Genomic DNA, 57,671 nt, shown 5'->3' on the forward strand with positions numbered 1-57,671 from the left:
GTTAAACGCAAAATTTCAAATTTACAATACTTTAGTAAAATCTGGACTTTACACAACTGCTAGTGAAGGAAAGTTGAAATATGAAATGGAAGCAAACAAAGTAAACTTTGCTTATGCTGCTGCTTTATATTCATCTATAAAAGATAGTGATGTGAAAATTTCTGATGATGAAATCGTAGCTTACATGAAGAAAAACGAGAAAAAATTCAAAGCTGATGCAACTCGTGAGATTCAATATGTTTTAGTTGAAGATAAAGCTTCAAAAGAAGACGAAGCTGAAATTAAAGCTAAATTAACTGCTTTATTAAACGGAAGAGTTGAGTATAATGCAAAAACTGGTAAAAACGATACATTGCCAGGTTTCAAAAATGCTACAAACATTGCTGAATTTGTAAACGCAAATTCTGATGTTCCTTACGATTCTACTTATGTTGCTAAAAACAATCTTCCAGCAGTAGATGCTGATAAATTATTCAGCTTACCAGCTGGTTCTATTTACGGTCCTTATGTTTACGGAAGATATTACGCTATTTCTAAATCTTTAGGATTTAAAGCTGGTGTTAATGCAAAAGCTAGTCATATTTTAATTGGTTACGAAGGATCTCAAACTCCAAGTCCAAAAGAAAAAAGAACAAAAGAAGAAGCAAAAGCTAAAGCTGAAGAAATTTTAGCTCAAGTTCAAGCTAATCCAGATAGTTTTATGATGCTTGCTTTTACAAGTTCTGATGATTCATCTGCACAACAAGGTGGTGATTTAGGATATTTTGGTCAAGGTCAAATGGTAAAACCATTCAATGATTTTGTATTCAACAACGGAATTGGAAAAGTTGGTTTAGTAGAAACTCAATTCGGTTTCCACATTATCAAAATTACAGATAAACAAGACGGTATTCGTTTAGCTACAATTGCTCAAAAAATTGAGCCATCTGAAGTTACTTCTGATAAAGTATTTACATTAGCAACTAAATTTGAAATGGATGCTGCTAATAAAGATTTTGCTGCTACAGCAAAAGAATTAGGTTTAAAAGTTGCTGCGCCGGTTACTGCAAAAGCAATGGATGAAGCATTTGGTCCGTTAGGAAATCAAAGAAACATCATTAGATGGGCATTTGACAAAGAAACTAGTACAGGAGATGTAAAACGTTTTGAAATTGCTAATATTGGTCACGTAATTGCTCAATACAAAAGCGAAAACAAATCTGGTTTAGTTTCTGTTACTATGGCTAGACCTTATGTTGAGCCAATCTTGAAAAACAAGAAAAAAGCTGAGATGTTGAAAGCTAAAATGACAGGTTCAAGTATTGAAGCTATCGCTAAAAGTGCTGGTGTAGCTGTACAACAAGCTGCTAATGTTACTTTAGAGAATCCAGTTTTACCTGGAGGAGTTGGACAAGAGCCTAAAGTTGTAGGTAATGCATTCGCTTTAGCTGCTAATAAAATTTCTGCTCCAATCGAAGGAAATACTGGAGTTTATGTAGTGAAAAACATAAGCACAGTTAAAGCTCCAGCTCTTGCAAATCATGCTGAGTATATTGCTAAAGTAAAAGCTCAAAGCGCATCTGATGCAGGAAGAATTTTACCAGCATTAAAAAATAGTGCTAAAATTGAAGACAACAGATTACAATTTAACTACTAGTATTTAGTAATTAAATTTGAAAATATAAAACCCGAAGTGTTCTACTGGATACTTCGGGTTTTTTGTTTAATAGTGTTTTAAGCTGCCAGTTTTGTAATTAGTAAAGAATAAACAAAATGTTTTTGGCAATAATATTTTAAATGAAGAGAATGAACAAAAAGTGTAAAATAAGAAACGGTTAGTTCGCTTTATTGTTTCTATTCTTGAAGAATCATTTCGTCGTATGTTAGAATCGTATTATATCCTTTTGATGTGAAATAATCTTTTGGATTTTCTTCTGAAACTGCCATTACAAAATCTCCTCCCCAAGCGCCAAGACTTTTAATGGTGCCGTTAAAGTCGGGAAAAGCAACCTCTTTAATAGTTTCAATTTCAAGAATATTACTTAAATGGATTTCGTGTTTTTCGACTGCATATTCAAACTCTTTAAGAGTTTTAGCGTTCAAGATTGCCTTAGTGATTTTATTGTTTTCAGCAACGCTCTTGGTTAAATTTTGATCTTTATGTCTATTGTAAGCATGTATTGCCGCTTTGCTGTTCTGCTTTTTATTTAGATAAACAAAGAAAATGTTTTTTGTAAAATCAGGTTTAAATGAAACTGGTTCTACACTGTTATTTTCTATTTTGTAGAGAATCGGCGTATTATTTTGAGCACAGGCAATATCGTAACCACTACCTCCAAAGCTGTTTTTAAGCAATGTAAAAGCATTAACTTTTGTCCACTGAGCAATATTATTGATTAGAGTAGAAGATGTTCCTAGTCCCCAATTTTTTTGAAAAGTAAGATGTGTGGTGATTTTGTACCCATTAGATTGCGTAATGAAATCTGGATTTAGTAAGAATGCCTCGTGAAGAATATCAATTAAAGTTGTTCTTACGGTTTCAATTTCTGAATCGACATTGGTTGTGATTTCCTCAAATGTAAAAGTGTCTTCAAACCAAAGTTCCTGATCGTAGTCGTAACTTTTCCATTCGATAATTTTATTATCTCTATTTTCGACAACTAAATTTTGACCAAATTTTGTTGGAAGCGCAAATGAATCGGCACCATCTAAAACTAAATATTCTCCAGAGATAAGTAGTTTTCCGTTGCTGTAAAAGGTTGTTGACATACGTGGTTTTTTAGTCCTGATAAAAAATGAGAAACTATGTTTTTGAGCTTACAACAGATATCAGGTTCCGATAATTATCGGGAAGCTTTTATTATTTTCTTAAGTTTTCAATAAATTCAACTACAGCACTATGAGAAACGGCAGTTTTCTTGAAATGTGACTTGATTTGATGACGTTCTTCGCTTGTAGCTTCAAATTGATTGATAATGTTGTTTAAGTGCATTTTCATGTGTCCTTCCTGAATTCCAGTTGTAGTTAAAGAACGTAATGCAGCGAAATTTTGCGCTAAACCTGCAACGGCAGTAATCTCCATTAATTCTCTCGCTGAAGGTTTTTGAAGAATTTCTAAACACAATTTTACTAAAGGATGAAGAGATGTTAGTCCTCCTACGGTTCCTAAAGCCAAAGGTATTTCCAGCCAGAAAGTAAAAATTCCGTCTTCAATTTTAGCATGTGATAAACTTGAATATTGTCCGTTTCTTGATGCGTAAGCATGAACTCCGGCTTCGATGGCTCTAAAATCATTTCCAGTTGCCAAAACCACAGCGTCTACACCATTCATGATCCCTTTGTTGTGTGTAACCGCTCTAAAAGGTTCAACTTCGGCAATTTGAACAGCTTGTACAAAACGTTCTGCAAATTCCAGCGGATTTTGAATGTGTTTTTCAGCTAAATCTTCAACTGGGCAAGAAACCTCGGCTCTTACAACACAATTTGGAACATAATTAGATAAAATGCTCATAATTACTTTCAAGCTTTCTTCATCAGAAAATAAAGCAGAATCTTGAAATTCTTCTTTTAAAGTAGATGCAAATTGTTCTAAACAAGAGTTTATGAAATTTGCGCCCATACTGTCTTTTGTTTCGAAAGTGGCGTGAAGTTGAAAATAATTTTCCAGGAGACTTCTTTTATCCTTTAACTGGATATCTAATATTCCTCCGCCACGCTGCTGCATGTTTTTTGTAATGCTTTGTGTGTCAGAGAAAAATTTTGGTTTTATTTCTTGAAAGAAAGATTGAAGTTTTTCAACATCTCCGTTATAAGTAAAGTGAACTTGACCTATTTTTTCAGTATCAATAATTGTTGTTTTAAAACCTCCACGTGTCGACCAGAACTTTGCGGCTTTTGATGCGGCTGCAACAACTGAACTTTCTTCAATTGCCATTGGGATGGTTTTATATTTTCCGTTTATTAAAAAGTTTGGAGCAACTCCAAGTGGAATATATAAATTTGAAATCGTGTTTTCAATAAACTCATCATGTAATTGTTGGAGCTTTTCGTCTGAATTCCAGTAATTTCTTATAATATTTAGGGCCTCTTCAGGCGTTGAAAAATATTCGTTTGCAATCCAGTTTATTTTTTCCTTTTTGGATAATTTAGAAAATCCGGCAACAGCGTTGTTCATTCTCAGTATATTAAATAATATTGTTGCGGCAAAGATACTATTTTAAGAGTTTTGTTTGCAATGTATTTCAAACTTGAAAATACGCAATCGTTATTTTTTTTAACATTTAACACTTAAAATGTGTATTATGTTTATTTTTTTTACTAAAATTGGGCTCTTTTTATATTTAAAATAATTCTGATGAATACAAGTAAAATTACTGTTGTGCTTTTGTTAATAGTTGCGACAGTTTTTGGGCAGCAAAAAATTACGGTTGAAAACATCTATGGCGGGGCATTTCGGGCAAAAGGGATGGATGCATTGCAATCTTTAAAAAATACAAACCAATATACGGTTTTAAATGTTGACCAAGTAAATAGGAGTATGCAGATCGATTTATATGACTTTGCAACTCTAAAAAAAGTATCAAACTTAATAGATACTAAAAACCATAAAGCACTTTCAGACGGAATTGACAGCTATACTTTCGATGCTTCAGAAAAAAAGATTTTAATTGCCTGCAATTCTAAAAAAATCTTCCGTCACTCTTTTACAGCAGATTATTTTTTATACGATATTGCTTCTAAATCATTAACAAAACTTGTCGATTTTCAAATTCAAGAGCCAACTTTTTCTCCTGATGGAACTAAGATTGCTTATGCAAAAGAAAATAATTTATACGTTTACGACTTAGTATCAAAAAAATCTACAGCCATAACTACTGATGGAAAGAAAAATGCAATTATAAACGGTATCACTGACTGGGTTTACGAAGAAGAATTTGCTTTTGTACGTGCGTTTGACTGGAGTAAAGACAGTAAGAAAATAGCTTTTATTCGTTTTGACGAAAGTCAGGTTCCTGAGTTCTCTATGTCGATATTTCACAAAGATTTATATCCAACGATTGAAACGTTTAAATATCCTAAAGCTGGAGAAAAAAATTCGGTAGTTTCATTACATATTTATGATGCTGCAGGAAATACGTCTAAAAAAGTAGATTTAGGAAATTACAATGACTTTTATATTGCAAGATTGCAGTGGACAAATGATAATAATACTTTATCAGCTCAGGTTTTAAACCGCCATCAAAGTAATCTTGATTTGTTGTTTGTTGACGGAACGACAGCTGCCGCAAAAGTGGTTTTAAATGAAAAAGACAAAGCTTATGTTGATGTTACGGATAACTTAACATTCTTAAAAGATAATAGTTTTATCTGGACAAGCGAAAAAGACGGTTTCAATCATATTTATCTTTATGATAAAACTGGAAAACTTAAAAATCAGGTTACAAAAGGAAACTGGGAAGTGGTTTCATACTACGGTTTCGATGAAAAAACAAAAACTATTTTCTACCAATCTACAGAAAATGGTTCTATCAATAGAGATGTTTACAGAATTGGTTTAGACGGAAAAAACAAAGCTCGTTTAACTTCAAAAACAGGAACAAGTGCGGCTACTTTCAGTCCTAATTTCCAATATTTCATCACTACTTATTCTAGCGCTTCTCAGCCAACAACTTATACTTTAAATGAGGCAAAAGCAGGAAAAGAAATCCAAGTAATAGAAAACAATCAAGCACTTTCAGATAAATTGAAAGCATACAATCTTCCTGCAAAAGAATTTTTTGTTTTAAAAACAGCAAAAGGAAATGAATTGAATGCATGGATTTTGAAACCAAAGGATTTTGATGCTTCAAAAAAATATCCTGTTTTCATGTATCAATATTCTGGTCCAGGATCTCAGCAAGTAAATAACGACTGGAACAACTCTGATGATTATTGGTTTGCTTCTTTAACACAACAAGGTTATATCGTAGCTTGTGTTGATGGTAGAGGAACTGGTTTTAAAGGTGCTGATTTCAAAAAAGTGACTCAAAAAGAATTAGGGAAATACGAAGTTGAAGATCAAATCGATGCTGCAAAAGTAATTGGAGCTTATCCTTATGTTGATGCTTCAAGAATTGGAATCTTCGGATGGAGCTATGGCGGATTTATGGCTTCGAACTGTATTTTTCAAGGAAATGATGTGTTTAAAATGGCAATCGCTGTTGCGCCGGTTACAAACTGGAGATTTTATGACAGCGTTTACACAGAGAGATACATGCAGACTCCACAGGAAAATGCAAGCGGATACGATCAAAACTCTCCAATAAATCACGTTGATAAATTAAAAGGTAAATTTTTATTGATTCACGGATCTGCTGATGATAACGTTCATGTTCAAAACTCAATGCAAATGATGGAAGCGTTAATTCAAGCAAATAAACAGTTTGATTCTCAGATTTATCCAGACAAGAATCATGGTATTTTTGGAGGCAAAACCAGAATTCAGCTTTATAATAAAATGACTAACTTTATCAAAGAAAATTTATAATCTAAAAATATATTAACCTAAAATAATAATGAATAATATGGGAGAAACTCAAGTAAAAACTGCGCATCCAAAAGGTCTTTGGGTATTATTTGGAACAGAGATGTGGGAGCGATTCAATTTTTATGGAATGCGCGCTTTGTTAACTTTATTTCTTGTGAATTCATTATTGATGAAAGAAGAAGAAGCTTCTTTAATTTATGGAGGTTTCCTTGGACTTTGTTATTTAACACCAATGTTGGGAGGTTTTATTGCTGACCGTTTTTTTGGAAACAGAAATTGTATTTTATTAGGTGGATTGATGATGGCGATTGGACAGCTTTTGTTGTTTACAAGCGCAACTGTTTTTGACGCAAATTTAGGTTTAGCTAAAACTATAATGTATTCTGGATTGGCTGTAATCGTTTTTGGAAACGGTTTCTTTAAGCCGAATATTTCTAGTATGGTGGGAAGTCTGTATCCTAAACAAGAAAAGACAAAATTAGATACGGCTTTTACTATTTTCTACATGGGAATTAATTTAGGAGCATTTTTAGGTCAATACATTTGCCCAATTTTAGGAGATGTTAAAGATTCTGGAGGTGTTCGTGATATTCATGCTTTTAAATGGGGATTTTTAGCGGCATCTATCGCTATGCTTTTAGGAACAACTCTTTTTTACTTCTTAAAAAATAAATATGTTGTATCGCCGGAAGGAAGACCTTTAGGAGGTTTACCATCGAAAAATGTTTCAGCTGATTTTGAAGAAGGAGAGGCACAGCAAGCTAATTTTTCGAATAAAGCTTTGACTATTGCGGGAATTGCATTTATTGCATTAGGATTCTTTTTTCATTATGTAGTAGGGCAGAATTTAATTTATACTTTAATTTATTCTAGTGGTATTGCGTTAGCAGGACTAATTGTTTCAGATTCATCACTTACTAAGATTGAAAGAGATAGAATTATAGTAATTTATATAGTTTCGTTCTTTGTTATCTTCTTCTGGGCTGCATTTGAACAAGCTGGATCTTCATTAACTTTTATTGCAGATAATCAAACAGATCGTAATTTCTTTGGTTTCCAAATGCCAGCTTCTATGGTGCAAATTTTTAATGGTTTGTTCGTTGTAGCTTTGGCTGTTCCTTTTAGTATAATTTGGGATACTTTGAGAGCTAAAGGTAAAGAACCAATTTCTCCAGTGAAATTAGCAGTTGGATTGGTTGTTATCTCTATAAGTTTCTTTATGATAGCGACTCAGGTTTCATACATTGGAACTTCAGGTTTATTAGCTATTAAATGGCTTATTTTATTATATTTCTTAAACACATGTGCAGAGCTGTGTTTATCTCCAATTGGACTATCGTTAGTTGGTAAATTATCTCCAAAACGTTTTGCTTCATTGTTATATGGAGTATTCTTTTTGTCTAATGCTTCTGGATATGCTTTAGGTGGAACTTTAGGTTCAATTTTGCCGGCAACAGGAGATAAATTTGCAAAAGCTAAGGAATTAGGTATCGATCTTCAAGCAGTTTTAGATAAAACAGTAACTCCAACAGCTGAGCAGCTGGCTCTTTTAGACAAACATCAAATTAGTGCTGCAAATCACTTTTTTGCAGGATTCGAGATTCATAATTTATATGAGTTTTTCATGGTGTTTGTTGTTCTTACTGGAATCGCAGCAATCATATTATTTGCATTGACTCCATTTTTGAAGAAAATGATGCATGGTGTTAGATAATTAATCAAAATAATATATAGAAAATTACCTACAGGTTTAGGCTTGTAGGTATTTTTAATTTTAAAGCGTTTTTAAGTATGTGGAATAAGCACCCAAAAGCATTGCCTTATTTGTTTTTATCTGAAATGTGGGAACGTTTCGGTTACTATTTAATGATTGGAATTTTTACTTTATATCTTAAAGATGTAGAAAGTGGTTTTGCCATGACCGAGAAAGAGGCTTCTGATTTATACGGAACCTTTATCGCACTAGTTTTTCTTACTCCTTTTATTGGCGGCTTAGTTGCTGATAGATATTTAGGGTATAAAAAGTCTATTGTTTTTGGTGGGATTTTAATGGGTATTGGCTACTTCTTAATGGGCGTACATGATCTTACCGTGCTATATATTGCAATGACTTTGGTAATTATTGGGAACGGTTTTTTCAAACCCAATATTTCTACGTTGTTAGGAAGTTTTTATACCAATGAAGAATATAAAGATAAAAAGGACGAAGGCTACAACATTTTCTATATGGGAATAAATGTTGGAGCTTTTATTTGTAATTTCTTTGGTGCTGCTTTGCAGATTCTTTTAGGTTGGCATTGGGCTTTTATGGCTGCAGGTGTAGGTATGTTCATAGGTGTAATAGTGTTTTTATTAGGAACCAAACATTACGTAGGACACGATCAGAAAAAAGGTGTGCAGGAAGGCGATATGCCATTTTATAAAATCATCCTTTTTATTTTATTGCCTTCATTTGTTTTTGGAGCAATTGGCTGGTTGATAAAAGGAGTTGCATCAGAGACTAATTTGAACAGCTCAATCTTTGGTTCGGATAGTACAGATGCTTTTATTTTTGCTTGTATTCCGATTATTTTGTTTTATGGATCGCTTTATGTTAGAGCCAAAGCAGAAGATAAACGTTCGATAGGAGCTTTACTAGCTATTTTTGGAGTAGTAATTTTATTTTGGGGTGTTTTTAAACTTAATGGTTCAGCACTTACTACTTGGGCAGATCGTTATACAGATAGAGAAGTAACTGGAACAGCCGGTCAGGTTGTTGGTAAAATAAAATTGGCAAAAGAAGTCGAATATAAAAAGGAATCAACAGAGCTTTATGATGATCAGTTTCGTTTGCAAAAAGTAAACGGAGTTGTTCAAAAAGAGGAGAATTATCCGTTGTATTTTAGAAATGTTGCACCAGAAAAATTGCCTGCCGAAGGCAGTAAAGTGCATCTATGGGCTACAAACTTAAGTCAGTCTATTAATCCAGGCTGGGTAATCATATTAACACCTTTGGTTGTTGCATTTTTCTCTTTTTTAAGAGCGAGAAAAAAAGAGCCTTCAACACCAACAAAAATTGCTTTTGGATTGTTAATTTCAGCCTTGTCTGTTTTGGTTATGATAGCAGCAGTGAAAATTGGCGGCAACGGAACAGAGAAAGTCAGCGTTTGGTGGTTAGTAGCAAATTACGGAATAATCACAATTGGAGAACTGTTTTTAAGTCCTATGGGATTATCTGTAGTATCTAAATTAAGTCCAGTTAATATCACTTCGTTGATGATGGGAGGTTGGTTTTTGTCGACTTCTATAGGAAATAAGTTGAGCGGAGTTTTAGCAAGTATGTGGGATACGTATGATAATAAAGTTAACTTTTTTTGGGTTAATTTTGCATTGTTAATGTTTGCCACCGTACTAATGTTTGCTTTAGTAAAACAACTTAACAAGGTGATGAAAGAAAGAGGAATCAATTAATTATAAATAAATAAATGGAGCAAAAGATTACTTTAGAGGAAATACAAAATTTTAAGGGCAACTATCCAAAGCAATTGTGGTATTTGTTTTTTGTTGAAATGTGGGAGCGTTTTTGCTTTTACGGAATGCGCGGAGTTCTTGTTATTTTCATGGTAGATCAGCTTTTTTTGAAAGAAGATCATGCTAGTTTGCAATACGGTGCTATTCAGGCTTTTGTATATGCTTTTACCTTTATTGGAGGTATTTTTGCCGATAAAGTTTTAGGATTTAAAAAATCATTGTTCTTTGGCGGGATCGTTATGATTCTTGGAAATCTTCTGATCGCCGTTTCTCCTCATGATTTCTTTTACTATGGTATCGCTTTTTCTATTATTGGAACAGGTTTTTTTAAACCAAACGTTTCATCAATGGTTGGAGAATTGTATCACGAAAGTGACGGACGTAGAGATGCTGGTTACGGAATGTTTTATGCCGGAATAAATGTAGGAGGTCTTTTTGGAGGTGCTTTATGTGTTTATTTAGGGAAATATTATTCTTGGCAATTATGCTTTTTGTCAGCAGCAATAGTAATGTTTTTAGGTTTAATCACATTTTTATTCACTAAAAAATATTTAGGGCCAATTGGAGATTCTCCATTGTTGAACTTAGAGCCTGGTAAAAGACGAATTCGCGAAATAGCAGTATATGCTTTATCAATTTTAAGTTTGCCGTTTATTTTTATAATGGTAAAAAATACTGATTATACAGATTATTTCATGTATACAATTGGTATCGTTGCCGTTTCTTATTTTGTGTATGAATTGATTAAACTTGGTGATGTAAAAATGCAAAAGAAGCTTTTTGCAGCTTTCCTATTTGTATTCTTCTATTTCTTGTTTAATTCCATTTACGAACAAAGTGGTGGTTCATTATCTCTTTTTGCGAAAGATAACTTGAACAATAAATTGTTGTTCTTTAATATAGACCCAAATGTTGTTAATAATAGTTCGAATACCTTTTTTGTAGTGGTTTTAAGTCCTATTATTGGACTGTTATGGATTTGGTTAGGAAAACGAAAAATAGAGCCGAATACATTGATTAAATTCGGAATCGGATTTTTATTTCTAGCAGCCTCTTTTTATATCTTCTATCTTACCAGATTTTTTGCTGATTCAAAAGGTATAGCATCTCTAAACGTGTTTACTTTAGCTTACTTAGTAACAACAATCGGAGAACTTTGTTTAGGGCCTATCGGAATGTCGATTATTACAAAGTTGTCTCCAAAAAGATTGTTTGGAATGATGATGGGATTGTGGTTTTTAGCTAGTGCTTTTGGGCAGTTGGCAGCAGGGAAATTAGGAGCTGAAATTTCAAGATCAAATACAGGAGATACTTTAGTTTCTAAATTGCAGTCTTATACAGAAGGGTATTATCAATTGGCAATTTATTCGCTTATTGCCGGCGTTATTTTAATTGCTATTTCTCCTTTAATTAGAAAATTAATGCAAGAAGTTAAATAGTTAATTACTATTGACTTTTTGATTAAATTTGTCAAAAAATAAAAGAACATGAAAAAGATATTCTTAATAACATTGTTTTTGATTGGTGCATTTGCAACTCAAGCCCAAGAGTTAAAGTGGTACACAGATGTTAAGGAAGCAATTACAGTAAGTAATAAAGAAAAGAAACCAATGTTGATGTTCTTTACCGGCAGTGATTGGTGCGGATGGTGTATTCGTTTGCAGAATGAAGTATTGAAAACTGTTGAATTTAAAAAATGGGCAGTTGATAATGTTGTTTTGGTAGAACTTGATTATCCAAGAAGTGTTGCACAGACGCCAGAATTGAAAAATCAGAATAATGAATTACAACAGGCTTTTGGAATTCAAGGATTTCCTACCGTATTTTTTACTAGCGCAGAATCTAAAGACGGAAAAATTAATTTTAAAGGTCTTGGAAAAACAGGTTATGTTGCGGGCGGACCTTCAGCTTGGTTAACTGTAGCGGAAGAAATTGTTCATCCTAAAAAGTCCTAAAAAAGAAAAATAGATTCCTATAAATATAGACTCCTTACAGCAATGTAAGGAGTTTTTTTATGAGTTAGAAAATGGTTTTATTTCGGCAGTAATTAATGGTTTGTTGCTTAATCATTGATGAAAAAACATATAATTTATTTTTTGTGTTTATTAAATTTGGATAATTAAAATATTATGTTAATTTCGTCACGCTTAACTAACCAAAAAACCAATCTACTATGACTAAAAAACTACTTATCCTACTGTTTTTTTTAGGTTCATTTTTCATGCAGGCGCAAAATCTGGCTTGGCGGACAAACATGACAGATGCTATTGCAATCAGTAATGAACAAAAAAAACCAATGTTAATTTTATTCACAGCCTCAGGTGTATCAGAAAATTTGCAAAATGAAATTTTTAGAACCCCGGATTTCGCTGTTTGGTCGCGAGATAATGTGATTTTAGTAAAATTAGACCTTTCAGATTCTTCAGCTTCTGCTACTGATAAAGAGCAAAATATTAAGCTGAAAAATGCTTTCGGCGTTGAAGATCTTCCTGAAGTTTGTTTTGCATTAGCTTCAGTAAGAAAAAATAAAACAACTTTTAGTGCTTTAGGCAAGATTGCTTACAAGCCCGGCGGTGCAAAAGCATGGATCGCTGAATCTAATAATATTTTGCACCCAAGTGAATAGTGAATTTAATTAAGTTTTTCTTAGTTTAATTTGTAGAATCCCTTTTCGGCAGTAGCATGGAAAGGGATATTTTTTTTAGCGCAGCTTGCCTCCCATATTTTTTGAATTTTGTATGAATTAGAAGCGTCAGCCACAATGATTTTGGGATGAAGATCTGCTAAAACTCGATCAAGATTTATTTTTGGAGATTGCGTTAAAATTAGAATATCGGGTTGTAATTTATCAACGTAAATTCCAGTGCTGTCTATAATGAGAATTTTTTTACCATTAAAAAACAGCGTGTTTTTGATTTTTTTGGGTTCATTCAATATTCCAAAGTTTCCCACTAAATAAGAATTAAGAATAAAGTTTCTTGTACTTGATTTTAAAATAGTATCTGCAGCATAAAATGTAATGTTTTTTCCTGCTCTTGTGGTTATCAGCGTGTTTTTCTTTACGTTGTAAACAATTAATTCGTGTTGATTTGTGATTTCTTTTTTAGTATAAATTAAAGACAACTGCAGGGAAATTATGGATAGCGCAAACGCAATAAAATGAGAATAAGTCCTGTTTTTTGACCAAACAATACAGCTGATAATTAGAAAATAAAGCGAAAACAGATAATAGGAGTTAAAGCTTATATTCTGAAAAACAAAAGATTCGAACGATGCAACATAATGAATAGTTAGGTTTAGAAGATATATGCTTTTTTCAAAGATTTCAACTAGAAATATTGGAGGACTTATAAAAATGGCAATTATCATAACAATTATTCCAGCAATCATTATAAAAGATAAAATGGGAAGAATAACAATATTAGTTACAAAAAACAAACCCGGAAATTGATGAAAATAATAAAGGCATAAAGGCAGAGTGCCAATTTGAGCAGCAAAAGAAACGGTTAATGCATCCCAGATATAAATTGATATTTTGTTTTTAGGAGTCCATATTTTTTTTAGTTCCGGTTGAAGCCAAACAATAAACAACAACGCTAAATAACTCAATTGAAAACCAACATCAAACAAAAAATAAGGTTCAAATAGTAATATAAGCAACATAGAAACTAGGAGAGTATGATAAATATTTCCGCTTCGACGCAAATGATTGCCTATTGCTACAAAACTAAACATTACAACTGAACGCAGTACAGAAGGCGATAAACCAGAAATTATTGCAAAACCAGCTAATGATATTAAAATTGAAATTAATTTAATCGCAGAACCTTTGCGAGTGTTAGGAATGGGTTTTAAAATAAAAGCGATAAACAACATTATAAAACCAACGTGTAATCCGGACACCGAAAGAACATGTGTCGCCCCAGAATATTGATAATCTTTAATTATATCTGATGAAATTTCTTGCTGCTGACCTAGTATTAATGCAAGCGCAACATTCAGTTCGTCTTTATTGAAATGAGCACTTTCGAGATTTTTTAGAATAGTCGAATGCAGGCGTCCGCAATAATACCAAATGTCTTTTTTGATTGTCTTACTTACTGAGATTTCTGATTTTTCGCAGTATAATTGTGCATATATCTGTTTGTCTGATAAGTATTTAGAATAATCGAATTGATTCGGATTTTTGTTAGAAGGAGTTCGCTGTAAAGTAGTTTTTACTCTAATTATATTTCCTATAATCAAAGGATTATGCAAACTGTCTTTTTGAATATTTACTATTATTTTACCTGAATAAACATTGTTGTCAATTTCTTTGATGAGTCCAATGTAACGATCACTGTAATTATTACTTTTGAGTTTTTCACGAAGTATGAAAGTTATAAAGTGCGGTTTTTCGAATGCAGTTTTTGAGTGTATATAATTCGACTTGTCAAAAGAATCCGTGTGAAAAATCAACACACATATTCCTGTAGACAGCGAAATTAGATAAGTGCCTAATCCAAAGTAAGAGTTTGCTTTTGTATTATTTTTTACTAGAAAATAAAGCAGACAAAATAGCAACGTGCTAAAAAGAAGAAATGTGCAAGCAGTTGAGATAGAAGGCTGACAATAATAAGAGATTATTATGCCCGAAATAAAGCATAATGTAATTTTAACTAAAGGAAAATCTAATACTTTCATGGTTTAAAAGTATTAAATTTATGTAAGAAAAAGAATGTAAAATATTAAAGTTATTCTATTACTCGATTAATTTGTACAAAGGAATTTTGGTAATATGGTTCTTTGGTAGATGAAATTATGACACCTTTTGAAGTAGAAGAATGCACAAACTTTATTTCATTTGAGCTGACTTCAACAATTAGTCCTACATGATTAATTTGCCTGCTTCTGTTGGTCTTAAAAAATATTAAATCACCTTTATGGGCATCATTAAATTTTATTATTATTCCAATTTTAGCTTGCTCAAAAGAACTTCTAGGAAGCTTAATATGTTCAGATTCGAATGTAGTAAAAACTAGTCCAGAGCAGTCAAAACCACTTCTTGTTGTCCCTCCAGCTTTGTATTTAACACCAATATTATCTGTTGCTTTTTCAATTAAATTATTTACAATATATCTATTTTCTCGTTTCGATTCTTTTTTACTTACAGCAGTAGAGGCTGATTTACAAGAAGCAAACAGCACAGAAAGAAGAAGGAAAATAAGTATTTTTTTCAAAATAAAAAATTAGGCTTTTAAATCGGCAACAATAAGTTTAGCTGTTTTTTTACTGGCACCAACTCCGCCAAGTTTTTCTTCTAAAATATCATAGTTGTTAAGCAATTTGGCACGATAAGAAGGTTCCAGTAATTTGTTTAACTCTTCTTTTATGCGTTTTGTATTGCATTCACCTTGAATTAATTCAGTTACAACCTCTTGATCCATAATTAAATTAACAAGCGAAATGTATTTTAAAGTAATGATGCGTTTTGCAATTTGGTAAGAGATGGAACTTCCTTTGTAACAAACAACTTCTGGAACTTTAAAAAGAGCCGTTTCTAAAGTTGCAGTTCCCGAAGTCACTAAAGCGGCTGTAGAAGAACGCAGTAAGTCATATGTTTTGTTTGAAACAAATGCTATATTTTTATTTTTTATAAACTGTTGGTAAAACTCAAAATCTTGACTCGGTGCACCAGCAATAACAAATTCATAATCTTGAAAATCGTCAACAACACTCAGCATCACACTCAGCATTTTTGTTATCTCTTGTTTACGGCTTCCTGGTAAAACGGCAATAATTGGTTTTTCCCCCAGATTGTTTTCTGTTCTAAATGCAGTCTCATTAAAAGAAGGCTGATTCTGAATAGCATCAATCAAAGGATGTCCGACAAAATCAACAGGAAAATTATGTTTGTCCTCATAAAAACTTTTTTCAAAAGGTAAAATCACAAACATCTTATCAATATCATGTTTTATGGCATTGATACGGTTTTCTTTCCAAGCCCAAATTTGAGGAGAAATGTAATAATGTGTTTTGTAATTAAGCGCTTTGGCCCATTTTGCAATACGCATATTAAAACCCGGATAATCAATAAAAATTAAAACATCAGGCTGAAATTCAGTAATGTCTTTTTTACAGATTTTAATATTATTTAATATGGTTTTTAAGTTAAAAATAACTTCAACAAATCCCATAAAAGCTAATTCGCGATAATGTTTTACTAATGTTCCACCGGCTTTTTGCATTAAGTCGCCGCCCCAAAATCTAATGTCAGCTTGAGGATCTTCCTCATACAATGCTTTCATTAAATTTGAACCGTGTAAATCTCCAGAAGCTTCACCAGCTATTATGTAGTATTTCATGTTAACCAATTTTTATTGCTGCGCAAAGATAGGTTTTTAAATAATTAGAGTTGAAATTGCTAAAACAATCACCGCCAAAATTACGCCTCTTGCCATCATTTCTTTGTTTCTGTTTAAAAGAATTAGAAAAACGGCAAGATCTAAAGTGGTGCCAATCGTAATTACTTTTCCTAAATAACCTTGCTGTTTAATAGTTTGAATTCCTGTTGAAAGATCAAGTGAAGTAAAGATTTTAATGAATAAAAGACTTCCAAGAAGAGAAATCAAGATTCCGATAATAAATCCAATGATAAAATCTTTTTTACTCATTTAAATTCCATGTATTAAGTTGCTGCATAGAATGATGAGCGGTTAAGTCAAATTGTACTGGAACAACCGAAATATATCCGTTTTCCAGTGCCCATTCATCAGTATCTTCGCCTTTATCTTCATTTACAAATTTACCTGTAAGCCAGTAATAATCTTTTCCAAATGGAGTTTGTCTTTTATCAAATTTTTGAGAATAGAAAGCTTTTGCCTGACGACAGATTTTTATTCCCTTAATTTCTTTTTGACTTAGTTTTGGAAAATTCACATTTAAAACCACACCTTCTGGAAGTTTGTTAGCTAGAGTTTCTAAAGTTATTTTCTTTACAAAAGCCTTGACAGGTTCAAAATCGGCATTCCAATCAAAGTCCAAAAGAGAAAAACCAATTGCTTGAATGCCTTCAATTCCTGCTTCAACAGCTGCGCTCATAGTTCCAGAATAAATCACATTAATAGACGAATTAGATCCGTGATTGATTCCTGAAACACATAAGTCAGGTTTTCTTTTTAAAATTTCATTTACAGCCAGTTTTACACAGTCAACAGGCGTTCCAGAACAGCTGTATTCTGTAATTGTATCTCCATCTTTAGAAATTTTGTCTAAAAATAAAGTGTTATTTATGGTAATAGCATGTCCCATAGCGCTCTGAGGTTTGTCTGGTGCAACAACAACAACATCGCCAATTGTTTCCATTACACTTATCAAAGCCCTTATTCCTGGAGCAAGAATTCCGTCGTCGTTTGTTACTAATATTAAAGGTTTTTGAGTACTCATGCTGTGATTTGTATTTTTAATTTATCAAAATTAAAGCTTATTAAAACAAATGTAGTAACAGATTTTGGTAGAATGCTAACAAATAAATAAAAATTGTAAACTAAATTCGGGAAGACTTTTGCGCATCAAACATTTTTATATCTTTAACAAAAAATTATAGTGAACTTGGCATGTTGGCATAGTTTTTACCGTAACTTAGATTAAAAAATTTGATGAATGCTATTATTAAGTTTATGAAAAGAAATTATAAAATCCTTATAGCCGTATTATGCTTGTCTCTGACCTTGTTTGCTTTTAAAATAAATGCAGACAAATCTGGCGATCCGGATCCAAATAGAGATAAAACACTTCTAGAATTACTAGCGTTTGTTATTGAAAAAGGACATTACAGCCCGGCAGAAATAAATGACGAATTTTCTAAAGGTATTTTTAAAGATTATATCGAAGCATTAGATCCTTCTAAAAGGTTTTTTCTTCAATCAGATATTGATGAGTTTAAGCAATATGAATTAATGCTTGACGATCAGTTTTTGAATAAAGATTTGACGTTTTTTAATTTGACGTACACAAGGCTGATGAAAAGAATGGAAGAGAGTAAAAAACGTTACAAAACGATTTTAGCGCAGCCATTTAATTATAACACTGACGAGACTTTTAATTCAGATTATGAGCATCTTCCTTATGCGAAAAATTTAACAGAGATTAATGAAAGATGGAGAAAACAAATTAAGTTATCTACACTTTCATCTCTAGTTACAAAACAGAAAATTGAAGAGGAAAAAAAGAAAAAAGATCCAGCTTACAAAGAAAAAACTTTTGAAACTTTAGAGAAAGAAACTCGCGATAGTTCTTTAAAATCTTTAGATGACAATTTTAGTGTTATTAAAGATTTGAATAAAGATTATTGGTTCTCAGTGTATTTGAATTCAATTATGGCTCGTTTTGATCCGCATACAAGTTATTTTGCACCAGAAGAAAAAGATCGTTTTGATGTAAATATCAGTGGAAAATTAGAAGGAATTGGAGCAAGATTAACTAAGAAAAATGATTTCACACAAATCGATGAATTAATTTCTGGCGGACCAGCTTGGAAAGGTAAACAGCTTGAAGCAGGAGATTTGATCTTGAAAGTTGCTCAAGGAAGTGAAGAGCCGGTTGATGTAGTTGGAATGCGTCTTGACGATGTTGTGAAAAAAATTAAAGGACACAAAGGAACTGAAGTAAAACTAACGGTTAAAAAAGTAGACGGAAGTATTAAGGTTATTTCGATTATTAGAGATGTTGTCGAAATCGAAGAAACGTATGCAAAATCTAGTATTGTTGAAAAAGACGGACTAAAATACGGGGTTATTTATCTGCCTAAATTTTATATCGATTTTGAAAACAAAGACGGTCGTGATGCAGGAAAAGATATTGCTCTTGAAGTAGAAAGACTGAAAAAAGAAAACATAAACGGAATTGTTCTTGACGTTCGTGATGATGGCGGAGGATCACTTTCTACAGTTGTTGATATTGCGGGTTTATTTATTGAAGAAGGACCAATTGTTCAGGTAAAATCTGCAGGTAAAAAGAAAGAAGTTTTATACGATAAAGATAAAAAAATAGAGTGGGACGGACCATTAGTAATTATGGTAAACAGCTTCTCTGCATCGGCTTCTGAAATTTTGGCTGCGGCAATTCAAGATTACAAACGCGGCGTTATCATAGGAAGTAAACAAACTTATGGTAAAGGAACAGTTCAAAATGTACTTGATTTGAATCAGTTTGTTCGTAACGCAAATTACGGAGACTTAGGAGCGTTGAAAATTACAGGTCAAAAATTCTATAGAATTAATGGAGGTTCTACGCAGTTAGAAGGTGTTCACAGCGATGTTGTTATGCCAGATCGTTATGCTTATCTTAAAATGGGAGAGCGCGATATTGATAATGCAATGCCATGGGATAAAATCGATCCAGCTGATTACAGCACTTGGACTTCTAACGAGAATTTTACTAAAGCAATTCAGAATAGTAAAAATAGAATTGCACAAAGTCCTCAATTTAAATTAATTGAAGATAATGCAAAATGGATTGATGTTAAAAATAAAGAAAACACATACAGCTTGAATATTAAGAGTTTTAAAGAAACTCAAGAGCAAGTTGAAAATGAAGGAAAAAAATACAAACCAATTTCTGATTATAAAAACAATTTAGTTTTCAAATCGCTGCCTTATGAAGAAGCTGAAATGACCAGCGACGCAACTTTGAAAGAGAAAAGAGATGTTTGGCATCAAGCTTTGGCTAAAGATGTTTATGTTGAAGAAGCTTTGAATGTTTTAGATGATTTACAATCGCCAAAAGGTTATGTGAAAAATACAGTTTCTCCAAAAATGAAAAAGGATAAATTGGTAAAATCTTAGTTCTCAATAGAATTAATTTGTTATTAAAAAACGCTCCATAGATTTAATATTTATGGAGCGTTTTTTGTAAGTTTATTTTAAAATAACTACTGTACAGCAATGAAGAATTATATTATTTTAGGTTTATTAGGGATTGTATTATTTGCGTGTAAAAAAGAGAATATTGACGAAAAGGAAACAATTCTGAAACAAACTTCTTTTGCTCCAGTTCAAAACACAACAGATTCTTTGTATACGGCAGTTTATTTGCCAACATCAACAACCAATCAAATTGTAAAGCATAAATATTACACATTATCTTATAATGAAAAATTTGAGCAGGCAGAGTGGGTCGCGTATGAATTAAAAAAAGAATATTTGAAAAACGGCGATTATAAACGTCCTTATTTTATAGAAGACCCAAAAGTTACTACAGGTTCTGCAGACTGGAGAAATTATAAAAAATCAGGTTACGACAAAGGTCATCTTTGTCCGGCAGGAGATATGGAATTTAGCGAAGAGGCTTATAACGATACTTTTTATACGTCGAATATTTCTCCGCAAAAGCATGATTTCAATAGCGGGATTTGGAATAGATTAGAGCAAAAAACACGTTATTGGGCAGGGAAATACAATGATATTTATGTTGTCACCGGAGGTATTTTGAAAGATTCGGATAAAAAAATAGGAACAGAGAATGTTTCTGTACCTAGATATTTTTATAAAATTGTCTTGGCTAAATCAGGAAAAGAACACAAAGCAATTGCTTTTTTGGTTCCTAATGAAGATAGCGATAAGTCGATTTATGATTTTGAAGTTCCTATTGAAACTTTAGAAAAAATGACTGGAATTGATTTTTTTCCTCATTTGAAAAATCTAAAAAGCAGTAAGGACTTTTAATTAAATATTGTCCTGTTATAAATTAATATAGAATACAAATAAGAATGCAATTTTTTAGAATGAAGAAACAAATGATTTTTGTTGGTTTAATGATCATTTTTATCATAAACCAAGGCTATAGCCAAACAATACTGAATAAAAAAAATATAGAAAATACACTTAATGAAGCCTTCAATAAATTTAAAGATTTAAAAGAAGGAAAAAATGCAGACTATATTAAAGAGCTGGCTAATGTGGATCCCAATATTTTTGGTATTGCACTTGTTACTGCAGACGGAGCGGTATACACAAAAGGTGATATAACCTCAATGGTTTCAATTCAAAGTATATCGAAAGTATTTACTATGGCAAAAGTAATTGAAGAAGAAGGACCTCAGTTTTTGCAAGACAAAATAGGTGTGAATGCAACTGGGCTGCCATTTAATTCTATTGTTGCGGTAGAAATGAATAAAGGAGATAAAATTAATCCTCTTGTAAATCCTGGAGCTATTGCGGCCACAAGTCTTATTAGAGGTAATGATTCTATAGCAAAATGGAAAGAAATCCAGAAAATTCAGAGTGATTTTGCGGGAAGGGAACTCTCTCTTAATCGTCCTGTTTATATAAGTGAGGCTGGTGATAATTTGCGTAATCAAGCCATTGCACATTTGTTATTGGCTTATAATAGAATGTATTTCGATCCGATAGAAGCAACAGATATTTATACGAAACAATGCGCATTGAATGTAAATGTAAAGGATCTTGCTACAATGGCGGCCACATTGGCAAATGGAGGTGTTAATCCTATAACAAAGAATAAGGTGGTTAGCCAAACGACCGTGATGTATACCTTACCTGTAATGGCAACTGCGGGCCTTTATGATAATTCTGGAATTTGGCTGTTTAATTCTGGGCTTCCAGCAAAGAGCGGCGTTGGAGGAGGGATGTTAGCAGTGTGTCCAGGTAAATTTGGAATTGCTGTTATTTCGCCGCCATTAGACAACGCTGGAAATAGTTTGAAAGCTCAGAAAGTCATTCAATATGTTGTAGAAAAACTTAAAGCAAATCCTTATTGGATTGAGCCTAAGTAGGCTTTGGCTAAAAAAAGAAAAGTCCAAAAATAATTTTGGACTTTTCTTTTTTGTTTTTGAAATTTAAAAAGTAGTAAGATTTTTTAAATCAGCTATTGTTTCTGTTGGATTTTCAGCTTTAAAAACAAAGCTTCCTGCTACTAAAACATCTGCGCCTGCCTCTACTAATTGTTTGGCATTTTTATTTGTTACACCGCCGTCAATTTCGATAATCGTCGAAGCGTTTTTGCGTGTAATTAAAGCTTTAAGCTTTCTAACTTTATCATAAGTGTTTTCGATAAACGATTGACCTCCAAAACCAGGATTTACACTCATGATGCAAACTAAATCAATATCGTTGATTACGTCTTCTAATAAATCAATGTTCGTATGCGGATTTATGGCAACTCCTGCTTTCATTCCTTCCGCTTTTATTGCTTGAAGAGTTCTGTGTAAATGTGTACAAGCTTCATAATGCACGCTTAAAATATTTGCTCCTAAGTCAGCAAAAGTTTTGATGTAACGATCTGGATCGATAATCATTAAATGTACATCGATTGTTTTTTTTGCGTGTTTTGAAATTGCTTCTAAAACAGGCATTCCAAAAGAAATATTCGGAACAAAAACGCCATCCATAATATCAATATGAAACCAGTCAGCCTGACTGTTATTGATCATTTCGATATCACGTTGTAAATTAGCAAAATCAGCAGCAAGAACAGAAGGAGCAATAAGTGTATTTTTCATTGTAGTGTGTTGTTTTTTTTTACAAAGATAAATTTTTTTAACCGCAAAGAGCGCAAAGAATTACGCAAGGTGCGCTAAGTTTTTTTTACGTAGATTTAACAGATTGTGCAGATCTGATTAAATTACTCGCAATAAATTCAGCAAAATGAATCTGCTAAATCTGCAAGATCTGCGAGAAGATTTTTAATCATTTTGATCTGTGATATCTATGGCTAAAACCTTGCGAACGTTGGGCTTAAAAAACAAGTAAAATAAAAAACTCCGGTAATCAGCCGGAGTTTCAATCATCAATCAAAAAACGAACAGTCAATCAAACTGTTGTTTGCTTTAATACCCAATATACGAAATTTTAGAACAAATTCCAAACTCCAATAACATTTGGAGTTTGGAATTGTTGATATTGGATTTTTGGGTGATTACCCAAGATAAGTTTTAAGAATTTTACTTCTTGAAGTATGTTTTAATCTACGGATTGCTTTTTCTTTAATCTGACGAACACGCTCACGAGTTAGGTCGAAAGTTTCTCCAATTTCTTCTAAAGTCATTGGGTGCTGATCGCCAAGACCAAAATACAAACGAACAACATCAGCTTCTCTTGGAGTCAATGTTTCTAATGAACGTTCAATTTCAGTACGTAATGATTCGTGAATTAATTCTCTGTCTGGGTTTGGAGATTCTCCAGAACGTAAAACGTCATAAAGGTTAGAATCTTCACCTTCAACAAGAGGTGCATCCATTGATAAGTGACGACCAGAGTTTTTCATAGACTCTTTTACGTCATTTACTGTCATGTCAAGTTCTTTTGCAATTTCTTCAGCAGAAGGCGGACGCTCGTTAGATTGCTCTAATAACGCATACATTTTGTTGATTTTATTGATAGAACCAATTTTGTTTAATGGTAAACGAACAATACGAGATTGTTCTGCCAATGCTTGAAGAATCGATTGACGAATCCACCATACAGCGTAAGATATAAATTTAAAACCACGAGTTTCATCAAAACGTTGAGCCGCTTTAATAAGACCTAAGTTTCCTTCATTAATTAAATCAGGAAGAGTTAATCCTTGATTTTGATATTGTTTAGCAACCGATACAACGAAACGCAGGTTGGCTTTTGTTAATTTTTCTAATGCTCTTTGATCACCTGCTTTAATTCTTTGTGCTAATTCTACCTCTTCATCAGCGGTAATTAGGTCAACTTTTCCGATTTCTTGTAGATATTTATCTAACGATGCAGTTTCACGATTGGTTACCTGCTTGGTGATTTTAAGTTGTCTCATGTTATTTGTGTCCTCAATTTTTAAGTGTACAAATGGTTATACGTATGAAGATTCAAAAAGGTTACAATTAAATGAAAATAATTTTATTTTTTTAAATAATTAGATCAAAAAAAAATCGGTTCAAGAATTGAACCGATTTTTGATGTTTATTTTACAGTAATGTTTTTTGTAATATAGACTGGTTTTCCGTCATCTGTAAAACCTTCTAAAACAACTTCAAAATCACCTTTAAGATCTGAAGTATAAAAAGATAGGTTTTCTTCTTTTTTGTCTAAAGATAAAGTTGGTTCCCAAAATAATTGGTATCTGTAATCTGGAATTCGTTTCAAATTATTTCCCGAACTATAATCAGGATTATAATAAACTTTTGCAGGATTTGGCCTTTGAACGTCGGTTGGCTTCATGTATTTTTTAACATAGTTTACAGCGAAGTCACTGTTTTTGGTTTCAAAACTGATAAGTCCTCCGTATAAATTTGGGCCATAAGCATAAGGTTCTGTAATAAGACTGACTTTGTTAACATTTGCCATGTTGTAGTCAAATAAATCGCTTGAATCTTGTATAAGAAGACCGTCAACAATTATTAATGGCGGCCCGTAAGAGTTTAGATCTTTTTTATTATTTCTTACATACAATTGATATTTGTCATTAACACGTCTGTAATAAAGTTCTGTTATAACTTCTACTACATTTTCCTTTAGAGTTGGGAAACGAGTATAGTCATCAAGTACATAAACTTTTTCGATACTATTAAAAAACGGGCTGATAACTGCTTCTTGAACTAAACTGTCTTTTTTTATTTGATAATAAGCATTTTGGATCTGGCTGGCAGTTGAACGCTCTTCTATATCTTTTTTAAGATCTTCAGTTAAATTAAGTTTCGACGAAAACTGCAGTCCCGAAGTATCAAAGTTTGGTAAGGGATCTAAAGTAACGGTGAAATCCGAAGGGTTTTGATCAAGAACTTGAATAACAGCATTTGAGAAATTTGGAAATCGATCTAATAAAAATGTAAATTTCCCTTTAGAGTTTGTTTTAACTATTTTTAAAACATACTCTTTTCCAGGTAATGACATCGAAATTGATTTATTGTTTAAATCTTGATTGCTTTTTGATACAATTGAACCCGTAATTAATTCTGCTCGAAGTTCTGGAACAAATTGAAATGAAGTAGAAGAATAATTACTGTAATTACTGGCTGTTTTTTTTGCAAACTCCTGTGGAGTTGTTTGTTTTAAAGTAGGAATCTGATCTTTTTTTCGAATAGAAATAGAATAATTCCCTTTTTGAATTGTTTCTGTAAGCGATTTTACTTTGATATTTGCCTTATCTCTTGTGTAATAACTGTCTTTATCTAGTTCTAATTCGATTCTTTTTTCGTTGTCTAGATTAGAGTCGGAGGAAGTTTTAGTTGTTGATACACTATTTTTTAATGTATTGTCAAAAGTTACATTAGCATTAGGCTCTTGCGTTTGAAATGGATTGATAATAAACAAATCTATTTCAAATGTTTGAGATTTAGGGTTGTTTAACATCCATTTTGTATAGGCAATTAATTTATAATTTCCTGTTTTTAATGTTGTAGGTATAAAATAATCCCCTGTTCCAATTCCTTTTTGAAGATAAACTTTGTTTTTTTGAAAAGATTGTTTTCCATTGTCAACAAGTTCTATGTAAGCAATTTTGCTTACTAAACTTGGTTTGTTATTAAGTGGGTTCAAACAATACAATTTATAAAGCAAAGTTTCGCCTGTTAAAAAAGTAGTTGTGTTTGTATGAAGAAAAATAGTTTCTTGCGATGATGTGGTTACTTTACTGTTCTTGTTTTGCTGCGCAGAGATAAATAAGCTGTTTGCAACCAAAAGTGTTAAAACCAATAATTGTTTAATTCTTTCCAAAATATGGGTCTGGTTATAGATTAATAGTTGTTTCATAGATAAGAGAAAAGAATTATTCTACCCAAAAAGGAGGAACGATGTTAGATGAAAAAGTCGTGCAGTCACCGCAAGGTGCTTTTACCATATAGAAAGTATCGTCATGGTTCCATGAAAACATTACTCTAGCTCTAGTACGAATTAACGAACGTAATGCTGATCCTCTGCATGGAAGGTTACCGTCGCAGCTTTTATATTCTTCTGGTTCACAATCTGTCACATAGTATGGCGGCAGGCGTTCACCTGGGAACAAATCTCGATAATTGAAGTAAATTCGATCTGACGAAACAGCAGAAACTTCAAAAAAGCCAAGTACTTTCTCATCAGGATTTTCTACAGATTTCATATTTCCGTAAAAGAACCCTGGCTGTTTTGGAGAAAGAATATTTCCAGAGGTAGATAGGTCTCTTAAAGTTTTATAAAAAGTATGAGAGGCTAAATTTTGAACATACTGTTTTACGAAAATGCTATAACGATGCGAGATGATATAATTTTGATCGCTAATAAAGCGTACCGGATAATGTACACGATCTTCACTTGAGCTGTTAGTATTGTTAAGAAGAATAGCGTCAGAAGCTTTAGAAGAATAACAGGTTTTAACTTCCTTAATTCTACGAGTTACCACAATCTCTTCCCTGCCAGGAGTAGCGGGAATGTCTTGAACAGGGTTTCCTGGATTTGGCGGAATCACATCTACTCTTGCTTCTTCATAATACCACATTGGCGCTATGATTTTGTACGTTTCATAATATTCGTATCTGTAATATTTTGAAGTATTAGTCGGATCGTAACTATTTACATTTATTTGAACGCCTCGCTGCCCATTAACATTTTCGACAGTAGCAGTCATATTGTCAATTTTAGTTTCTGTTGTTAGAACCTGCTCATCAGAAGTATAGTTTTTTCCTTCTCTAGTTTTAATGTTTAGTTTGTATTTTGTACCTGGTTCTGCTTTAAATTGTGTAAGCGAAACATAAAGGCTGTCGTTTTCTTTAAACTGATACTCATTTCCTTTGTCATCTGTGATAAAAACATTAGCCCCTTTTTCAAATCTAGGACCAGTTTCTTCTAACTGATAAACTTGAGAAATTCTTATAGTTTGATTTTTAAGTTCGTTTGTGATTGTTCCTTCGACAACCATTGCGCTTTCAAAATCGGTATTTTTAAACGCATATTGTTCTGTACAACTTGTTATAACAAGCGATAGTAGAAGAAAAACGGAGATTTTTAATTTAAAATATTTCATAATTATTAAAACTTGAAATTATAAGTAATACTAGGAATTGGAATAGAGAATATTGAAGTTTTGTAGGCTTTAATTTGTCCTTTATCGGTTACAAAAAATACCGAATAAGGATTGTTTCTGCCTAAAACATTATAAACTGAGATGTTCCAAAAACTATGAGCGAATTTTTTGATTTTGTGATTTCCTTCAATGTTTAAACCTATATCAAGTCTAAAGTAATCTGGAATTCTAAATTTATTACGATCACTGTAAACAGTATATTGTGCATTTCCATAATCATACTTTCCAACAGGATATGTTATTGGTCTTCCGGTTTGGTAGACAAAGTTGCTGGAGAAGCTGTATCGTTTTGTAATTCTGTAGTTTAATACAGCACTAAAATCATGAGGTTTATCAAAATTAGAAGCAAAGAATTTACCGCCGTTTACTTTCTCTTCATTAAATTGACTGTTTAGTTTAATTAATGATCTTGAATAAGTATAACCTAACCATCCATTAAGTCTTCCTACTTGCTTTTTTAATAAGAATTCGATTCCGTAGGCTTTTCCGTCACCTTGAAGAAGTTCAGTTTCAATATTTTGATTAAGCAATAAATCAGCGCCTACTTTATAATCTAATATGTTTCTTGATTTCTTAAAATAACCTTCTACACTTAACTCTAATTCGTCATTTTTTAGATTCTTATAAAGACCTAGAGAAAATTGTTGAGCACTTTCTGGTTTTACATTTAAATCTGAAAGTTTCCAAATATCCGTTGGTGATTGTGTGGTGTTATTTGATAAAAGATGAATGTATTGATACGTTTTGTCATAACTGGCTCTAACAGAAAAATCATCTGTTATAAAATATCGTGCAGCAACTCTAGGTTCAAATCCGCCATATCTTTTAATTACTTCGTTATTGCCGTATGTTTTAGTTTCAACTACAGTAGCATCACTTATAGGAAGATTTTCTTCGTAAATTCTCTGAGTAGATTTTCCTAACGCAGCAAATGAAGAATATCTTAAACCAAAATCAAGTAAAAACTTATCAGTAATTTTGAAATTATCACCAACATAAATAGCAGATTCTAAACCTCTTTCTTTATCTATTTCAATAGGAATTAATGTAGATTCTGGATTTTCAGGTCTTAAATATCCTGGATTAATACCGTACAATTTGCTTGAGATACCGTAACTAATTTTATGCTTTTCACTGTATAAGTAAATCATTTTTAAAGCTGCCTGAGTGTCGTTGATTTTATAACCAAAATCAAAAGCATTTATGTTCTCAGGCTGGTAATCTATATTAAATCTATACTCACTATTGGTAAAGAGAAGCGAACCTTTGTTTTTCTCATTAAAAGTGTGATTCCATTTTAAAGTTGCTAATCTATTACTGTATTTGTACAATGAGTCTGATGAAACACTAAACTTATCATGACTGTAATAAGCGGTAGCTTCAATATCATTATTTGCGTTTATTTTATGGTTGTATTTTAGAATTAAATCATAGAATGATGCCTGACTATTTTTTAATTTTTCATCATCTAAACTTCTTAGAATCCAATCAGAGTAGCTGGCTCTTCCTCCTGCAATAAGACTTGATTTTCCTTTTACAACTGGTGTAGAAATCATTATGTTACTAGTTGCAGGACCAATTCCGGCTTCACCTTCAAATTTGTTGAAATTTCCAGTTTTAGAAGTTATGTCAAAAACAGATGACAATCTTCCTCCAAATTCAGCAGGAATACTTCCTTTATAAATATCTACTTTTTTTGTTGTGTATGGGTTTAATGCTGTAAAGAAACCAAAAAAGTGAGATGGATTATACAAAACAGCATTGTCTAATAAAAATAGGTTTTGATCTTCTTTTCCTCCTCTAACATTATATCCAGAAGAACCTTCTCCAGCTGTTTTGATACCCGGAAGAGTCAATGCAACTTTTAAGATATCACGTTCACCAAGAACTAAAGGAACGTTTTTAATTCCTTCCGCATCAATAGTGGTAACTCCAGTAATTGCAGCCTTTGCATTTTTACTCTTATTTGTATTAATTAAAACTTCATCAAGCTGATTTATGTTGTCTGTAACGGCAAAGTTGAGGGAGCCGTCATTATAAACCATGATTTTTTTAGATACTTTGTCGTAAGCAAAAGTTTCTGTTTCCACTGTACTGATGCCTGGCGGCACTTGTAATTTGTAATGTCCGTCTTTGTCCGTTATAGTTGAAAACTCAGTATTTGGAATTTTTACAACGATGTTAGGAATTCCTCCCTTGTTTTTTCCACCTCTAACATATCCTGAAAGAATGTAGCTCTTCTTTTTTTGGTTTTTTACTTCTTTACCAATAAGAATAATATCCTTAATGTTTTTATTAGGATTACGAGAGTTTGTTTTTTTTACCGAGTCAAATTGCTGATAAAAAATAGGAGCTAATGCTAAGCCATTTTCATCTCTTTCTAATGGAATTCCAAAGTAATCATCAGGCAGCTCATTATATATGATGCTATTATTGGTTAATATGACTTTGTTTTCGGCAACAAAAAAGTTGATGTTAGTGTTTTGAAAAACATCATCAAGGATTTCGGCTATGCGAACTTCTTTAAACTGTTTTGTGATAGACGTACTGTCAGATTCCAGCCATTTTTCGTCATAGTAAAATTTAAAATATGACGTTTGTTCTATATTTTGAATTGCGGTTTTAAGATTAGCATTTTTAAATTCAACAGAAACTTTATCACTAATGACTTGTGAATGTATATTGTACTGAAAGGCTAATAAAAAGAATAGGAGAGTAATTTTTTTCATTTAGTTAGAACTTTTTTTAAAAAAACTATTGATTTGTTTCGTTAGATTTTCCATGAATTGACTTTTATCTGATCGTACTAACTTTTTATTTGTCTTGTAGTAATCATTGATTTCTTTCTTAAATGACGGAAAGATTTTTTTTAATTCTTTTGGCGAATCAACTTTGTAGAAAAATCCATTATATTTTAGAATGTAATTTACTTTCTCAATATAATTGTAATAAACTCCATCTGTCTGAAAAACTTTTATTTTCTCTTTGTAGTGTTTAGTGTAAAGCGAAACATCACTTCCAACGTAGTTTTCTTCATAAATACCTTTTACGATATTTGGAAATTCAATACTTTCAGATTTTAGATTGGTGAATTTTTTGTTATTGATATAAAAAAAATCAACCTTGTCTTTGACAATATTCATAGCTAAGTTGTCCGTTTGACCTTTTTGCTTGAAAATTACCTGATCTTCAAGTATATCGTACTTAAGATAGGAGTTAGAATAGATCTCTTCTTCGAAGCTTATATCGCCTACTGTAAATTCGTCGATATAGTATCTGTGTTTATTTGCAATTGGACGAAATGGCTCGCTGTGCAAAACTCCGTTATTAATGTTTAAGTTGTCTTTTCCAACAGCATTGTCAAAATAATCATACAATGATGATTGGTCGTTGGACTGACAATATGAATAAGAAGTGTTTAGTAATATGCTTAATATCAGTAGATAAAAAGCCTTTTTTTGATGATTTTTCAAAGGATTTTGTGGTTTTGATGATTTGTTTTTGATTGGAGCCAAATATATCAAAAAAAATATGTTAACCTTTTAGAATTTTTGTTAAATTGTGATAATTTATTTACTTTTTGTGATTTTGCAGAATATTATAACAATTTTTTTAAGACATAGACCATAAACAAAAAACCTAATCAAGCTAATGAATTAGGGTTTTTTGACATAAATGAATTGAGGGCAAAAATTATGTTGTAAAAGGGTTTATTCGTAAGAATCGTCTGTGCTGTCTAGGATTTCATCAAATATTTTCTTTAATGATTTTAAATAAAGAGGGAATGAAAATGCCAGCAATAGATATTCTATTCTTAAAACAGTTATATCGTCTAGAATTTTGTACAAGCTGGGAATAATAATGACTAAAGAAACTGCAACCCCAATCCAAGGATTTTTTACTAGCTTTTTTATGATTGGTAAAAGTTTCATTTCGTTTTTCTGGTTTAGCGTGATTCTCATCTACTTTTTTATTAGTTTCTTGATGTAAAAGTAATTTCGATTTCAAACTCTTATCTTGAAAATGTCATGAAAGCCATTTTTCTTGTCATGAAAAGTACAGTATTTGTTTTCGAATGAATAATAGGCAGTAAAAACGAAAAAATCCTCTTTATTTAAAGAGGATTTTAGAATGGTATATTTATTAGGAAAATTTCAATTAGGATAAAACGTTCATCTTTTTTATGAAATCTTTATAGGTATCACTCAAGGTTATTTTATGATTTCCTTTTAGAATAATCAGATTGTCGGCAAGAATAATTTCTTCTATTTTTTCTGAATTTACAATTGTGTTGCGATGCGTTTTTATGAATTTGTTTTTATCTAATAAATCACTGATTTTGGTAAGCGAAATCAGGATTACAAATTTTTCTTTTTCGGTTATAATATTGCAGTAACGTTCTTCAACCTCTATATAGAGAATGTCATTTAAAGCAACTTTTTTGAGAGTGTTCTTTTTTTTGATAAACAAAAAATCGTTGCTGATTACAGTATCTTGTTCTTCGCTCAAAAAAACATTCGTTTGGTCGTAGAACTTTTCCACAGCCATTTCTATAGCGTATAGAATTTCCAGCTCGTTAAAAGGTTTCATTAAAAAACTAAAAGGTTTTGTGAGTTTAGCTCTTTCAAAAATCTGTCGGTCTTGAGAGCTCGTTAAAAACACAAATGGTTTCGATGCATTTGGAATTATATTAATTGACTCTGCAAAAGTAATTCCGTCTGGTTTTCCGTCTAGAAAAACATCAATCACAATAATGTCGACCGTTTTCTCGTAAAAAAGCTTTAAAGCATCTGTAAAATTTCTTGCCACTCCCGCAATTGTATAATTGTTTTCAAGCAGTACTTTTATTAAAGCGTCACTTTGTTCCGGAGTGTCTTCTATAATTAAAACATTAATATTGTCCATACTATTTTGTTTTAGGTAATGTCATTATCATTTTGGTTCCTTTGTTGATTTCGCTTTCAATAAAAAAAGTACCTCCATTTTTTTTGATCATTTGTTTGCATAATTGTAAACCTAAACCAGTTCCAATAATTTCAGAGTTCTCTTTTTTAGATAATAAGTCATTATCTTGAAGTAATTCATCAATACTATTTTGGCTCATTCCAATTCCAGTGTCCTCAATTATAATCTCACAAAATTCGGAATCTATTTCTTTAGTATAAAATTTAATTTGACCATTTTGATTGCTAAATTTAATTGCATTGTCTAATAAATTTCTAAATACAATTTTTAATGAGTCAAGATCTACAAATAGAAAAATATTTTTAGAAACCAAATTTTCGAATGTTATTGCTTTGTCTAAAAGTAAAGGCTTGTAGTTATATTCTATTTGTTGTATTATCGAATATAAATGAACTGATTCTTTATGAAAGTACAATTGTTTTGTTTGTAATAATGCCCAGTGTAATAAATTATCTAATAAGCTGTAAGTGCCGTTTGCGATGCTGCTGTTTTGGATAATTAATTGATTTAACTCGTCGTAATTTTTAGACTCTAATGTCGCAGATAATTTAGAATTACTAGTTTTTAATGCATTTACAGATGAACGCAAGTCGTGACTCACGATTGAGAATAGTTGATCCTTAGCTGCGTTTAATTCATCAAGTTTGTTTTTTTGCAGTAAAATGATTTTACTGTTTTTTACTTTTTGGGCATAGAGATAAACTCCTCCGGTTATAATTAACAGAAGGCCAATTGCAGAGAAAAACAAACCATTACGCTGTGAGTCTTTTAGTTTGTTTTCGATCTCGAGTACTTTAATTTGTTTTTGTTTTTGAGCTACAGCAAACTTTTTTTCAAAATCAGCGACTGCCCAAATCTTACTCTGATTATTTAGAGAATCTTTCCATTGTTCAGATTCCTTTCTGTACTCTAAAGCTTTTTTATGGTTACCTCTATTTTCTTCAACAACTGCCATATTTAAAGAAGCATCTCTTTTTTTGTCAAAATCTTTTATTTTTTTAGATAAGTAGTACGATTTTTCGAAATAAGGAATTGCTTGTTTGTCTTTGTATTGGACATAATACAAATTAGCAATATTCATATATAAATATATCAAAGATGTGTTGTCGTTCTCTTTTTCCTGTAAAATTTTGCTTTTAAAAAGGTATTTTTCGGCTTCATTAAATTGGTTAAGATGTAAATAGCATATTCCTAAGTTTTGGTAAATAATGCTAATTCTGTAATCTTGATTGTTTTTTATAGGGCTCTTTTCTGCTTCTTTTAAATAGTATATGGCTTTTTCAAATTCTCGAAGTTCTAAAGAAGTAAGCCCTAGGTTTTTATTAACTAATTGATACAGAATAAAATTTTTAGAGATTAATTTTAATTCTGCTTGAGCTTCTTTAAATAATTTTTTTTCTATAAGACTAAACCCTCTAAAGAGATGACAGTAATCAGACACTTCTTTGTTTGTATTGGAATTTAGTTGTTTCATTGAGTAAACAAGAGTAGAATCCCAATCTTTTTTTTTGAAAAAAAGATAAGCTTTATTGAAGTTAAATTCATTTTCGAATTCAATTATTTTTTTGTTTAACGTCTGCTCTAATAGGTTGTTTTGATCTTGAGAAAACAATTGTAATGAGAAGAGAACGAATATCGAAATTGAAAAGAATTTACTTACTTGCATTTTTTGTTTGTTAACTGGTTTAAGTAAGATAACATCGTTTAAGAAGCAATAAGTAATTATTGTTTGATAAACGATGTTGAAGTTTTTATTTTATAAATGAATTATTTTCCTACTCCCGTAACGGTACCTCGCGAAGTTTCAGGATCAATGTCTTTTAAGTATGAAACTACCTCTGTAATATTGGTTACAGTATCTGAGGTATAATCTAATTCAACGTACCAAACGTCGCAGCTTTCAGGTGTTTCTTCAGAGAAATCGTAATCAAAATAAATTTGTAAAGCATCCTCAATTTCAGTAGGTTCTTCTACAGTTGGATTGTTCGGGTCTAGAGAATTGATGTATAATGTAGCTCTAATTTTTAAGGTAGGTACTCCATTTGGTTCATATAATTTTACTGAAACTAAAGGAGGAACCGGATAAGTAACATTTTTTGGATCTAAAAAAATAAAATCTTGAGAATTAATTCTGGTGTTTTGTATTACATTATAGGCCATAATTATGGTTTTAGGATTAATTATTTGTTATTGGTAGTTAAAGATATTTTTTTTCTTTTAATAAAGTGAGAAAAAAGAGGTGTTTTTTAGTTTGTTTTTGTTTTTTGCTCATTAAAATATTTAGGAGCATGACTTTTTTATTGAAAAGGCAATTATGAAACTGGATTAGTTATGGGGTAAAAAACGAAAAACCCCAATTCAACTAAATGAATCGGGGTTTTCTATGAATAAACCTTTAGTAAACTAAGATCTGATTACTCTTTTTTCTCCTCACGTGGAGGTCTTGGAACAAGTGCTTTTTTAGACACTTTTTCTTTTTTAGTTTTAGGGTCAACTCCTAAGTATTTCACTTGAAAAATATCTCCCATTTTAACTACGTCAGCAACGTTTTCAGTACGTTCCCAAGCTAGTTCAGATACGTGAAGTAATACTTCGTTTCCAGGTGCAGCAGTATATTCTACAACAGCTCCAAAATCAAGCATTTTGATTACTTTCACTTCGTAAGCTTCTCCCATTTGAGGTTTGAAAGTGATAGATTGGATTTTTGCCAATACCGCTTCAATTCCAGCAGGATCTGTACCTAAAATTTCGATAACACCTTGCTCATCAACTTCGTTGATTACAATAGTTGTTCCAGTAGCTTTTTGTAATTCTTGAATTACTTTTCCACCAGGTCCAATCAATGCTCCAATAAAGTTTCCAGGAATAGTTCTGGTAATGATTTTTGGTGCGTGTGCTTTTACGTCAGCTCTTGGAGTTGCGATAGTTTCAGTTAATTTTCCTAAAATATGTAAACGTCCATCACGTGCTTGTGCAAGAGCTTGCTCCATAATGTCATAACGTAAACCATCAATTTTGATGTCCATTTGACAAGCAGTAATACCGTCAGCAGTTCCAGTTACTTTAAAGTCCATATCTCCTAAGTGATCTTCATCACCTAAAATATCTGACAATACAGCAAATTTCTCTCCGTCAGTAATCAATCCCATAGCAATCCCAGAAACTGGTTTTACCATTTGAACTCCAGCATCCATTAAAGCCATTGTTCCAGCACAAACTGTTGCCATAGAAGAAGAACCATTAGATTCTAAAACTTCAGAAACAACACGAATTGTATAAGGACAATCTGCAGGAATCATATTTTTTAAAGCTCTTTGAGCTAAGTTACCGTGACCAACTTCTCTTCTTGAAGTTCCTCTTAATGGTTTTGCTTCACCAGTTGAGAAAGGAGGGAAGTTATAGTGCAAATAGAATTTCTCTTCACCTTGCTCAGATGGAGAATCGATTTGGTTAGCTTCTCTAGAAGTTCCTAAAGTTACTGTAGCCAAAGCTTGAGTTTCTCCACGAGTAAATAAAGATGAACCGTGAACTCTTGGTAAATAATCAGTTTCACACCAGATTGGTCTGATGTCTGTAGTTTTTCTACCATCTAAACGAACACCTAATTCTAAAACTACGTTACGAACAGCTTCTTTGTTTGTTTTGTAGAAATATTTAGAAACTAAATCACCATCAGCAGCTAATTCTTCTTCAGTAAATAAAGCTTTTACTTCTTCTTTTACTTCAGCAAATGCAGCGCCTCTTTCGTGTTTAGCTGAACCAACTTTTGCAATAGCATAAATTTTATCGTATGCTGCAGCTTTTACTTTTTTGTAAATTTCTTCGTTTTCTTTCTCACCTTCGTAAGTACGAATTTCTTTTTTACCAAAAGCAGCTTGTAAGCGTAATTGTGCTTGGATTTGAACTTTGATAGCTTCGTGAGCAAATTTAATAGCTTCGATCATTTCAGCTTCTGAAATTTCTTTCATCTCACCTTCAACCATTGCTACAGAATCCATAGAAGCTCCGATCATCATATCGATATCAGATTTTTCTAATTCTTCTCTGCTTGGGTTGATCACTAATTTTCCATCGATACGTGCAACACGAACTTCAGAAATTAAGTTGTAAAATGGAATATCTGAAACAGCTAATGCTGCAGATGCAGCTAAACCAGCTAAAGCATCCGGCATAACAGTTTCGTCATGAGACATTAATTGAATCATAACTTGAGTTTCAGCATGGTAATCGTCTGGGAAAAGCGGACGTAAAACACGGTCAACTAATCTCATTGTCAATACTTCGCTGTCGCTTGGACGTGCTTCTCTTTTAAAGAAACCTCCTGGAAAACGACCTGCTGCTGCAAATTTTTCGCGGTAATCTACCGTTAATGGTAAAAAATCAACGCCAGGGTTTGATGTGCGAGCTGAAACTGCTGTTGCAAGAATCATTGTGTCGCCCATTCTTACTACTACCGAACCGTCAGCTTGTTTTGCTAAACGACCCGTCTCGATTGTGATGCTTCTGCCATCACCTAAATCGATCTTTTCTACAAATAATTGTGGAATCATAATTTTTCCTTATTGGTTATACAATGGGTTTTAGTTGTGTTGTAGTTGTTGTTGTGTGTAGTTGTTGTTTCTAAAACCCAATGAAAAACCAAACTTTTTTTCTTATAAATGCTTGTAATTAAATACAATTCTGTAAAAAACAAAAAGAGGCACTCTCGCACCTCTTTTCTATATTGATTATTTTCTGATATTCAATACTTTGATAATCTCACGATATCTGTTGATCTCTTTCTTTTTCAAGTAATCTAACAACGATCTTCTTTTACCTACTAATAGTACAAGAGAACGCTCAGTGTTGTAATCGTGACGATTTTTTTTCAAGTGTTCAGTTAAGTGACTAATTCTGTAAGTGAACAATGCAATTTGACCTTCTGCGCTTCCAGTGTTTGTTGCACCACCGTGTTGTGCGAAAATCTCTTCTTTCTTTTCTTTACTTAAATACATTCCAATATTATTTAATGATTTTTATGTATGTCAATACAACTTTTGTAAGACGGGTGCAAAAATACAACTTTTTTTTGAAAAATAAATAGTATTGAATCTTATTTTGTAATTATTGTTATTGGAAGCTTATAAAGAACTCTCGTTGGAATACCTCTGTATATCCCTGGATTCCATTTTTGAGCCTCATTAATGAGTTTAATTGCATTTTCATCCAATCCGTAACCAACACCTTTTATAACTTTTGGTTCAACTAAATTTCCTTCTTCATCTACAATGAAAGTCATATAGATCTTTCCCGAAACTTTATTTCTTGCTTCTGCAGGAATACGCATTGCTTTTGCAACATAACTATAAAAAGAATTGATTCCTTTTTTAGGAGCAGGCTGCTGTTGCTTTGTGGTGTAAAAATGTTCTACGTTTAAAGAATCGGTTGTTACTCCCGAAATTAAATTTCCATTTTCATATTTTTCGATAAAACTTAACTTTTTCTTTAAGTCTTTTCCTTTCCAATCAGCATCAGGCTGACCGTTTTTCATTTTGCCTTCTTCTTCGTAGTTTTCGGTTTTATCTGCATAGTCTCCATTTCCGTCAATAACTATTCGTTCTTTTTGTGGGTTCCAAAAATTATTGATTTTACGCTCAACTTTTCCCTTTTTGTCTACTGTATATTCAATTTCAGATTTTAAATCTCCATTTTCATACCAATTAAATTCTCTTCCAGATTTTTTGGCATTGACATATGATACTGTGGTTTTTTTATTTCCATTTTCATAATAAGAAACAGATTGTCCTTCGTTTATCATGACATCTTTATCTGTTGTATTTGCAATATATTTTATTGCACCAGATTTATAATGGTCTTTGTAGACATAGGATTTTTTTTCAGAATAATAACCTACAACGAGTCTTGTGTATTTGTAATTTTCGGGAGAGCTTGGCGTCCACAAAGAGTCGAGATAAATTAATTTATTAGCCGAAATAGTGTTTTGAGCAAACATATTTGCCGCAGTAAAAAGAAATAGTAAAAGATGTAGAAATCGTTTCATAAAAGTTTAAGGCAAATGTTTGATTTAAATGGTTTCTTAAAATAAAGCAGCGACTTCTTGATTTACAAATTCTAAAAATCTTTCGTCAGCTTCAGTAAATGGATCAATAACATGGCTGTCAATATCTATTTGTCCAATATTTATTCCGTTTACAAACAACGGAACTACAATTTCAGATTTTACAGTAAAACTGCATGCAATGTAATTATCCTGTGCTTTTACGTCTGGCACAACAAAATTAGCATTGCTTTCCGCTACTTGTCCACAAATTCCTTTTCCAAAAGGAATTACAGTATGATCAGTTTCAGCACCAACATATGGGCCTAAATGCAGTGTTTTGTTTTCATGGTTTGCAAAATAAAAACCTACCCAGTTGTAATACTCTACATTTTCATTTAATAATTGGCAGATTGCCAACAGTTTTTCGTCTCTAACAAGGTTATTGTCAGATACTATAGCGCTTATTTTTGGTTGTAATTCTTGAAAAGTCATAATTTGAAAATTTTATACAAAAGTATTTAAAGCTGAACTCAAAAAATATATAAATTTGAAAAAAAAATCCGTTGAAAAAATATTTAATCCAGTTCAAGCCTTTTTTAGTTTTTTTGAGCACTTTTTTTTTCGTTTATATTGCATTAACATTATTGTATAAAGTGTATTTGGACGGATTTAAAGTTTATGAAGTTGACGGAATCACCAGTTTTGTTGGCCGCAATGTTGAACAAGTATTGAAGGGATTTAATTATGATGTAGAAGTTCAGGGAAATTCTACAGATTCTTGGTTAGAAGTTTTTTTGAATAATGAACATGTAGTTCGTATTATTGAAGGTTGTAATGCTGTAAGTATTATGATTCTTTTTATTTCCTTTATAATTGCATTTTCCGGAAAATTCAAGACGACACTGCTTTATGTTTTGTTTGGAGTTACATTAATTTACATTTTGAATGTTTTGCGAATTGCGGTATTAACGGTTTTGTTATTTCATTTTTCTCAATACACTCATTTTTTGCATGGGGTTCTTTTTCCGTTGATTATCTACAGTTCTGTTTTTATCTTATGGTTTGTTTGGGTAAACAAATTTTCTAAATATGCTAAATAGATTTAAAGAGCATCGAATTAAAATATTCGCTTCCATCATTATTGTACTATGCTTTGTGTTAATACGAGCTTTAGAAACGTCTTTGTTTTATGATCCTTTTTTGCAGTATTTCGAGGCCGATTTCAGCGGTGTACCATTTCCTAATGTTGATGTTTTTAGATTGTTTTGCAATTTGCTGTTTCGTTTTGCTCTAAATACAGTTTTGTCTCTAATGCTTATTTATGTATTGTTTAAAGATTTAGAAATTCTAAAGTTTACGGGTTATTTGTTTTTGTTTTTTTTTCTAATTCTTTTTTCAATGTTCTTTATAATTATTCAATATTTTCAAGATAGCAGTTGGGCTTTATTTTATGTGCGAAGATTTATTATTCAGCCATTGTTAGTATTGTTATTTATTCCTGCATTTTATTATCAGCTTCAAAATTTAAAAAAATAACATTTTATTAAGTTTTTAATCTGAGAGTTTTTGGATACTTTTGCAGTATGAATTTAAAAAAGTGCACAGTATTATTTTTAGCGTTCTTGTTGTTGGTTTCCAACGCAGGTTTTGCTTTTGATGTGCACTATTGTGGAGGAGAGGTAGCTTCAGTATCTTTAAATACTACTGCTTCTGCAACACCGCAAAAGAAATGTTGTGAAACAAAAGAAGAAAAATCATCTTGTTGTAAAGACAAAGTTGTTCATTTTGAGAAAAAATCTGACAATGCAACTTTCAAAGTTTTCTTTTTTCAGCTTATAGCGCCTGCTGTAATTCAAGAATATGACCCAATTGTATTTTTGTCTATTCCAAATTTCAAAAGCAATCAGATTACTTCTTATTATTCTGATGCTAATGCGCCCCCTTTATTTAAATTATATAATCAATATATTTTTTATTCCTGATTTTAATATTTAGAATCAAGCCTTTCTGGCTTGTTGTGCCCTGTTTTATTGTTTCGTGTTGAAGCTAAAACAGAAATTTCTAAATAATATTAAAATCTTTTTTTATGCAAAAAAATATCACGCTTTTTGTGATGTTATTGCTTTCTGTTTCTGCATTTTCGCAGGAAAATCTTGAGGAAGTAAAAATTACAAAAAAGCAAAAAGGACTTAAAAAGTCTTATACTCTTACCGCAAATACATCATTAATAACAAGTAAAGAACTTTTAAAAGCGGCCTGCTGTAATTTGGCAGAAAGCTTTGAAACTAACCCATCAATTGATGTTAATTTCTCGGACGCTTTAACAGGAACTAAACAAATAAAAATGCTGGGCTTAACGAGTCCTTATTTATTGATTACTGAGGAAAACGTTCCTTCAGTTCGTGGTGCTTCTCAGGCTTACGGATTATCTTTTACGCCGGGAACATGGATCGAAAGTGTTCAAATTACAAAAGGAGCAGGAAGCGTTGTAAATGGTTTTGAAAGTATTTCGGGACAAATAAATACCGAGCTTTTAAAACCGTTAAATGACGATCCTTTCTTTTTAAACTTTTACGGATCTACCGATGCGCGTTTTGAACTAAATACTCATTTTAATAAAAAAATATCCGATAAATGGGCAACTAGTTTATTTGTTCATGGAAATGCGCGCGTTGCTAAAAATGATATGAATAACGATGGGTTTTTAGATAATCCGCTGGGGAAACAAATCAATGTTTTAAATCGTTATCAATATTTTAATCCAGAAAGCGGCTTTGTTAGTTTTATCAATTTTAGATATATGAATGATAAAAAACAAACCGGCGAATTGGATTTTGACAAGGATACAGATCGTGGAACAAAAAATCACTGGGGATCAGAGATCAACACAGAGCGTTTTGATGTTTCTACAAAAGTTGGATATGTTTTTAAAGACATGCCTTATCAAAGTATTGGTTTTCAAAACGCTTTCAATACTCATAATCAAAACTCTTATTTTGGTTTAAATCAATACAATATTAAGCAGAATAGTTTTTACTCTAATTTAATTTTCAATTCGATTATCAGCAATACGATGCATAAATTTGCAACAGGATTGAATTTTACTTACGATCAATATCAGGAATTTGTAAATGTAAATGATTACAGCCGTATAGATAATTCAGTTGGGGCATTCTTCGAGTATACTTATGATAATACTGATAATTTTAGTTTGGTTTTAGGAGGAAGAGTTGACAATCATAATCGACTTGGTTTTTTTGTAACACCTAGATTACATATGAGATATAACCCTTGGAAAAATGGAGTAGTTCGTTTTTCTGCAGGAAGAGGAAAACGTTCGGCTAATATTTTTGCAGAGAATCAGCAGCTTTTTGCAAGTTCAAGAACATTTTCGATTCTAGATAACGGCGGGAAAATCTATGGTTTAAATCCTGAAATAGCTTGGAATTACGGTGTTAGTTTCTCACAAAAATTCCGTCTTTTCAATAAAAATGCAGAAGCAGGATTTGATCTTTATCGTACCGATTTTAAGAATCAGGCAGTTGTTGACCTAATGCAGAGTCCGCAAGAAGTTTTGTTTTATGATTTAAAGGGAAGTTCATTTGCAAACAGTCTTCAAGTTGAATTTAATTATGAGCTGATTCATAATTTAAATTTAAGAACAGCTTATAAATATTATGATATTCAAACAGATTATTTGAGAGGTACATTTCAACGTCCCCTTCAAGCTAAACATCGTTTCTTAGGGAATCTTGAATACGAAACTAATTTAAATAATAATAAACAATGGAAATTCGATTACACTTTCAATTGGTCAGGTAAACAGCAATTACCTTATACGGCATCAAATCCAACTGCCGATCAATTTCCTAATTACTCGCCTTCTTATGCAGTAATGAACGTTCAAGTAACACGAGTTTTTTCTCCTGTATTTGAAGTATATGTAGGTGGTGAAAACATTGGAAATTATAAACAAGAAAAAGCAATTCTTGGTGCCAATGATCCTTTTGGACCAAATTTTGATGCTTCTATTGCATATGCGCCAATTTTTGGGCAAATGTACTACGCTGGATTACGTTTTAGAATAAAATAAATTTTAATATAAATAATAAATAAAATGAGAAATATCGTGTTAATTGCAATGATGGTTTTTTTAGGTTTTTCAGCTCAGGCACAATCTAAAAAGAATAAGAATTTAAAATACACAACAGAGGTTAACGGCAGCTGTGAACTGTGCAAAAAACGTATTGAAAAAGCGGCTTATAATGTGCCTGGTGTAAAAACGGCGACTTGGGATATTGGTTCACATCAACTTGCTGTGATTTTAAACGAAGAGAAATCATCAACAGCAGATTTAAATGCTGCTATTGCAAAGGTTGGGCATGACACAAAAGAAGTTAAAGCAACAGATGCTGATTATGAAGCTTTGCATTCTTGCTGCAAGTATGTAAGAGAATAACAGAGCCTTTTGAAAGCCCAAGTGAACCTTGGGCTTTTCAATAGTTAATTTATCTTTAAAATATGGCATTTAATTGTGGTTAAAACAATTTATTGTTAATTTCACGAACTTATAAGTATAACCAAATTCTTTTTATGAATAATTTTGATTGGACACAGTTAATAAACCCTGAATTTTATATAACTTTAAATATCGGAGGTTTTGAAATTGGGTTATTTATTGTTCTGTTTATAGTTTATGCTGAAACAGGACTTTTCGCAGGCTTTTTTCTGCCAGGAGATAGTTTACTTTTTTTAGCAGGTATTTACAGCCGTGACTTAATTCAAAATGTGGCATATATTCCAGGCGACTTTTTAAATGTATTTTTGCTTGCATTGGGAGTTGCTGTAATGGGGGTTTTGGGTAATATGACAGGTTATTGGTTTGGTGCCAAAAGCGGTTATTACTTATTTAAGAAAGAAGACTCTTTTTGGTTTAAAAAGAAATACCTGTTGCAGTCAAAAGATTTCTTTGAAAAGTATGGTGGTAAAGCAATCATTTATGCTCGTTTTCTGCCAATTTTTAGAACTTTCGCGCCAATTGTTGCAGGGATAGTTTCTATGGATAAAAAGAAATTCATGTTTTACAATATTTTAAGTTCTTTCTTATGGTCGTTTATCTTGATTTTTGCAGGACATTATTTATACGGTGTCTTCTTGAAACAAGGAATTGATTTAAAGCACCATATTGAATACATTATCATTATTATTGTTGTCATTTCTACTTTCCCGGTTTTGGTTAAGCTTTTAAAGAAAAGACCAGCTGAGAAAATCTAAAGAAAATCTATAAATAAAAAAAAGTCCGAAGTTTAAACTTCGGACTTTTTTTATGTCTCTAATTAAGGCATGAAGATTACTCTATAAGATATCATTCTTGGAACGACAACACAAGTATAGAAGATCGTGTTTTTTTGTTTCCTTGCGTTTTAATCAAAGAAATAGAGATGCTGTATTATGTCTCAGTACTAGAAACTACTGATAGTTATAAAGTGATGATATAAAAAAACTGCAAATCAGTTTGAAAAAGCTGAGTTGCAGTTTATATTAATTTTTTATTGTTGAAATAGAAGATATTTCTACGTTTGGTATTTTGAGATTAAAAAAAATGGAAGACTTAAATCTTACCATTCATTTACTTTATTGGCATCCATCTTCAAGAAAATAAATAATAAAATAGTGAATCCCCATAAACCAGAACCTCCATACGAAAAGAAGGGTAGAGGAACTCCAATGGTTGGGAAAATTCCAATAACCATGGCAATATTTACAAAGAAATGGGTGAATAAAATTCCTGCAACGCAATAGCCATAAACACGGCTGAATTTGGTTTTTTGCCTTTCAGCTAAATAAATTACTCTCAAAAATAAGCCCACAAAAAGTAAAATAACTACTAAAGAACCAGCAAATCCCCATTCTTCACCTACAGTTGTAAAAATATAATCGGTATGTTGTTCAGGAACGAATCCTCCTTTAGTTTGTGTGCCTTCTAAAAAGCCTTTTCCTATCCATCCTCCGGATCCAATTGCAATTTCAGATTGGTTGGTGTTATAACCAATACCTTTCATATCTACAGTTTTTCCTAAAAGAATATTGAAACGGTCTCTGTGGTGTTGTTTAAAAACGTTATCGAATACATAATCAACAGAAAGTACGAAACCTGACATTACTGCTAATAAAATAGCGCTTAAAATAATGTTTCGATCTACTGCTCGTCCTTTAAAATGTATAATAATAAGTACTCCTAACGCAATCAAAATAACGGCATAGGGCTCTAAAACGAGAGTTAATACAAATAAAAGGATGGTAATAAAACCTGTCCAAACGTACCAAGATGGAAGTCCCTCTCTAAATAAAACAAGGATGAAAACACTATATATTAATGCACTTCCAGGATCGGGTTGAGGCAGAATCAGCATTACTGGCAAAAAAACGATTGCTAATGCCTGCAGCTGTCTATTCGTTTCTTTAAGGTTAATTTGGGTATCGCTTAAATATTTAGCTAATGCTAATGATGTAGCAGCTTTTGCAAACTCAGATGGCTGCAAAGTGAAGCTTCCAATAGCGTACCAGCATCTTTGTCCTGCAATAGTTTTTCCAAAAAGAAACAATCCGGCTAATGATAACAGAGATACTCCAAATATTATACTGGCGTATTTTTCGTAAAATTTTCCATCAACAAAAAGCACAACAAAAATTAAAGGAATAGTACACCCAATAAAGATTAATTGCTTTTGGTAAGTTCCATCCGTTGATAATAGTGATGACGAATAAATATTCAGCCACCCTAATATTACCAATGCAATATAGATAAAGACACTTATCCAGTCAATGTTATTTTTTACACTTTGATTTTTCATTTGAAATAATCTTTCTTAGTTCTTTTTAGTAGTGTCTATTGTTGTTTTTTTAACTTCTGTTTTTGGAGCTGTCGTTTTTGGGGTAATAATTTTAGCTTTTAAAATGGAATCTTTTGGTGTAGATTCGATTTTACTAGCTTCGCTCATTCCTCCTAGTTTGGCATATTCGCTCGCTAAACTTTTATTTAAAACACGAATCTCTAAATCAGTTCTCGTTATTTTTTTTCTTAAATACTTTTCTATCATTAAACTCGCAATCGGACCAGCTACTGTTGCTCCAAAACCTCCATTTTCAATCATAATCGCAATCGCGATTTTTGGATTGTCTTTTGGTGCAAATGCAACAAAAATAGAGTGGTCTTTAAGCTGTGTTCTTTTACCGTTAATTTTTGCAAAGTTTTCAGCTGTACCCGTTTTTCCACAAATATCAATTCCTTCAACTCTTAAGGCGTGTGCCGTACCTTTATTGTACACATCAAATAAACCGCTTATAACAGGCGGAAAATATTTTTGGTCAATAGAAGTAGTGTGTTTAGTTGTAAATTTTGGATCAATTTTTTCACCTTCAATTTTTTTAATGATATGAGGCGTGTAATAGTATCCTTGATTTGCAACAGTTGCCATCATATTCGCAAGCTGAATAGGTGTCATTAAAACCTCTCCTTGGCCAATTGCATTCGAAACAATTGTTGTGCTTCTCCAGCCTCCGTTAGGATAAATTCGTTTATAGGTTTTAGAATTTGGGATATTACCTCTTTTTCCTGTTGGTAAATCATATCCCATAAATTGACCTAAACCAAAACTTCTCATATGATCGCTCCAAACATCTACAGCTTTACCTGGATTTGCATATTTGTTAATAGTTAACATGTATGCTTGCGCAAAGTAAGTGTTGCAGGAATTATAAATACCGTTATGCAATTGATGAGGTCCAAATCCGTGACATTTCATAAAGCGGCCACGTCCATAACTAAATCCATGATGACACATAAAAGTAGTTTGTTCGTTGATAACGCCTTCTTGCAGAGCTGCTAAACCAGTTAAGATTTTAAACGGAGAACCAGGAGGATACTCGGCTAAAAGTCCTCTGTCATACAACGGTTTTGCAATCGAATCATGATATAAAAGAGTATAGTTTTTAGAACGTTGTCTTCCAACTAGGATTCCTGGGTCATATGACGGAGCGGTTACTAATGCTAAAATCTCTCCCGTTTTAGGTTCGATAGCAACAATTCCTCCTCTTTTATTAATCATTAACTCTTGGCCATACTTTTGAAGTTCAGCGTCGATTGTTAAATTAATATCTTCTCCAGCAACAGCGATCGTGTCGTATTTACCTTCTTTATAAGAGCCGATTTCACGGTTATATTTGTCTTTCTGAATGTATTTCACACCTTTTATACCGCGTAAAACTTCTTCGTAGCTTTGTTCAACACCTTGCTGTCCAATTAAATCACCACTGTTATAATAAGGGTTTTTTGCAATTAAAGCCTCGTTTACTTGTGTAATAAAACCAAATATGTTGGCGCCATAATCGACTTCGTAATCACGAAGAGAACGTTTTTGAAAATAAAAACCTTCGTATTTCCTGATTTTCTCTTGGAAAGCAGCAAATTCATTTTTATTTAACTGCGCTAAAAATACTGATGGTAATCGTGGACTGTAAACTTTTGCTTTAGCAACTCTTTTCTCGTAATCTTCGGGAGTAATGTTTAGTAATGCGCAAAACTCTGGAATGTTCAGATTTTCTTTAATATCTCTAGGAATTACCATGATATCGTAAGAAGCCTGATTGGCAACCAGTAATTTGCCATTTCGGTCATAGATATATCCTCTTTCTGGATAATCATAGACTTTTTTAATGGCATTGTTTTCTGATTTCAATTTAAACGAATCATCAATGATCTGCAGATAAAATATCCGCATTACTAGCAAAGATGCTGCAATAATAATTAAAGAGGGCAGCAGAACTTTTCTCATCGTTTATTGGGCTTAATAAGATAAATTATTATAATTGAAGTGATTATTGTAAAAATGGTGCTGAACAAGGTTCGCAGTAAAATGTCTAGTATAAATTTAAATTGAAAAGCTTCTAATGTAAATAGTATAATATGATGCAATAAAACAGATACTAGAATAAATGAAAACCTTTCGGGTGTTAAAGATTCATTTAGTTTAATAGTTTGATATTCATAACTTAAACCGAATGAAAATTTAAAGATATAAGGCCTGTAATAGGCTAGAATTACACAAGCAGTTGCATGAATTCCGCCAGAATTACAAAACATATCCATCATCAATCCTAATAAAAAACTAGAAATAATTAATCCTGCTCTATTACTGTTCACAGGATATAATATAATATACAAGATATATGGGAAGGGACTTATGTACCCTAAAAAATTCATATTATTGAAAATAACAACCTGAATTGCTAGTAAAATAATAAAACGAAGAATATTGACTAATAAAGCGCTATTCATCTTTTTCCTTGTTTTTGTTTTCTAAATTAATAAGTTCTTCTCTGTCCTTACTTTTGATAATATAAACATGTCCTAGATTTGTCATATCGTTAAATAGTTTAACGTTTATAACATAGTAACTTGTGTTCTTTTTGATGTAAATTTTATCTACAGTTCCAATGTTTATTCCTTCAGGGAAAATCACTGATTGCCCGCCGGTAACAATGGTGTCGCCTTTTCTAATAGAAGCTAATCTTGGAACGTCTTCAAGTTGAACAAAACCAGTGCTTTTTCCGTCCCAAGTTAAAGAACCAAAGTGATTTGATTTTTTGATTTTAGCATTAATCTGAGATTTCATGTTCAAAATACTCACAACAGTCGAATATCTCGGCGATGTATTATCTACAACTCCAATAATACCTAAACTGTTAATTACTCCCATATCTTGCTTAACTCCATCGTTTGCTCCAGAGTTTAAGGTGATATAGTTTTCATGAGTATTATAAGAGTTGTGAATTACTTTTGATACAATAATATCTGCAGGTTTTACTCCTTTTATACTATCGGCCAAAGGTATTTTGGTAGTATCCTCTTTGTTGAATAAAAGACTTTTTAATCTTGCATTTTCAAGTACAAGTTCGTCATTTTCAGATCTTAAATTCAAATATTCGTTGATGTGATTGATTCTTTCGTAAACGCCTCCGCTTAAAAAATTTGCGGAACTGATTACTCTGCTTCTGTGATAGGAGTGTGACTGAATTGTGAGCGTCAACGAAATACCTAAAAGCAGCAAAAACAGCAATCGATTACTGTTTCTTAAAATGAAATTAAAAATTTGCTGCATTTCTTGTTTGGTTATTTTGTTTCAGGATATGCTTTTGGTTTCAAATTTTATTAGAGTCAAATAGTGAAATTTGACTCTAATAAAAGTAAATTGATTACTATTTTGAATCTTATTTGATTAAGATACTTTTAAATTTTGCAATGTTTTTAAGTGCCATTCCAGTTCCACGAACAACCGCTCTTAAAGGATCTTCTGCAATGTAAACAGGTAAATCTGTTTTTTGAGAAATACGCTTGTCAAGACCTCTTAACATAGATCCTCCACCAGCTAAATAAATACCTGTATTGTAGATATCTGCAGCTAATTCAGGAGGTGTTTGAGATAATGTTTCCATTACAGCATCTTCAATTCGTTGAATCGATTTGTCTAATGCTTTTGCGATTTCGCGGTAAGAAACATCTACTTGTTTTGGCTTACCTGTAAGTAAGTCTCTACCTTGAACAGACATATCTTCTGGTGGGCCGTCTAAATCTTCGATAGCCGCTCCAATTTGAATTTTTATTTTTTCAGCAGTACTTTCTCCTACAAAAAGGTTGTGTTGTGTACGCATGTAATAAACGATATCATTTGTGAATACGTCACCTGCAATTTTTACAGATTTATCGCAAACAATTCCGCCTAAAGCGATAACAGCAATTTCTGTTGTACCACCTCCAATATCGACAATCATGTTTCCTTTTGGCTGCATAATGTCAATACCAATACCAATTGCGGCAGCCATAGGCTCATGAATTAAGTAAACTTCTTTTCCGTTTACTCTTTCACAAGATTCTTTTACCGCTCTCATTTCAACCTCAGTAATACCAGAAGGAATACAAACCACCATACGTAAAGCTGGAGTAAACATTCTTTTTTTCAATGCAGGAATGCTTTTGATGAACATGTTGATCATTTTTTCCGAAGCATCAAAATCAGCAATTACACCATCTTTTAAAGGCCTTATGGTCTTGATGTTTTCATGCGTTTTACCTTGCATCATATTGGCTTCTTTACCAACAGCAATGATTTTGCCTGATATTCTATCACGTGCAACGATCGACGGACTATCAATAACAACTTTATCATTATGTATGATTAAAGTGTTTGCGGTACCAAGGTCTATCGCAATATCCTCGGTCATGAAATCAAAAAATCCCATAAGTTTTTTAGGGGTTTAAAATGTTATAAATTATTTATCGAACAAAGTTAAACAAATTAATGTTTAAAATGACGAGTTCCTGTAAATACCATTGCAACATTATTTTCATTGCAATAATTTATACTTAATTCGTCTTTTATTGAGCCTCCTGGCTGAATTACAGCAGTTATTCCTGCTTTTTTGGCTAATTCTACACAATCCGGAAATGGAAAAAATGCGTCGCTTGCCATAGAAGCGCCAGTTAAATCAAATCCAAAAGCTTTTGCTTTGTCAACTGCTTGAACTAAAGCATCAACTCTCGACGTTTGACCTGTACCAGATGAAATTAAAGTTCCGTTTTTTGCAAAGACAATAGTATTTGATTTTGTGTTCTTGCAAATTTTTGATGCAAAAATCAAATCCTCTATCTCTTGAGCAGTAGGTTCTGTAATTGTAACGGTTTTTAAATGCTCTTTATTATCTGTAATATTATTTCTGTCCTGAATTAACAAACCATTAAGACATGTTCTAACTTGTCTTGAAGGTAATTCAACTTCATTTTGGACTAAAATAATTCTGTTTTTCTTTTCTTGTAAAACTGTAATTGCTTCATCGTCATAGGCTGGAGCAATAACTACTTCGCAGAATAATTTGTTGATTTCTTGTGCAGTTTCCAAATCAATCTTAGTGTTTGAAATCAAAACTCCTCCAAATGCAGAAGTTGGGTCACAAGCTAAAGCAGCTAAATAAGCCTCGCTGATTGTTTTTCTTGACGCTAAACCACAAGCATTATTGTGTTTAAGAATTGCAAATGTTGGTCCGTCAGTTTTGAATTCAGCAATTAAATTTACTGCAGCATCAACATCAAGTAAGTTATTGTATGATAACTCTTTTCCGTGAACTTTATTGAACATTGCGTCAAAATCGCCAAAGAAAAAGCCTTTTTGATGTGGATTTTCTCCATATCTTAAAACCTGACCATTGTCAATACTTTCTTTGTAGATAGTTTCGTCTGTATTGAAATAATTAAAAATAGCTCCATCATAATGAGAAGATACGTGGAAAGCTTTTGTAGCTAACAATCTTCTGTTTTCAAGAGTTGTAGAACCATTTTGTTCTGTAATCATATCTAAAAGCAAACTGTATTCATTAACAGAAGCAACGATCACAGTATCTTTGAAGTTTTTTGCTCCAGCGCGAATCAATGAAATTCCGCCAATGTCAATTTTCTCGATAATATCTTGCTCGCTTGCACCAGAAGCAACTGTTTTTTCAAAAGGATACAAATCAACAATTACTAAATCAATCTGCGGAATATCAAATTCCTTCATTTGTTGGACATCACTTTCATTATCTTGACGATTCAAGATCCCTCCAAAAATTTTTGGGTGTAAAGTTTTTACTCGTCCTCCAAGAATTTCAGGGAAAGAAGTAATGTCTTCAACAGGAACTACAGGAATACCAAGGTTTTTAATGAAATCTTCAGTTCCTCCAGTAGAGTAAAGTGTAACATTTTGTTCGTGTAATTTTCTAACGATTGGTTCTAATCCATCTTTAGAAAAAACAGAAATTAATGCCGATTGTATTTTTTTAGTTGTGCTCATTGTGTAGTTATGATTTTTGAGACTGCAAAAGTAGTTTTTTTATATATTATTTTAAAGAAAATTAATGTAACATTATGCTAAAAAAAACTACTGATGAGTAAGTTAACTTTTATTAGGTTTTTGTTTTTAAATTATTGAATTTTACTTTGTTGAAAAATACTACTATATGCTTCTTTATCTAAGATTATTAAAAGAAAGTTTAAGCTTTGCTATAAGCGCTCTGCGAAATAATAAACTACGAACTTTATTGTCGCTTTTAGGTGTTACTATTGGTATTTTTTCAATTATCGCTGTTTTAGCTGCTGTTGATTCTTTGGATAGAAAAATTTCAAAAGATTTGAGCAGTTTAGATAAAAATACGATTTATTTAATGAAATACTGTTTTGGACCTTCCGAAATTCCACAATGGAAGAGAGAGCAGTTTCCAAATGTGAAATATGATGAATATATCGCTTTAAAAAATTCGCTTAATAATACAGATCAGGTTGCTTACCAGCTTTTTGTAAATCATGAAAGTTTAAAATACGATTCAAAAACTGTCAGTGATGTGAATATTGTGCCGTCGTCAAGTGAAATGGTCGATATTGATGGATTGAGTTTTGATAAAGGAAGATTTTATAATGAATCTGAATCGAATTCAGGAACAGCTGTAATTGTTTTAGGATATGATATTGCCGAAGGACTTTTTGGAAGCAGTGATCCTATTGGTAAAAACATACGGCTTTATGGTCAGCGTTTTACTGTAATAGGTGTAATTGAAAAACAAGGTGCAGGTTTTTTTGGAGATAGTAATGATACTTCAGTTTATCTGCCTGCTAATTTTTTGCGTAAAATGTATGGCGACAGCGATGCAATGACTCCGGTAATTGTTTTGAAACCAGAGAAAGGCATTGATGTGGAAGCTTATAAAGCTGAAGTTGCGCAAAAACTTCGAGCAACTAGAGGAATGAAAGCAGGAGAGATGGATAATTTCTTTGTAAATGTTCTTTCTGGTTTTACTGATTTTATCGACGGAATTCTGGGACAGATGAATGTTGTAGGCTGGATTATCAGCGGATTTTCTCTTTTAGTCGGCGGTTTCGGAATTGCGAATATTATGTTTGTTTCAGTGAAAGAAAGAACGAATTTAATTGGGATTCAAAAATCATTGGGAGCAAAAAACAGATTCATATTATTTCAGTTTTTATTTGAAGCTATAATTCTTTCAGTAATTGGCGGGATTATTGGTTTATTGATGGTTTGGGGAATTGCTCTTATTTTGACAAAAGCACTCGATTTTGAATTTGTCTTGAGTTTTGGAAATATTGTATTAGGAACAACTTTAGCGGCACTTATTGGATTAATTTCAGGAATTTTACCTGCAATTTCAGCTGCAAATTTAGATCCTGTTGAAGCAATTAGAACAGGAATGTAGGTCTTTTTTAAGGTTCAAAGGTTCAGAGAGAAAAAAGAGGCAAAGGTTTTTTGGGTTCTGAGATTTTAAGAAGTTCAGATCTTATTTTTTAAAATTCCTTAATCATATATTTTGCAGTATGATATAAAAAAATTCCCAAGAAGTAATTCTTGGGAATTTTTTATATCACAACGGATTGAAAATCCTATTTTTCTTTTAATAATTTCTCCAAATATTCAACTTTTTCTTTTTCTGATTGAAGCATACGCTCATAAAGTTCAATAACTTTATCTAATGGGTTGAATGTACAATGCGTTGGGTTGAAAATTCCATTTATTCCAGTGCTGGTGCTGTTGTCATAAAAACTATTAAAATAATTAATCATATTTTCTTCGGTAAAGTTTTTAATGGCTTCAGCACTTACTCCAAGTGCTTTTGCTACTTCTTCAAGTTTTGCATCATCTATGGTTTCGCTATTTTCTATTGCAGATACAGTTTGTTGAGACGTTCCTAAAGCTTGAGCGAGAGCTTCCTGCTTCATATCTTTAAGTTCGCGAATACGGCTTATTTTTCGTCCTATATGGTTTTGTTTTGTTGCTGTGCTCATAATTCAAAGATATTTATAATGCTTTAATAAAAAGTGGGTTAGGTAAAAAACAAGTCCGTTTCTGTAAGATACATTTTTTAATAGTTCGTTTGGGATAAAACTATTATTGGAAAACAAAAATACAATTTTTCAGACAAGTATTGTTGAATTATAGAAACAAACAATTTATTTACTTTCCTGCAAGGTTTTCAAAACCTTGTAGGTGTTTCAATGGCTTTAATGGATTAATGATCATAGTGTTAAAATTGAAATCTACAAGGTTTTGAAAAACTTGCAGGATGATTAAAATGTATTTATAAGACTTAAATGGTTTAAAATAAAAAAATCCCAAGAAGCAATTCTTGGGATTTTGTGCTTTTAGAAAGTCCGAAAACTATCTAATATCATTATTCTGAATCAAATCGATGTATAAGTTGATCTTATCTTTCAATTCTTTTCTAGGCGTGATAAAGTCTAAGAAACCGTGCTCTAATAAGAACTCAGCCGTTTGAAAACCTTCTGGTAAATCTTTTCCTGTAGTGTCACGAACAACACGCGGTCCAGCAAAACCAATCAAAGCGCCTGGCTCAGAGATGTTGATGTCTCCTAACATTGCGTAAGATGCAGTTGTTCCACCCGTTGTTGGGTCTGTACAAAGTGAGATATAAGGTAATTTTGCTTCAGCTAATTGAGCTAGTTTTACAGAAGTTTTTGCTAATTGCATTAAAGAATAAGCAGCTTCCATCATACGAGCTCCACCAGATTTAGAAATCATTACAAAAGGCAGTTTGTTTTTGATTGCGTGATTAATACCTCTTGCGATTTTTTCACCTACAACAGCTCCCATAGATCCACCAATAAAAGCAAAATCCATACAGCAAATTACAAGTTCTTTTCCTTTAGATTTTCCTACTCCCGTACGTACAGCGTCTTTAAGATGAGTTTTTTCCATTACATCTTTCAATCTTTCTGCATATTTTTTTGTATCAACAAAATGCAAAGGATCTTTTGATGTCATGTTTTTGTCTAACTCAACAAATTCGTTGTTGTCGAATAAAATTTCAAAATAGATTGCGCTTCCAATTCGAACATGAAAATCATCTTCAGGGCTTACGAATAAGTTTCTTGCTAATTCGTCAGCATCAATAATTTTTCCAGTAGGAGATTTGTACCACAATCCTTTCGGAACGTCCATTTTATCTTCTGTCGCGGTCGTAATTCCTTTTTCTTGTCTTTTAAACCAAGCCATTTGTTCTAGTATTCAGTGTTCAGTAATCAGTTTCAGTGTTCAGTTTTTATAATCAGTTTTAAGTATTCAATTATGAACTAAATACTTAAAACTGTTACTGATCACTTTTTAAAGCGTATTTACGTTATTCAAGTCAGCAAAAGCTTGTTCAAGTCTTGCATTGAATGTTACTTCGCTCTCACGAACCCATTTTCTTGGGTCATAATATTTTTTGTTAGGAACATCAGCTCCTTCTGGGTTACCAATTTGAGTTCTTAAATACTCAATATTGTTTACCATATAATCACGGATTCCTTCAGTATAAGCAAACTGTAAATCAGTATCGATATTCATTTTGATAACTCCGTATCCAATAGCTTCTCTAATTTCTTCAAGTGTAGAACCTGAACCTCCGTGGAAAACGAAATCTACTGGATTGTGACCAGTTTTGAACTTGTCTTGAACGAAATCTTGAGAGTTTTTTAAGATTTTTGGAGTTAATTTTACGTTTCCTGGTTTGTAAACACCGTGAACGTTTCCAAAAGCAGCAGCAATTGTAAATTTAGGGCTTACTTTAGATAATTCTTCGTAAGCGTAAGCTACCTCTTCTGGTTGAGTATATAATTTTGAGCTGTCTACGTCTGAGTTGTCAACGCCATCTTCTTCACCACCTGTAATACCAAGTTCGATTTCTAATGTCATTCCCATTTTGCTCATTCTAGCTAAATATTCTTTGCAGATTTCGATGTTCTCTTCGATTGGCTCCTCAGACAAATCGATCATGTGAGAACTAAATAATGGTTTTCCTGTTTCTGCAAAATGTTTTTCAGAAGCATCTAATAAACCATCGATCCATGGCAATAATTTTTTTGCGCAGTGGTCAGTATGCAAAATTACAGTTGCACCGTAAGCCTCAGCTAAAGTGTGAATGTGTTTTGCTCCAGCGATTCCACCAGCGATTGCTGCTTTTTCGCCTGCGTTAGATAAACCTTTTCCAGCGTTAAATTGTGCTCCTCCGTTAGAAAATTGAATGATAACCGGTGCGTTTAATTTTGCTGCAGTTTCTAATACTCCATTAATTGTACTAGATCCTGTAACGTTTACAGCAGGTAAAGCAAATCCTTTTTCTTTCGCATAATTAAAAATCTCCTGTACTTGATCTCCTGTAGCTACTCCGGGTTTAATATTGTGTGCCATTGTAATTTTTTTTATAGTTGTTTTTAGTTTTTAGGTTGCAAAAATAAGAATTAATTAGCATTAGAACGGATAATTTATTCCAAAATTTAAAACCGAGTGCCCAAAATTGTACTCTTTAAACCAACGGTCACCCTTCTCATGCGCCGGATTATAGGTCTTAAAGCCTAAATCTAAACGAATAACAAAAAAGCTTAAATCATATCGTAAACCAAATCCTGAGCCTAAAGCAATTTCAGCTAAATCGTTTACGCCAGAAAATTTTGCCTTCTCATCGATGACATTATCGAGCACATTCCAGATATTTCCGGCATCTGCAAAGATGGCTCCTTTAACATCTCCAAACACTTTAAATCTATATTCTGCACTAAAAGCAATTTTCATATTTGCCTCGTTGAAGTCATTTACGGCATTTGTGCTTCCAGGTCCAAGTGAGTAAGGCTGCCAAGCACGGTTGTCATTTGATCCTCCTGCGTAATAACTTCGTGAGAAAGGAATATAATTTGAATTTCCAAAAGGAACTGCTATTCCAAAAAAGCTTCTTACGGCTAATACTTTCTCTTTCCCAAAATCCCAGTGTTTAATATAGTCAAATTCAGTTTTGATATACTCTGAGTATTCTAAGTTGAAAATTTCGTAATTACCATTTGCATTTTTTGGCAGATTTCCTAAACTTGAAATCGCTGATAATAAAGTTCCTGCAGATTCTATTTTAGTTTTGAATTGATAAAAAGTATTGTCGGCTAAATCCTTTTTAGTCGTTTTAGTAAAAGTGTAGCTCGTTGCTAGAATAAAGTCGTTTTCTGTTAAACGAACCCTTCTTTCTTCGATGCTTTCTACATCTTTATATTGCGGATCTCCAGGCAGTAATGCTGTCTTATTGCTTAATACGTCACTAGTAAAACCTGTTGTTCCGTTTGGAATAGTAAGGTCTTTTCTAATCTGTTCTTCTGGCGTATCTCCCCAGTTGATAGGTCTAATGTTATAATCTTTACCAATTCCGTTCAATTCATCGTAAGAAGAAGTATAAACGTTAAAATAATTGTTAGGATTTAGATTTCTTACGAATTGAGCATTAAGCAGATCAAATTTTACAGTATTGTGACGTTTTGGTGACCAGTTATACGATATTCCTCCAGTGAAGTTTTCTTTATCTAAACCAATATTACGTTGTTTTGAAAAACCTGCCGAAATACTGGTAGATGGAATCATTCTTTTTGGAATAATCTTTTCAGTACCAAAAGGCATCAGGATTCTTGGGAAATTAAGCTTTAAGTCAACTCCATATTCAGAAACATTAAAAAAGTTATCGTTAGGATTTGCCATGTCTTTAGAAGAACCGATGTTTAAACGGGTTGAGATTTCTAAAGTTTCAGCTCTGTTGAATACATTTCGTATAGTTTCAGATATACTAGCTCCAATACCAAAGTCTTGAATATTTGAGTGTGTTACATCTAAAGTTGTACCAAAACTATATTTTTTTCTAGGCGTTAAATAGACTTTTGCAATTAAAGATTGTGCTGTTGAGTCACGTTTATCTACCTCATATTGTATTGATGGGTAATTGAAAATTTTAAGATTGTTTAAATATCGAGATGAAAGTGTTGTTCTGGTGTCAGAAAAAGTACTTCCTTTATTAATAAAAACAGCATCGGTAATGGCACGAGGCTTATATTTTAGTTTTTTATAACTATATAAATTGAAGTTATTGTAAGTAGTACTGTCGCTGATTTTGTTTTTAGCATTTGCAGCAGAGTAATCGGTGAAAATGTTTACATCGCTGATTGTATATAGTTTAAAAGGCTCAGTTCGGCTGGAGTCTTTTTCCTGTATATTATTATTGCTGATAATAAGAGTTACATCGGCTTTGTTTTTTTTGCCAATAGTATCAATGTCAAAAGTGATGTACGTAGGTTGAAAAAAGTATGCGCCGTGATTTCTAAAATAAGTCGTGATACGATTTTTTTCCTCTTCAAAATCAGTGGTTTTGTATTGGTTTCCAGATTTTAAAAGAGAAGCCTCGGGATTGTTTTTGTATAATGAATCAAGGGCAGGAGTCATTATTTTAGTTCGAATAGTGTCTATAATATAACCAGGTCCAGTAGTTATTTTGTAATTTACCTGTGCTTTTTTTCGAGCAATACTGTCAATAGTATAATCTGTAGAAACATTAAAGTAACCATTGTTAAAATAATAATATTTTAAACGCAACAATGACTTTTTAGTTTTTGAAGTATCAATTATTACTGGTGCTTCACCGGTGTTTTTTAAAAATTCATTAAGTCCTTTGTTTAAAAAAGATTGTCCAAGTCGATCAACTTGCTTTGCAGATAATACTTTTGACCAACGT

Annotated in this window: 48 protein-coding genes (2 of these 48 cut by a window edge); 17 read left to right on the plus strand and 31 right to left on the minus strand. The window is 32.3% G+C overall.

The window, feature by feature from the left end:
* Positions 1 to 1,636: the 3' portion of a peptidylprolyl isomerase gene (locus tag B0A81_RS07200; protein ID WP_089057394.1), read on the plus strand. The gene continues 464 nt to the left of window position 1, outside the view; only the last 1,636 of its 2,100 coding nucleotides appear in the window; its start codon lies beyond the left edge, outside the window; its stop codon occupies positions 1,634 to 1,636.
* A gap of 197 nt (positions 1,637 to 1,833) precedes the next feature.
* Here B0A81_RS07200 and B0A81_RS07205 read toward each other — a convergent pair whose 3' ends face one another.
* Together B0A81_RS07205 and B0A81_RS07210 are read right to left on the minus strand one after the other, a co-directional pair.
* Positions 1,834 to 2,748, minus strand: a complete 915-nt coding sequence (locus B0A81_RS07205; protein WP_089057395.1) for a GYDIA family GHMP kinase — start codon at positions 2,746 to 2,748, stop codon at positions 1,834 to 1,836.
* Positions 2,749 to 2,839: 91 nt separating this feature from the next.
* Positions 2,840 to 4,153 (minus strand): hydroxymethylglutaryl-CoA reductase, degradative, encoded by a 1,314-nt coding sequence (locus tag B0A81_RS07210; protein ID WP_089057396.1) that lies wholly within the window; start codon positions 4,151 to 4,153, stop codon positions 2,840 to 2,842.
* A 180-nt stretch (positions 4,154 to 4,333) separates the two neighbouring features.
* On the opposite strand from B0A81_RS07210, the gene B0A81_RS07215 reads away from it, so the two are divergent.
* The 6 genes from B0A81_RS07215 to B0A81_RS07240 all read left to right on the plus strand — a co-directional run bounded on the left by B0A81_RS07215 (position 4,334) and on the right by B0A81_RS07240 (position 12,641).
* Positions 4,334 to 6,505: a S9 family peptidase gene (locus tag B0A81_RS07215; RefSeq protein WP_089057397.1), complete on the plus strand. Its 2,172-nt coding sequence runs from the start codon at positions 4,334 to 4,336 to the stop codon at positions 6,503 to 6,505.
* A 37-nt stretch (positions 6,506 to 6,542) separates the two neighbouring features.
* Positions 6,543 to 8,219, plus strand: a complete 1,677-nt coding sequence (locus B0A81_RS07220) for a peptide MFS transporter (RefSeq protein ID WP_089057597.1) — start codon at positions 6,543 to 6,545, stop codon at positions 8,217 to 8,219.
* 77 nt (positions 8,220 to 8,296) lie between these two features.
* Positions 8,297 to 9,955, plus strand: a complete 1,659-nt coding sequence (locus B0A81_RS07225) for a peptide MFS transporter (RefSeq protein ID WP_089057398.1) — start codon at positions 8,297 to 8,299, stop codon at positions 9,953 to 9,955.
* A gap of 14 nt (positions 9,956 to 9,969) precedes the next feature.
* A complete protein-coding gene (locus tag B0A81_RS07230) occupies positions 9,970 to 11,454 on the plus strand; it encodes a peptide MFS transporter (RefSeq protein WP_089057399.1) in 1,485 nt (494 codons plus the stop codon).
* Positions 11,455 to 11,502: 48 nt separating this feature from the next.
* Positions 11,503 to 11,970 (plus strand): thioredoxin family protein, encoded by a 468-nt coding sequence (locus tag B0A81_RS07235; protein ID WP_089057400.1) that lies wholly within the window; start codon positions 11,503 to 11,505, stop codon positions 11,968 to 11,970.
* Between the two features lie 218 nt (positions 11,971 to 12,188).
* On the plus strand, positions 12,189 to 12,641 hold the full coding sequence (locus B0A81_RS07240) for a thioredoxin domain-containing protein (protein ID WP_089057401.1): 453 nt from the start codon (positions 12,189 to 12,191) through the stop codon (positions 12,639 to 12,641).
* A 20-nt stretch (positions 12,642 to 12,661) separates the two neighbouring features.
* On the opposite strand, the gene B0A81_RS07245 is transcribed toward B0A81_RS07240, so the two are convergent.
* Genes B0A81_RS07245 through surE form a run of 5 tightly spaced genes read right to left on the minus strand, consistent with a single transcriptional unit; the run spans position 12,662 to position 17,440 of the window.
* Positions 12,662 to 14,698 (minus strand): ComEC/Rec2 family competence protein, encoded by a 2,037-nt coding sequence (locus tag B0A81_RS07245; protein WP_089057402.1) that lies wholly within the window; start codon positions 14,696 to 14,698, stop codon positions 12,662 to 12,664.
* Between the two features lie 50 nt (positions 14,699 to 14,748).
* On the minus strand, positions 14,749 to 15,234 hold the full coding sequence (locus B0A81_RS07250; protein ID WP_089057403.1) for a C40 family peptidase: 486 nt from the start codon (positions 15,232 to 15,234) through the stop codon (positions 14,749 to 14,751).
* A gap of 9 nt (positions 15,235 to 15,243) precedes the next feature.
* Positions 15,244 to 16,359, minus strand: a complete 1,116-nt coding sequence (lpxB, locus tag B0A81_RS07255) for a lipid-A-disaccharide synthase (RefSeq protein ID WP_089057404.1) — start codon at positions 16,357 to 16,359, stop codon at positions 15,244 to 15,246.
* 36 nt (positions 16,360 to 16,395) lie between these two features.
* Entirely contained in the window at positions 16,396 to 16,668 is a 273-nt protein-coding gene (locus B0A81_RS07260; protein ID WP_089057405.1) for a hypothetical protein, read from the minus strand.
* Entirely contained in the window at positions 16,661 to 17,440 is a 780-nt protein-coding gene (gene surE / locus B0A81_RS07265; RefSeq protein ID WP_089057406.1) for a 5'/3'-nucleotidase SurE, read from the minus strand. Before surE ends, B0A81_RS07260 begins: the two co-directional genes overlap by 8 nt.
* Positions 17,441 to 17,652: 212 nt before the next feature.
* Here surE and B0A81_RS07270 point away from each other — a divergent pair, with 212 nt between their 5' ends.
* The 3 genes from B0A81_RS07270 to glsA all read left to right on the plus strand — a co-directional run bounded on the left by B0A81_RS07270 (position 17,653) and on the right by glsA (position 21,788).
* Complete coding sequence (locus tag B0A81_RS07270) at positions 17,653 to 19,839, plus strand: carboxy terminal-processing peptidase (RefSeq protein WP_089057407.1); 2,187 nt, start codon at positions 17,653 to 17,655, stop codon at positions 19,837 to 19,839.
* A 99-nt stretch (positions 19,840 to 19,938) separates the two neighbouring features.
* Complete coding sequence (locus B0A81_RS07275) at positions 19,939 to 20,718, plus strand: DNA/RNA non-specific endonuclease (RefSeq protein WP_089057408.1); 780 nt, start codon at positions 19,939 to 19,941, stop codon at positions 20,716 to 20,718.
* Between the two features lie 59 nt (positions 20,719 to 20,777).
* Complete coding sequence (gene glsA / locus B0A81_RS07280) at positions 20,778 to 21,788, plus strand: glutaminase A (protein ID WP_208861309.1); 1,011 nt, start codon at positions 20,778 to 20,780, stop codon at positions 21,786 to 21,788.
* A gap of 63 nt (positions 21,789 to 21,851) precedes the next feature.
* Here the strand turns inward: glsA and rpe are convergent, their stop codons facing one another.
* The 14 genes from rpe to B0A81_RS07350 all read right to left on the minus strand — a co-directional run bounded on the left by rpe (position 21,852) and on the right by B0A81_RS07350 (position 38,531).
* Positions 21,852 to 22,514, minus strand: coding sequence for a ribulose-phosphate 3-epimerase (gene rpe, locus B0A81_RS07285; protein WP_089057410.1), 663 nt, complete (start codon positions 22,512 to 22,514; stop codon positions 21,852 to 21,854).
* 416 nt (positions 22,515 to 22,930) lie between these two features.
* Positions 22,931 to 23,794 carry a sigma-70 family RNA polymerase sigma factor gene (locus B0A81_RS07290; protein ID WP_007804760.1) on the minus strand — a complete coding sequence of 288 codons (864 nt, stop codon included), beginning with the start codon at positions 23,792 to 23,794 and terminating at the stop codon, positions 22,931 to 22,933.
* 146 nt (positions 23,795 to 23,940) lie between these two features.
* The gene (locus B0A81_RS07295; RefSeq protein WP_123922167.1) at positions 23,941 to 25,692 is read right to left on the minus strand and encodes a hypothetical protein; all 1,752 of its coding nucleotides are present in this window, start codon (positions 25,690 to 25,692) and stop codon (positions 23,941 to 23,943) included.
* Between the two features lie 52 nt (positions 25,693 to 25,744).
* Complete coding sequence (locus B0A81_RS07300; protein ID WP_089057412.1) at positions 25,745 to 26,974, minus strand: DUF4249 domain-containing protein; 1,230 nt, start codon at positions 26,972 to 26,974, stop codon at positions 25,745 to 25,747.
* A 5-nt stretch (positions 26,975 to 26,979) separates the two neighbouring features.
* Positions 26,980 to 29,763 (minus strand): TonB-dependent receptor, encoded by a 2,784-nt coding sequence (locus B0A81_RS07305; protein ID WP_089057413.1) that lies wholly within the window; start codon positions 29,761 to 29,763, stop codon positions 26,980 to 26,982.
* Positions 29,764 to 30,507 (minus strand): hypothetical protein, encoded by a 744-nt coding sequence (locus tag B0A81_RS07310; protein WP_123922168.1) that lies wholly within the window; start codon positions 30,505 to 30,507, stop codon positions 29,764 to 29,766. It lies immediately after the preceding gene.
* Positions 30,508 to 30,744: 237 nt separating this feature from the next.
* Entirely contained in the window at positions 30,745 to 30,996 is a 252-nt protein-coding gene (locus tag B0A81_RS07315) for a hypothetical protein (protein ID WP_089057415.1), read from the minus strand.
* Between the two features lie 196 nt (positions 30,997 to 31,192).
* The gene (locus B0A81_RS07320; RefSeq protein ID WP_089057416.1) at positions 31,193 to 31,939 is read right to left on the minus strand and encodes a LytR/AlgR family response regulator transcription factor; all 747 of its coding nucleotides are present in this window, start codon (positions 31,937 to 31,939) and stop codon (positions 31,193 to 31,195) included.
* A 1-nt stretch (position 31,940) separates the two neighbouring features.
* Positions 31,941 to 33,665: a tetratricopeptide repeat-containing sensor histidine kinase gene (locus B0A81_RS07325; RefSeq protein WP_089057417.1), complete on the minus strand. Its 1,725-nt coding sequence runs from the start codon at positions 33,663 to 33,665 to the stop codon at positions 31,941 to 31,943.
* Between the two features lie 101 nt (positions 33,666 to 33,766).
* Entirely contained in the window at positions 33,767 to 34,159 is a 393-nt protein-coding gene (locus tag B0A81_RS07330) for a hypothetical protein (RefSeq protein WP_089057418.1), read from the minus strand.
* A gap of 254 nt (positions 34,160 to 34,413) precedes the next feature.
* Positions 34,414 to 36,549: a polyribonucleotide nucleotidyltransferase gene (locus B0A81_RS07335; RefSeq protein WP_089057419.1), complete on the minus strand. Its 2,136-nt coding sequence runs from the start codon at positions 36,547 to 36,549 to the stop codon at positions 34,414 to 34,416.
* 177 nt (positions 36,550 to 36,726) lie between these two features.
* On the minus strand, positions 36,727 to 36,993 hold the full coding sequence (gene rpsO / locus B0A81_RS07340; protein WP_089057420.1) for a 30S ribosomal protein S15: 267 nt from the start codon (positions 36,991 to 36,993) through the stop codon (positions 36,727 to 36,729).
* Positions 36,994 to 37,091: 98 nt separating this feature from the next.
* A complete protein-coding gene (locus tag B0A81_RS07345; RefSeq protein ID WP_089057421.1) occupies positions 37,092 to 38,039 on the minus strand; it encodes an energy transducer TonB in 948 nt (315 codons plus the stop codon).
* 36 nt (positions 38,040 to 38,075) lie between these two features.
* On the minus strand, positions 38,076 to 38,531 hold the full coding sequence (locus tag B0A81_RS07350) for a GAF domain-containing protein (RefSeq protein WP_089057422.1): 456 nt from the start codon (positions 38,529 to 38,531) through the stop codon (positions 38,076 to 38,078).
* 71 nt (positions 38,532 to 38,602) lie between these two features.
* Here B0A81_RS07350 and xrtF point away from each other — a divergent pair, with 71 nt between their 5' ends.
* The 6 genes from xrtF to B0A81_RS07380 all read left to right on the plus strand — a co-directional run bounded on the left by xrtF (position 38,603) and on the right by B0A81_RS07380 (position 43,313).
* Positions 38,603 to 39,139: an exosortase family protein XrtF gene (gene xrtF, locus B0A81_RS07355; protein ID WP_089057423.1), complete on the plus strand. Its 537-nt coding sequence runs from the start codon at positions 38,603 to 38,605 to the stop codon at positions 39,137 to 39,139.
* Positions 39,129 to 39,575 carry an exosortase F system-associated membrane protein gene (locus tag B0A81_RS07360; protein WP_089057424.1) on the plus strand — a complete coding sequence of 149 codons (447 nt, stop codon included), beginning with the start codon at positions 39,129 to 39,131 and terminating at the stop codon, positions 39,573 to 39,575. Before xrtF ends, B0A81_RS07360 begins: the two co-directional genes overlap by 11 nt.
* 47 nt (positions 39,576 to 39,622) lie before the next feature.
* Entirely contained in the window at positions 39,623 to 40,021 is a 399-nt protein-coding gene (locus B0A81_RS07365) for an HYC_CC_PP family protein (protein WP_089057425.1), read from the plus strand.
* Between the two features lie 104 nt (positions 40,022 to 40,125).
* Positions 40,126 to 42,132 carry a TonB-dependent receptor plug domain-containing protein gene (locus B0A81_RS07370; RefSeq protein WP_089057426.1) on the plus strand — a complete coding sequence of 669 codons (2,007 nt, stop codon included), beginning with the start codon at positions 40,126 to 40,128 and terminating at the stop codon, positions 42,130 to 42,132.
* 24 nt (positions 42,133 to 42,156) lie between these two features.
* A complete protein-coding gene (locus B0A81_RS07375; protein WP_089057427.1) occupies positions 42,157 to 42,498 on the plus strand; it encodes a heavy-metal-associated domain-containing protein in 342 nt (113 codons plus the stop codon).
* Between the two features lie 134 nt (positions 42,499 to 42,632).
* The gene (locus tag B0A81_RS07380) at positions 42,633 to 43,313 is read left to right on the plus strand and encodes a DedA family protein (RefSeq protein WP_089057428.1); all 681 of its coding nucleotides are present in this window, start codon (positions 42,633 to 42,635) and stop codon (positions 43,311 to 43,313) included.
* Positions 43,314 to 43,657: 344 nt separating this feature from the next.
* Here B0A81_RS07380 and rodA read toward each other — a convergent pair whose 3' ends face one another.
* The 6 genes from rodA to purH all read right to left on the minus strand — a co-directional run bounded on the left by rodA (position 43,658) and on the right by purH (position 50,920).
* On the minus strand, positions 43,658 to 44,893 hold the full coding sequence (rodA, locus tag B0A81_RS07385) for a rod shape-determining protein RodA (RefSeq protein WP_089057429.1): 1,236 nt from the start codon (positions 44,891 to 44,893) through the stop codon (positions 43,658 to 43,660).
* 15 nt (positions 44,894 to 44,908) lie between these two features.
* On the minus strand, positions 44,909 to 46,873 hold the full coding sequence (mrdA, locus tag B0A81_RS07390; protein WP_089057430.1) for a penicillin-binding protein 2: 1,965 nt from the start codon (positions 46,871 to 46,873) through the stop codon (positions 44,909 to 44,911).
* Positions 46,870 to 47,376 carry a rod shape-determining protein MreD gene (locus B0A81_RS07395; protein ID WP_089057431.1) on the minus strand — a complete coding sequence of 169 codons (507 nt, stop codon included), beginning with the start codon at positions 47,374 to 47,376 and terminating at the stop codon, positions 46,870 to 46,872. The genes mrdA and B0A81_RS07395 overlap by 4 nt, the downstream gene beginning before the upstream one ends.
* Entirely contained in the window at positions 47,369 to 48,199 is an 831-nt protein-coding gene (gene mreC / locus B0A81_RS07400; protein WP_089057432.1) for a rod shape-determining protein MreC, read from the minus strand. Before mreC ends, B0A81_RS07395 begins: the two co-directional genes overlap by 8 nt.
* Positions 48,200 to 48,308: 109 nt before the next feature.
* Positions 48,309 to 49,337, minus strand: a complete 1,029-nt coding sequence (locus tag B0A81_RS07405) for a rod shape-determining protein (RefSeq protein ID WP_007804822.1) — start codon at positions 49,335 to 49,337, stop codon at positions 48,309 to 48,311.
* Between the two features lie 56 nt (positions 49,338 to 49,393).
* Entirely contained in the window at positions 49,394 to 50,920 is a 1,527-nt protein-coding gene (gene purH, locus B0A81_RS07410; protein WP_089057433.1) for a bifunctional phosphoribosylaminoimidazolecarboxamide formyltransferase/IMP cyclohydrolase, read from the minus strand.
* Between the two features lie 166 nt (positions 50,921 to 51,086).
* On the opposite strand from purH, the gene B0A81_RS07415 reads away from it, so the two are divergent.
* Positions 51,087 to 52,334: an ABC transporter permease gene (locus B0A81_RS07415; protein ID WP_089057434.1), complete on the plus strand. Its 1,248-nt coding sequence runs from the start codon at positions 51,087 to 51,089 to the stop codon at positions 52,332 to 52,334.
* A gap of 184 nt (positions 52,335 to 52,518) precedes the next feature.
* On the opposite strand, the gene B0A81_RS07420 is transcribed toward B0A81_RS07415, so the two are convergent.
* The 4 genes from B0A81_RS07420 to tamL all read right to left on the minus strand — a co-directional run.
* A complete protein-coding gene (locus B0A81_RS07420) occupies positions 52,519 to 52,920 on the minus strand; it encodes a helix-turn-helix domain-containing protein (protein ID WP_089057435.1) in 402 nt (133 codons plus the stop codon).
* A gap of 373 nt (positions 52,921 to 53,293) precedes the next feature.
* Positions 53,294 to 54,148 carry an acetyl-CoA carboxylase, carboxyltransferase subunit beta gene (gene accD / locus B0A81_RS07425; RefSeq protein ID WP_089057436.1) on the minus strand — a complete coding sequence of 285 codons (855 nt, stop codon included), beginning with the start codon at positions 54,146 to 54,148 and terminating at the stop codon, positions 53,294 to 53,296.
* Positions 54,149 to 54,256: 108 nt separating this feature from the next.
* Positions 54,257 to 55,324, minus strand: coding sequence for a class II fructose-bisphosphate aldolase (gene fbaA / locus B0A81_RS07430; RefSeq protein ID WP_089057437.1), 1,068 nt, complete (start codon positions 55,322 to 55,324; stop codon positions 54,257 to 54,259).
* Between the two features lie 60 nt (positions 55,325 to 55,384).
* A protein-coding gene (gene tamL / locus B0A81_RS07435; RefSeq protein ID WP_089057438.1) for a translocation and assembly module lipoprotein TamL crosses the window boundary here: on the minus strand, positions 55,385 to 57,671 show its 3' portion. It continues 287 nt past the right edge of the window; the window shows 2,287 of its 2,574 coding nt (coding positions 288–2,574); its start codon lies off the right edge, out of view; it ends in the stop codon at positions 55,385 to 55,387.

Source organism: Flavobacterium plurextorum (assembly GCF_002217395.1).
GTDB classification, from domain to species: domain Bacteria; phylum Bacteroidota; class Bacteroidia; order Flavobacteriales; family Flavobacteriaceae; genus Flavobacterium; species Flavobacterium plurextorum.

Bases quoted from the DNA above. Each gene is read 5' to 3' on its own strand.
- purH (WP_089057433.1), bottom strand. From the start codon at position 50,920: ATGAGCACAACTAAAAAAATACAATCGGCATTAATTTCTGTTTTTTCT.
- B0A81_RS07320 (WP_089057416.1), bottom strand. From the start codon at position 31,939: ATGGACAATATTAATGTTTTAATTATAGAAGACACTCCGGAACAAAGT.
- B0A81_RS07245 (WP_089057402.1), bottom strand. From the start codon at position 14,698: ATGAAAGTATTAGATTTTCCTTTAGTTAAAATTACATTATGCTTTATT.
- B0A81_RS07345 (WP_089057421.1), bottom strand. From the start codon at position 38,039: ATGAAACGATTTCTACATCTTTTACTATTTCTTTTTACTGCGGCAAAT.
- B0A81_RS07300 (WP_089057412.1), bottom strand. From the start codon at position 26,974: ATGAAATATTTTAAATTAAAAATCTCCGTTTTTCTTCTACTATCGCTT.
- lpxB (WP_089057404.1), bottom strand. From the start codon at position 16,359: ATGAAATACTACATAATAGCTGGTGAAGCTTCTGGAGATTTACACGGT.
- B0A81_RS07370 (WP_089057426.1), top strand. From the start codon at position 40,126: ATGCAAAAAAATATCACGCTTTTTGTGATGTTATTGCTTTCTGTTTCT.
- B0A81_RS07260 (WP_089057405.1), bottom strand. From the start codon at position 16,668: ATGAGTAAAAAAGATTTTATCATTGGATTTATTATCGGAATCTTGATT.
- glsA (WP_208861309.1), top strand. From the start codon at position 20,778: ATGAAGAAACAAATGATTTTTGTTGGTTTAATGATCATTTTTATCATA.
- B0A81_RS07335 (WP_089057419.1), bottom strand. From the start codon at position 36,549: ATGATTCCACAATTATTTGTAGAAAAGATCGATTTAGGTGATGGCAGA.
- B0A81_RS07235 (WP_089057400.1), top strand. From the start codon at position 11,503: ATGAAAAAGATATTCTTAATAACATTGTTTTTGATTGGTGCATTTGCA.
- B0A81_RS07205 (WP_089057395.1), bottom strand. From the start codon at position 2,748: ATGTCAACAACCTTTTACAGCAACGGAAAACTACTTATCTCTGGAGAA.
- B0A81_RS07375 (WP_089057427.1), top strand. From the start codon at position 42,157: ATGAGAAATATCGTGTTAATTGCAATGATGGTTTTTTTAGGTTTTTCA.
- B0A81_RS07210 (WP_089057396.1), bottom strand. From the start codon at position 4,153: ATGAACAACGCTGTTGCCGGATTTTCTAAATTATCCAAAAAGGAAAAA.
- B0A81_RS07420 (WP_089057435.1), bottom strand. From the start codon at position 52,920: ATGAGCACAGCAACAAAACAAAACCATATAGGACGAAAAATAAGCCGT.
- B0A81_RS07230 (WP_089057399.1), top strand. From the start codon at position 9,970: ATGGAGCAAAAGATTACTTTAGAGGAAATACAAAATTTTAAGGGCAAC.
- B0A81_RS07350 (WP_089057422.1), bottom strand. From the start codon at position 38,531: ATGACTTTTCAAGAATTACAACCAAAAATAAGCGCTATAGTATCTGAC.
- B0A81_RS07365 (WP_089057425.1), top strand. From the start codon at position 39,623: ATGAATTTAAAAAAGTGCACAGTATTATTTTTAGCGTTCTTGTTGTTG.
- rpsO (WP_089057420.1), bottom strand. From the start codon at position 36,993: ATGTATTTAAGTAAAGAAAAGAAAGAAGAGATTTTCGCACAACACGGT.
- mrdA (WP_089057430.1), bottom strand. From the start codon at position 46,873: ATGAGAAAAGTTCTGCTGCCCTCTTTAATTATTATTGCAGCATCTTTG.
- B0A81_RS07315 (WP_089057415.1), bottom strand. From the start codon at position 30,996: ATGAGAATCACGCTAAACCAGAAAAACGAAATGAAACTTTTACCAATC.
- fbaA (WP_089057437.1), bottom strand. From the start codon at position 55,324: ATGGCACACAATATTAAACCCGGAGTAGCTACAGGAGATCAAGTACAG.
- B0A81_RS07215 (WP_089057397.1), top strand. From the start codon at position 4,334: ATGAATACAAGTAAAATTACTGTTGTGCTTTTGTTAATAGTTGCGACA.
- accD (WP_089057436.1), bottom strand. From the start codon at position 54,148: ATGGCTTGGTTTAAAAGACAAGAAAAAGGAATTACGACCGCGACAGAA.
- B0A81_RS07275 (WP_089057408.1), top strand. From the start codon at position 19,939: ATGAAGAATTATATTATTTTAGGTTTATTAGGGATTGTATTATTTGCG.
- B0A81_RS07360 (WP_089057424.1), top strand. From the start codon at position 39,129: ATGCTAAATAGATTTAAAGAGCATCGAATTAAAATATTCGCTTCCATC.
- B0A81_RS07270 (WP_089057407.1), top strand. From the start codon at position 17,653: ATGAATGCTATTATTAAGTTTATGAAAAGAAATTATAAAATCCTTATA.
- B0A81_RS07325 (WP_089057417.1), bottom strand. From the start codon at position 33,665: ATGCAAGTAAGTAAATTCTTTTCAATTTCGATATTCGTTCTCTTCTCA.
- B0A81_RS07380 (WP_089057428.1), top strand. From the start codon at position 42,633: ATGAATAATTTTGATTGGACACAGTTAATAAACCCTGAATTTTATATA.
- B0A81_RS07405 (WP_007804822.1), bottom strand. From the start codon at position 49,337: ATGGGATTTTTTGATTTCATGACCGAGGATATTGCGATAGACCTTGGT.
- B0A81_RS07220 (WP_089057597.1), top strand. From the start codon at position 6,543: ATGGGAGAAACTCAAGTAAAAACTGCGCATCCAAAAGGTCTTTGGGTA.
- B0A81_RS07395 (WP_089057431.1), bottom strand. From the start codon at position 47,376: ATGAATAGCGCTTTATTAGTCAATATTCTTCGTTTTATTATTTTACTA.
- B0A81_RS07330 (WP_089057418.1), bottom strand. From the start codon at position 34,159: ATGGCCTATAATGTAATACAAAACACCAGAATTAATTCTCAAGATTTT.
- B0A81_RS07415 (WP_089057434.1), top strand. From the start codon at position 51,087: ATGCTTCTTTATCTAAGATTATTAAAAGAAAGTTTAAGCTTTGCTATA.
- surE (WP_089057406.1), bottom strand. From the start codon at position 17,440: ATGAGTACTCAAAAACCTTTAATATTAGTAACAAACGACGACGGAATT.
- mreC (WP_089057432.1), bottom strand. From the start codon at position 48,199: ATGCAGCAAATTTTTAATTTCATTTTAAGAAACAGTAATCGATTGCTG.
- B0A81_RS07225 (WP_089057398.1), top strand. From the start codon at position 8,297: ATGTGGAATAAGCACCCAAAAGCATTGCCTTATTTGTTTTTATCTGAA.
- B0A81_RS07305 (WP_089057413.1), bottom strand. From the start codon at position 29,763: ATGAAAAAAATTACTCTCCTATTCTTTTTATTAGCCTTTCAGTACAAT.
- B0A81_RS07240 (WP_089057401.1), top strand. From the start codon at position 12,189: ATGACTAAAAAACTACTTATCCTACTGTTTTTTTTAGGTTCATTTTTC.
- rodA (WP_089057429.1), bottom strand. From the start codon at position 44,893: ATGAAAAATCAAAGTGTAAAAAATAACATTGACTGGATAAGTGTCTTT.
- rpe (WP_089057410.1), bottom strand. From the start codon at position 22,514: ATGAAAAATACACTTATTGCTCCTTCTGTTCTTGCTGCTGATTTTGCT.
- B0A81_RS07290 (WP_007804760.1), bottom strand. From the start codon at position 23,794: ATGAGACAACTTAAAATCACCAAGCAGGTAACCAATCGTGAAACTGCA.